The 57,671-nt window shown below is 65.9% G+C and carries 43 protein-coding genes and 5 pseudogenes (1 of these 48 running past the window's edge); 27 read left to right on the top strand and 21 right to left on the bottom strand.

Annotation, left to right across the window (positions count from 1 at the left end; genetic code table 11):
* The 5 genes in view from JW364_RS18775 to JW364_RS18755 are tightly spaced (at most 55 nt apart) and all read right to left on the bottom strand, a layout consistent with a single transcriptional unit that may run on beyond the window.
* Positions 1-959, bottom strand: the 5' portion of a protein-coding gene (locus JW364_RS18775; RefSeq protein ID WP_058252812.1) for an ABC transporter ATP-binding protein. Its footprint begins 148 nt before the window's first position; the window shows 959 of its 1,107 coding nt (coding positions 1-959); the start codon lies at positions 957-959; its stop codon lies off the left edge, out of view.
* Between the two features lie 55 nt (positions 960-1,014).
* Positions 1,015-1,902 carry a carbohydrate ABC transporter permease gene (locus JW364_RS18770; protein WP_240199301.1) on the bottom strand — a complete coding sequence of 296 codons (888 nt, stop codon included), beginning with the start codon at positions 1,900-1,902 and terminating at the stop codon, positions 1,015-1,017.
* Positions 1,902-2,855 carry a carbohydrate ABC transporter permease gene (locus tag JW364_RS18765; RefSeq protein ID WP_137810251.1) on the bottom strand — a complete coding sequence of 318 codons (954 nt, stop codon included), beginning with the start codon at positions 2,853-2,855 and terminating at the stop codon, positions 1,902-1,904. Before JW364_RS18765 ends, JW364_RS18770 begins: the two co-directional genes overlap by 1 nt.
* A gap of 2 nt (positions 2,856-2,857) precedes the next feature.
* Entirely contained in the window at positions 2,858-4,216 is a 1,359-nt protein-coding gene (locus JW364_RS18760; protein ID WP_137810250.1) for a sugar ABC transporter substrate-binding protein, read from the bottom strand.
* Positions 4,213-5,253: a sugar-binding transcriptional regulator gene (locus tag JW364_RS18755; protein ID WP_137810249.1), complete on the bottom strand. Its 1,041-nt coding sequence runs from the start codon at positions 5,251-5,253 to the stop codon at positions 4,213-4,215. Before JW364_RS18755 ends, JW364_RS18760 begins: the two co-directional genes overlap by 4 nt.
* A 150-nt stretch (positions 5,254-5,403) precedes the next feature.
* On the opposite strand from JW364_RS18755, the gene JW364_RS18750 reads away from it, so the two are divergent.
* From JW364_RS18750 to JW364_RS18735, 4 genes are all read left to right on the top strand, one after another.
* Entirely contained in the window at positions 5,404-6,462 is a 1,059-nt protein-coding gene (locus tag JW364_RS18750) for an NAD(P)-dependent alcohol dehydrogenase (protein ID WP_137810260.1), read from the top strand.
* Entirely contained in the window at positions 6,459-7,934 is a 1,476-nt protein-coding gene (locus tag JW364_RS18745; RefSeq protein ID WP_137810248.1) for a mannitol dehydrogenase family protein, read from the top strand. The genes JW364_RS18750 and JW364_RS18745 overlap by 4 nt, the downstream gene beginning before the upstream one ends.
* Entirely contained in the window at positions 7,931-9,331 is a 1,401-nt protein-coding gene (xylB, locus tag JW364_RS18740) for a xylulokinase (protein WP_205333984.1), read from the top strand. Before JW364_RS18745 ends, xylB begins: the two co-directional genes overlap by 4 nt.
* Before the next feature lie 93 nt (positions 9,332-9,424).
* On the top strand, positions 9,425-10,219 hold the full coding sequence (locus JW364_RS18735; RefSeq protein ID WP_065629464.1) for a trans-aconitate 2-methyltransferase: 795 nt from the start codon (positions 9,425-9,427) through the stop codon (positions 10,217-10,219).
* Positions 10,220-10,658: 439 nt separating this feature from the next.
* On the opposite strand, the gene JW364_RS18730 is transcribed toward JW364_RS18735, so the two are convergent.
* Positions 10,659-11,492 (bottom strand): aldo/keto reductase, encoded by an 834-nt coding sequence (locus tag JW364_RS18730; protein WP_205333985.1) that lies wholly within the window; start codon positions 11,490-11,492, stop codon positions 10,659-10,661.
* Between the two features lie 115 nt (positions 11,493-11,607).
* Positions 11,608-14,619 carry a serine/threonine-protein kinase gene (locus tag JW364_RS18725; RefSeq protein ID WP_205333986.1) on the bottom strand — a complete coding sequence of 1,004 codons (3,012 nt, stop codon included), beginning with the start codon at positions 14,617-14,619 and terminating at the stop codon, positions 11,608-11,610.
* Positions 14,620-14,836: 217 nt separating this feature from the next.
* On the opposite strand from JW364_RS18725, the gene JW364_RS18720 reads away from it, so the two are divergent.
* The 10 genes and pseudogenes from JW364_RS18720 to JW364_RS18675 all read left to right on the top strand — a co-directional run bounded on the left by JW364_RS18720 (position 14,837) and on the right by JW364_RS18675 (position 27,823).
* Positions 14,837-15,040, top strand: coding sequence for a cold-shock protein (locus JW364_RS18720; protein ID WP_058252822.1), 204 nt, complete (start codon positions 14,837-14,839; stop codon positions 15,038-15,040).
* Positions 15,041-15,242: 202 nt separating this feature from the next.
* A complete protein-coding gene (locus tag JW364_RS18715; RefSeq protein WP_205334003.1) occupies positions 15,243-17,588 on the top strand; it encodes a glycerol-3-phosphate 1-O-acyltransferase in 2,346 nt (781 codons plus the stop codon).
* On the top strand, positions 17,585-19,078 hold the full coding sequence (locus JW364_RS18710) for an HAD-IB family hydrolase (protein ID WP_058252824.1): 1,494 nt from the start codon (positions 17,585-17,587) through the stop codon (positions 19,076-19,078). The genes JW364_RS18715 and JW364_RS18710 overlap by 4 nt, the downstream gene beginning before the upstream one ends.
* Positions 19,075-20,529: a wax ester/triacylglycerol synthase domain-containing protein gene (locus JW364_RS18705; RefSeq protein ID WP_205333987.1), complete on the top strand. Its 1,455-nt coding sequence runs from the start codon at positions 19,075-19,077 to the stop codon at positions 20,527-20,529. Before JW364_RS18710 ends, JW364_RS18705 begins: the two co-directional genes overlap by 4 nt.
* Before the next feature lie 69 nt (positions 20,530-20,598).
* Positions 20,599-20,832: a type II toxin-antitoxin system Phd/YefM family antitoxin gene (locus tag JW364_RS18700; RefSeq protein WP_065629468.1), complete on the top strand. Its 234-nt coding sequence runs from the start codon at positions 20,599-20,601 to the stop codon at positions 20,830-20,832.
* Positions 20,829-21,227, top strand: coding sequence for a type II toxin-antitoxin system VapC family toxin (locus JW364_RS18695; protein ID WP_065629469.1), 399 nt, complete (start codon positions 20,829-20,831; stop codon positions 21,225-21,227). The genes JW364_RS18700 and JW364_RS18695 overlap by 4 nt, the downstream gene beginning before the upstream one ends.
* 37 nt (positions 21,228-21,264) lie before the next feature.
* A pseudogene (locus JW364_RS18690) lies at positions 21,265-22,718 on the top strand (DUF3375 domain-containing protein).
* Positions 22,715-23,293 carry a DUF4194 domain-containing protein gene (locus JW364_RS18685; protein ID WP_065629471.1) on the top strand — a complete coding sequence of 193 codons (579 nt, stop codon included), beginning with the start codon at positions 22,715-22,717 and terminating at the stop codon, positions 23,291-23,293. Before JW364_RS18690 ends, JW364_RS18685 begins: the two are co-directional and overlap by 4 nt.
* Positions 23,286-26,681, top strand: a pseudogene (locus tag JW364_RS18680) (ATP-binding protein). Before JW364_RS18685 ends, JW364_RS18680 begins: the two are co-directional and overlap by 8 nt.
* Positions 26,678-27,823 (top strand): Wadjet anti-phage system protein JetD domain-containing protein, encoded by a 1,146-nt coding sequence (locus JW364_RS18675; protein WP_205333988.1) that lies wholly within the window; start codon positions 26,678-26,680, stop codon positions 27,821-27,823. The pseudogene JW364_RS18680 and the gene JW364_RS18675 overlap by 4 nt, the downstream one beginning before the upstream one ends.
* Before the next feature lie 15 nt (positions 27,824-27,838).
* On the opposite strand, the gene JW364_RS18670 is transcribed toward JW364_RS18675, so the two are convergent.
* The gene (locus tag JW364_RS18670) at positions 27,839-28,588 is read right to left on the bottom strand and encodes a FadR/GntR family transcriptional regulator (RefSeq protein WP_068972150.1); all 750 of its coding nucleotides are present in this window, start codon (positions 28,586-28,588) and stop codon (positions 27,839-27,841) included.
* A 236-nt stretch (positions 28,589-28,824) separates the two neighbouring features.
* Here JW364_RS18670 and JW364_RS18665 point away from each other — a divergent pair, with 236 nt between their 5' ends.
* Positions 28,825-29,598 (top strand): enoyl-CoA hydratase-related protein, encoded by a 774-nt coding sequence (locus tag JW364_RS18665; RefSeq protein WP_205333989.1) that lies wholly within the window; start codon positions 28,825-28,827, stop codon positions 29,596-29,598.
* Positions 29,599-29,643: 45 nt separating this feature from the next.
* Here JW364_RS18665 and JW364_RS18660 read toward each other — a convergent pair whose 3' ends face one another.
* A complete protein-coding gene (locus tag JW364_RS18660) occupies positions 29,644-33,021 on the bottom strand; it encodes a pyruvate carboxylase (protein WP_205333990.1) in 3,378 nt (1,125 codons plus the stop codon).
* Between the two features lie 248 nt (positions 33,022-33,269).
* On the opposite strand from JW364_RS18660, the gene JW364_RS18655 reads away from it, so the two are divergent.
* From JW364_RS18655 to JW364_RS18645, 3 genes and pseudogenes are all read left to right on the top strand, one after another.
* Positions 33,270-35,024, top strand: coding sequence for a PEP-utilizing enzyme (locus tag JW364_RS18655; protein ID WP_205333991.1), 1,755 nt, complete (start codon positions 33,270-33,272; stop codon positions 35,022-35,024).
* Positions 35,024-36,022, top strand: a complete 999-nt coding sequence (locus JW364_RS18650) for a TIGR03619 family F420-dependent LLM class oxidoreductase (protein ID WP_223259033.1) — start codon at positions 35,024-35,026, stop codon at positions 36,020-36,022. Before JW364_RS18655 ends, JW364_RS18650 begins: the two co-directional genes overlap by 1 nt.
* Positions 36,019-36,282 (top strand): annotated as a pseudogene (locus JW364_RS18645) (alcohol dehydrogenase catalytic domain-containing protein); the annotation flags it as partial. The gene JW364_RS18650 and the pseudogene JW364_RS18645, both read left to right, overlap by 4 nt.
* Here the strand turns inward: JW364_RS18645 and JW364_RS18640 are convergent.
* Positions 36,275-36,469, bottom strand: coding sequence for a hypothetical protein (locus JW364_RS18640; RefSeq protein WP_065629475.1), 195 nt, complete (start codon positions 36,467-36,469; stop codon positions 36,275-36,277). The pseudogene JW364_RS18645 and the gene JW364_RS18640 overlap by 8 nt on opposite strands.
* Positions 36,466-38,208 (bottom strand): PEP-utilizing enzyme, encoded by a 1,743-nt coding sequence (locus tag JW364_RS18635; protein WP_065629476.1) that lies wholly within the window; start codon positions 38,206-38,208, stop codon positions 36,466-36,468. Before JW364_RS18635 ends, JW364_RS18640 begins: the two co-directional genes overlap by 4 nt.
* A gap of 159 nt (positions 38,209-38,367) precedes the next feature.
* On the opposite strand from JW364_RS18635, the gene JW364_RS18630 reads away from it, so the two are divergent.
* A complete protein-coding gene (locus JW364_RS18630) occupies positions 38,368-39,144 on the top strand; it encodes an SDR family NAD(P)-dependent oxidoreductase (protein WP_065629477.1) in 777 nt (258 codons plus the stop codon).
* A gap of 345 nt (positions 39,145-39,489) precedes the next feature.
* On the opposite strand, the gene JW364_RS18625 is transcribed toward JW364_RS18630, so the two are convergent.
* The 5 genes from JW364_RS18625 to JW364_RS18605 all read right to left on the bottom strand — a co-directional run bounded on the left by JW364_RS18625 (position 39,490) and on the right by JW364_RS18605 (position 44,017).
* Positions 39,490-40,260 carry a ThuA domain-containing protein gene (locus tag JW364_RS18625; protein ID WP_205333992.1) on the bottom strand — a complete coding sequence of 257 codons (771 nt, stop codon included), beginning with the start codon at positions 40,258-40,260 and terminating at the stop codon, positions 39,490-39,492.
* 16 nt (positions 40,261-40,276) lie between these two features.
* On the bottom strand, positions 40,277-41,671 hold the full coding sequence (gene lpdA / locus JW364_RS18620; protein WP_205333993.1) for a dihydrolipoyl dehydrogenase: 1,395 nt from the start codon (positions 41,669-41,671) through the stop codon (positions 40,277-40,279).
* Between the two features lies 1 nt (position 41,672).
* The gene (locus tag JW364_RS18615; protein WP_058252853.1) at positions 41,673-42,434 is read right to left on the bottom strand and encodes an SDR family NAD(P)-dependent oxidoreductase; all 762 of its coding nucleotides are present in this window, start codon (positions 42,432-42,434) and stop codon (positions 41,673-41,675) included.
* Positions 42,435-42,497: 63 nt separating this feature from the next.
* Positions 42,498-43,205, bottom strand: coding sequence for a histidine phosphatase family protein (locus tag JW364_RS18610; protein ID WP_205333994.1), 708 nt, complete (start codon positions 43,203-43,205; stop codon positions 42,498-42,500).
* A 104-nt stretch (positions 43,206-43,309) separates the two neighbouring features.
* A complete protein-coding gene (locus JW364_RS18605; RefSeq protein ID WP_307814809.1) occupies positions 43,310-44,017 on the bottom strand; it encodes a TetR/AcrR family transcriptional regulator in 708 nt (235 codons plus the stop codon).
* Between the two features lie 90 nt (positions 44,018-44,107).
* Here JW364_RS18605 and JW364_RS18600 point away from each other — a divergent pair, with 90 nt between their 5' ends.
* From JW364_RS18600 to JW364_RS18575, 6 genes and pseudogenes are all read left to right on the top strand, one after another.
* Positions 44,108-44,977, top strand: coding sequence for a TetR/AcrR family transcriptional regulator (locus JW364_RS18600; RefSeq protein WP_083229472.1), 870 nt, complete (start codon positions 44,108-44,110; stop codon positions 44,975-44,977).
* 67 nt (positions 44,978-45,044) lie between these two features.
* Positions 45,045-45,791 carry a ThuA domain-containing protein gene (locus tag JW364_RS18595; protein WP_058252857.1) on the top strand — a complete coding sequence of 249 codons (747 nt, stop codon included), beginning with the start codon at positions 45,045-45,047 and terminating at the stop codon, positions 45,789-45,791.
* 110 nt (positions 45,792-45,901) lie between these two features.
* Positions 45,902-46,207, top strand: a complete 306-nt coding sequence (locus JW364_RS18590; RefSeq protein ID WP_058252858.1) for a hypothetical protein — start codon at positions 45,902-45,904, stop codon at positions 46,205-46,207.
* Positions 46,204-47,598: an SRPBCC family protein gene (locus JW364_RS18585; RefSeq protein WP_078112533.1), complete on the top strand. Its 1,395-nt coding sequence runs from the start codon at positions 46,204-46,206 to the stop codon at positions 47,596-47,598. The genes JW364_RS18590 and JW364_RS18585 overlap by 4 nt, the downstream gene beginning before the upstream one ends.
* A 224-nt stretch (positions 47,599-47,822) precedes the next feature.
* Positions 47,823-48,029: a hypothetical protein gene (locus tag JW364_RS18580; RefSeq protein ID WP_205333995.1), complete on the top strand. Its 207-nt coding sequence runs from the start codon at positions 47,823-47,825 to the stop codon at positions 48,027-48,029.
* Positions 48,030-48,154: 125 nt separating this feature from the next.
* Positions 48,155-49,017, top strand: a pseudogene (locus JW364_RS18575) (LLM class F420-dependent oxidoreductase).
* A gap of 11 nt (positions 49,018-49,028) precedes the next feature.
* On the opposite strand, the gene JW364_RS18570 reads toward JW364_RS18575, so the two are convergent.
* The 5 genes from JW364_RS18570 to JW364_RS18550 form a co-directional block, all read right to left on the bottom strand.
* Complete coding sequence (locus tag JW364_RS18570; protein WP_205333996.1) at positions 49,029-50,309, bottom strand: nitrate/nitrite transporter; 1,281 nt, start codon at positions 50,307-50,309, stop codon at positions 49,029-49,031.
* An 814-nt stretch (positions 50,310-51,123) separates the two neighbouring features.
* Entirely contained in the window at positions 51,124-51,480 is a 357-nt protein-coding gene (locus JW364_RS18565) for a hypothetical protein (RefSeq protein WP_205333997.1), read from the bottom strand.
* Positions 51,481-51,606: 126 nt separating this feature from the next.
* Positions 51,607-51,822 (bottom strand): hypothetical protein, encoded by a 216-nt coding sequence (locus tag JW364_RS18560; protein ID WP_205333998.1) that lies wholly within the window; start codon positions 51,820-51,822, stop codon positions 51,607-51,609.
* Positions 51,823-51,894: 72 nt separating this feature from the next.
* A complete protein-coding gene (locus tag JW364_RS18555; protein WP_205333999.1) occupies positions 51,895-52,185 on the bottom strand; it encodes a hypothetical protein in 291 nt (96 codons plus the stop codon).
* On the bottom strand, positions 52,185-52,406 hold the full coding sequence (locus tag JW364_RS18550) for a hypothetical protein (RefSeq protein WP_205334000.1): 222 nt from the start codon (positions 52,404-52,406) through the stop codon (positions 52,185-52,187). Before JW364_RS18550 ends, JW364_RS18555 begins: the two co-directional genes overlap by 1 nt.
* A gap of 190 nt (positions 52,407-52,596) precedes the next feature.
* On the opposite strand from JW364_RS18550, the pseudogene JW364_RS24680 reads away from it, so the two are divergent.
* Together JW364_RS24680 and JW364_RS18540 are read left to right on the top strand one after the other, a co-directional pair.
* A pseudogene (locus JW364_RS24680) lies at positions 52,597-53,022 on the top strand (transposase); the annotation flags it as partial.
* A gap of 38 nt (positions 53,023-53,060) precedes the next feature.
* Positions 53,061-57,569, top strand: coding sequence for a sacsin N-terminal ATP-binding-like domain-containing protein (locus tag JW364_RS18540; protein ID WP_205334001.1), 4,509 nt, complete (start codon positions 53,061-53,063; stop codon positions 57,567-57,569).
* The last annotated feature ends 102 nt before the right edge of the window (positions 57,570-57,671 follow it).

The raw sequence follows: 57,671 nt of genomic DNA, 5'->3' as shown, positions 1-57,671 counted from the left end.
GAGTCGTCGGCGAGGTTGGCGTAGATGTAGGTCTCGCTGCCGAGTTCCTCCAGGAGGGCGACGTCAGCGTTGAGTCCGGTGCCACCGTCGGACAACGCGAGGTGCTCCGGACGGATGCCCACGACCACGGACTCCAGACCGGAACGACGCAGCGCGGCCTGCGCTTCGGCGTCGATGTCCACGGCGGCACCTGACACGGTGATCACACCGTCGACGACCGGCGCCACGAAGAGGTTCATCCCCGGCGAGCCGATGAACCCGGCGACGAATGCGTTGACCGGACGGTCGTACAGTTCCGTCGGCGTGGAGAACTGCTGCAGCACACCGTTCTTGAGGACAGCGACACGATCCCCCATCGTCATCGCCTCGACCTGGTCGTGGGTGACATAGACGGTCGTGGTGCCCAGACGCCGCTGCAGGGCCGCGATCTGGGTACGGGTCTGAACGCGGAGTTTGGCGTCGAGATTCGACAGCGGCTCGTCCATGCAGAAGACCTGCGGTTCGCGAACGATGGCCCGCCCCATGGCGACACGCTGCCGCTGGCCACCCGACAGCTTCGCCGGCTTGCGGTCGAGGAAGTCGGTCAGGTCGAGCAACCGCGCGGCCTCGGCGACCTTGCGCTTGCGCTCGTCGGCGGGCACGCCGCGCATCTTCAACGCGAAACCCATGTTCTCCCCGACGGTCTTGTTGGGGTACAGCGCGTAGTTCTGGAAGACCATCGCGATGTCGCGGTCCTTGGGCGCGACGCCGACCATGTTGTCGCCACCGATCCGGATCTGACCCGAGTCGATCTCTTCGAGCCCGGCGAGCATGCGCAGGGCGGTGGACTTGCCCGAGCCCGACGGTCCGACGAGGACCACGAACTCACCGTCGTCGATGTCCAGGTTCAGTGAGTCGACGGCGAGTTTGTCCGCGCCGGGGTAGACGCAGCAGGCCTTGTCGTAGGTGATGGAAGCCATGATGTTCTCCGGTTTCTACAAAAGTGTTGTGCGAGTGCGTGTCAGACGGAATGGATCACTTGATCGCGCCGAACGAGAGTCCACGGACGAGCTTGTTCTGGGCGATCCAGCCGCAGATGACGACCGGCAGCGCGGCGAGCACGGATGCGGCGGACAGCTGCGCCCAGTACAGGCCCTGGCCGGACATGAAACCGGTCAGGAACACCGGCATCGTCTGCGCGTTGACCGCGGTCATGTTGACGGCGAAGAAGAATTCGTTCCACGAGAAGATCACGCAGATCAGTGCTGTCGCTGCGATTCCCGGCGAGATGAGCGGGAGGATCACTTCACGCACCGAGGTCCACAGGCTAGCGCCGTCGATGCTGGCGGCCTCGAGGAGTTCACCGGCGACCTCGAGGAAGAACGACCGCATCATCCACACCGCGATCGGTAGGTTCATCGCGGTGTAGAGGATGACCAGCGTCCAGATGTTGTCGAGCATCCCGATCTCACCGACGATCACGTACAGCGGGATGATTGCGGCGACGATCGGCAGCATCTTGGTGCTGATGAAGAAGAACAGCGCATCCTTGGTCTTGCGTACGGGGCGCAGCGACAGCGCGAACGCAGCCGGCACGCCGAGCAACAGCACCAGGATCGTCGACACGATCGTCGCGAACAAGGAATTCAACAGGGGTGTGGCGATTCCCGCGTCGAAGACGTCGCGGAACTGCTGCAGCGTCGGCTCGAAGATGAAGGTCGGCGGGTTCGTCGCGGCGTCGCTCTCCTGCTTGAACGCCGTCAGCACCATCCAGAGCACCGGGAAGAAGAACCCGATGGCCAGGATCCAGGTGACGGCGGTGAGGGCTGCCTGGCGTGGTTGTCGCCGACGGCGGATCTCGGTGCCGGACTTGTCTTCTGTATTGCCGGCCGACGCATGGTCGGAGCGAATGTCGGTGGTCATCAGGCCGGCTCCTCTGTTCCGGAGAATGATTTGAAGATCAGTCGCAGGGCGAGCGTGGCGACGACGATCGTGCCGATCACCGTCACGACACCCATCGCGGCGGCCTGGCCGATGTCGAAGCCGAGGAACGCGCGCTGGTAGATGTAGTACGACAGATTCGAACTGGAGACGCCCGGACCACCGGAGGTCATCATGTACACCGCGTCGAAGGTGTTCACCAGGTAGATGGCCCCGAGCACCGCACCGAGTTCGATGAACCGGCGCAGATGCGGGAGGGTGAGTTCCCGGAAGAGCCGGAAGCTCGTGGCGCCGTCGACGCGTGCCGCTTCCTGGATGTCACGGGGCATCGATTGCAGGCCCGCGAGGATCAGCAGCATCATGAACGGCGTCCACTGCCAGACCAATTCGGCCATCACGCTCATCAGCGGGAACTCCGACAGCCAGTCGGTCTCGACACCGAACGGACTCAGCGCCCAGTTGACGAGTCCGTTGGTCGGCGAGAGCAAGCTCGTCTTCCACAGCAGCGCGGCCGCCACCGGGGTCACCAGGAACGGCGTGATGAGCAGTGTCCGAACCACGCCTCGGCCCAGGAACTTCCGGTCGAGCAGAAGGGCGAACATCAGACCGAGGAGCACCGAGATGAGCACCGTGCCCACGATCAGCAGGATTGTGTTGACCGTCACCCGCCAGAACTGACTGTCGCCGAAGACCGCGACATAGTTGTCGAGGCCGACGAACGCACGGGAATCCGGACGCACCAGGTTCCATGACTGGGTGGAGTAGTACAGCGTGAACACGAACGGGATCTGCGTGACCACGATCAAGAAGATCAGGGCCGGCAGGAGCGGGCCGCGACGCCGCCAGCCCTCGGCGCGCGTGACGTGATCACGCGAGGACGTCAGCGGTGCCTTCGGGGTCGTGTCGGGTGGTGGAGTGGAGACTGCGGTGGCCATGATCACTGCTCCCTCTGGTAGGACTTGCCGACGACCTGGGCGTACTCTTGTGCCTGGGCGAGCGCGTCGTCGACACTGATCTGACCGGCGATGGCTGCCGAGATCTGTTGACTCACCCGGGTTCCGAGGTCCTGGAACTCCGGGATCGCGAGGAACTGGACGCCGGTGTAGGGCACCGGCTCGAGGGTCGGCTTCAACTGGTTCGCTGCGCGCATCGCGCTCAGTGTCTGCTCGGCGAACGGAGCGGCGAGTTCCTTGTACGCCGGCAGTTCATACGTGGACAGTCGGCTGCCCGGTGGAACGTGACTGGGCCCCAGCGTCTCCGAGACGTACTCGATGTAGCTCTTGCTGGTCATCCACCGGATGAACTTCCACGCCTCGTCCTGGTGCTCGCTGCTGGTGGGGATGCCCAGCGACCAGGTGTAGAGCCAGCCGTTGTCTCCCTTGGCCATACTGGGCGCCGGCAGGTAGCCGACGTCCCCGGCGATCGACGAGGTGTCCGGGCTCTCGAGCACCGACACCGCCGAGGTCGCGTCGTACCACATCGCGACCTGGCCCTGCGACAACAGGTTTCCGCACTCCTGGAAGCCCGACGACGCGGCGCCGGCCTCGCCGTGGTTCCGGACGGTGTCGACGTAGAACTTCACCGCCGCGGCGACCTCCGGACTGTTGAGCTGCGCGTTCCAGTCCTCGTCGTACCAGCGGCCGCCGAAGGCGTTGATCACCGTGTTGAGCGGGGCGAGCACCTCACCCCAGCCGGGCTTGCCGCGCAGGCAGATGCCCGCGGTGCGCTCGTTGTCGAGCTTGGCTGCCGCCTCCGCGACCTGGGGCCACGTCGGCTGGGCCGGCAACGACACCCCCGCCTCGGCGAAGAGCTTCTTGTTGTACATCAGGAACGACGACTCGCCGTAGAAGGGCGCCGAGTACATCGAACCGTCGTGAGAGAGAGCCGTTTTCAGCGTCGGGATGAAGTCGTCGACGTCGTACTCGGGATCGGCATCCATGTACGGGGTCAGATTCACGAGCCAGCCGTACTCGCCCCACATCGGGGTCTCGTAGTTGCTGATCATCACGACGTCGAACTCACCGCCGCCGGTGGCCACCGATGCGGTGATCTTGGCCCGCGCCTCGTTCTCGGAGAGGGTCACGAATCGCACCGTGACGCCGGGATTCTGTTCCTCGAACTGCCTGGACAGCTTCACCGCGTCCTGCATCTGCGAGTTGGAGACCATCGCGACGGTGATCTCGCGACCACCGCCGCCGGTGAGTGAACCGGCGCCGGAGCAGCCGGTCAGCACCAGCGTCACGGTCGCGATGATCGCACCCAGCGCCCATCGCACTCGGTGTCGGGAGAACATCATTGTCCGCCTTTCTCTTGCACCACAAGCCATTCGGCGGTGGCGAGGTCGGTGACGAGAATGGTGGCGTAGCCACCGCGCAGTGCACCGAGGATGGATTCGCGACGGTGTGTGCCACCGGACACGAGGATCGATGTCGGGCAGGCCCGTACCGCGTCGAGGGACACCGAGACGGTCCGATCGACGAGACTGGAGGGCACCGCGACGCCGTGCGCGTCATAGAAGCGTCCGCCGATCTCTCCGACCGCGCCGAGTTCCAGGAGCTCGTCGAGGACGACGGCATCGATGAACGATCCCTCGAACAATGTGGTCGACGTCGACACCGACCCGACGCCGAAGAGCATCACCTGCGCACCACGTGCCGCCGCGAGCGCTTGCGACAGAATCGAATCACGGTTCACGGCGGTGACCGTCTCCGGGTCGACATACAGCGGTGCGACCAGCCGCAGCGGACGGGCATGAAGACGTTCGGAGAACCGGGACAGTGCATGGTCGACGCCGGTGTGGTACTCCACCGAGGTCATCGAGCCGTCCATCTGCACGACCCGCTGACATGACGCCGATGCGGCCATGGCGTCGGCGACAGCCACCTGCTCCGGCCCCCAGGTGAATCCGAAGGTGTCGGTCGCCTGGATGCGGCGGGTGAGCACCGAGGCCCCGGCGCGGCCGAGCGCGGCGTTGCCGGTGGTGGTGCCGTCGGCCACCTCGTCGATGATGAGCACCTCGTCGAGACCGAGGGTCTCCTCCACCGCGCGTTCGAGATCGGTGTGGATCGAGGCCGAGAGGTGCGCCGGCGCAGCCACGGACACGCGGACGAGGCCCTGCGCCCGGGCCCGCGCCACCAGCCGACCGGCGGTCGGCCGCGAGACGCCCAGGCGTGATGCGATCTCGGCCTGGGTGAGCCCCTCGAGGTGGTACATGGTCGCGGCGCGGACGAGAAGACGCAGGTCCTGGCCGGAGTCGGGGGTTCCGCGCGAGGCCGCGCGGACTGTCGAGACGGACGGCTCGCCGTCGTCGCTCGTCGACTTCCGAGGTGCCATGGTCGCGTGCCCCGTCCCTGTCGTCGCCGTCGCTCGTTGAGCCAACGACGGTGAGCATCTGCTCACTGGCGGTCAATGTGCTCAATAAGCTAGCATCCGGGTGTGACCCACGCAACAGCCGATCGCCCCATAGCGGACGTTCCCGACGCGATGCGCGCCGCCGTCCTGCATCCCGATCTCTCGGTGACCACCGAAAGTCGCAGGTCGCCGGACCCGGAGCCCGGTGACGTCACGGTGGCCGTGCGCGCGGTTGGGGTCTGCGGGTCCGACACCCACTACTTTCGTCACGGACGGATCGGCGAGTTCGTGGTCCGCGAACCGCTCGTCCTCGGTCACGAGGCGGCCGGGGTCGTCGTCGCCGTCGGGGAAGGGGTTGACCCGGGCCGGGTCGGCGAGCGGGTGTCCATCGAACCGCAGCGTCCCGACCCGACCACAGCGGAGAGCAGACGCGGTGACTACCACCTGTGCCCACACATGCGGTTCTACGCGACGCCTCCGGTGGACGGCGCCTTCGCCGAATTCGTGACCATCGGAGCCGATTTCGCGCATCCCGTACCACCCGAGGTCTCCGACGAGGCCGCCGCCTTGTTCGAGCCGCTCTCCGTGGGCATCGCCGCGATGCGCAAAGCCGAGGCGTCGGTGGGCGGCTCGGTCCTGATCGCCGGCGCGGGTCCGATCGGCCTGATGGTGGCGCAGGTCGCCCGGGCGTCCGGTCTCGCGCGCATCGTCGTCAGTGAGCCCGATGCGCAGCGACGTTCTCGCGCACTCGAATTCGGTGCCACCACGGTGATCGAGCCCGGAACCGGGAGCGAACCCGTCGACGCCTTCGTCGATGCGAGCGGTGTCGCGGGTGCGGTTCGGGATGGACTGGCCCGGGTGCGTCCCGGCGGGCGCGTCGTCCTCGTCGGGATGGGCGCCGACTCGATGGAACTGCCGGTGTCGCTCATCCAGAACCGCGAACTGGTGCTGACCGGGGTGTTCCGCTATGCCAACACCTGGCCGACGGCCCTCGCACTGGTCCGGACCGGCGCCGTCGACCTCGACGCCATGGTCACCGCCCGGTTCGGACTCGACCAGCTCGCCGACGCGCTCGACTCCGATCGCACACCCGGCACCATCAAAGCCGTGGTATACCCGTCTCTTTCGAGATACCAGCCCGGGCCCGGCGCCGACACCGCCCCGAACGAGACGGAAGGAACTCTTCGATGAACACACCCCTGAACAACGAGACGGTGTCGGACCTCGCCGGCGTGGAGGTCCCCACTTACGACCGTTCGGGCGTCACCCCCGGGATCGTGCACTTCGGTGTGGGTGCGTTCCACCGTGCACACCAGGCGATGTACCTCGACCGTCTCCTCGCGACCGACGCGTCGGCGCGCGAGTGGGGCATCTGCGGGGTCGGCGTCCGCACGGCCGACGCCGCGATGCGCGACGCCCTGGGGCCGCAGGACGGACTGTTCACGCTCACCCTCAAACACCCCGACGGTGCCGTCGAGACCTCGGTGATCGGATCGATCGTCGAATACCTCTACGCTCCTGATGATCCCGAGAAGGTCATCGAGCGGCTCAGCGACCCGGCGACACGCATCGTCTCGCTGACGGTGACCGAGGGCGGCTACAACTTCTCACCGTCGACCGGTGAGTTCGACGCCACGAGCCCGGACATCGTCGCCGACCTCGAGGCCAGTGCGCCGCCACGCACCGTCTTCGGGCTGGTGACCGAGGCACTCGCGCGGCGCCGGGACCGCGGTGTCCCGTCGTTCACGGTCATGTCGTGCGACAACATCCAGGGCAACGGGCACATGGCACGATCGACCTTCCTCGCCTATGCGCAGCTGCGCGATCCGGAACTGGCCGCGTGGATCGAATCCAACACCCGGTTCCCGAACTCGATGGTGGACCGCATCACCCCGGCCACACCGCCCGAGTTGGCCGCCGAGGTCGCCGATCGCACCGGTGTCGACGACAACTGGCCGGTGGTCGCCGAGCCCTTCACGCAGTGGGTGCTCGAGGACGAGTTCTCGATGGGACGCCCCGCACTGGAGCAGGTGGGAGTCCAGGTCGTCGACGACGTCACCCCGTACGAGCTGATGAAGTTGCGACTGCTCAACGCCGGTCACCAGGCGCTGTGCTACTTCGGATATCTGCTCGGGTACCGCTACGTCCACGACGCGTCGTCCGACCCGGACATCCGGAACCTGCTGCACCGCTACATGACCGAAGAAGGCGCAACCACCCTCCGTCCGCTTCCCGGCGTCGACGTCGAGGAGTACATCGACACCCTCCTCGAACGTTTCGCCAACCCGGCGATCGGTGACACCATCGCGCGACTGTGCCAGGACTCCTCCGACCGCATCCCGAAGTGGCTGGTCCCGGTGATCCGCGAGCGCCTCGAACAGGGCCGGCGAAGCGACCTCGCCGCTGCGGTCGTGGCGAGCTGGACCCGCTACGCCGAGGGCACCGACGAGGCGGGGGAACCGATCGACGTCGTCGACCCCCTTGCGGCCGAACTCGTTCCGCGAGCGCAACGGTCCCGCACCGACCCGCTGGCCTTCGTCGCCGACCCCGAGCTGTTCGGTACCCTCGCCCAGGATCCGCTGTTCACCACTCCGTATCTGTCGGCGCTGGAGTCGTTGCGCAGCAAGGGAACCCGCGCGACACTGATCGACCTGCTCGCATGACGACGCTGGTCGCCGGGATCGATTCGTCGACCCAGTCATGCAAGGTGGTCGTCTGTGACGCCGACACCGGGCAGGTGGTGCGCACCGGGCACGCTGCGCACCCCGCCGGTACCGAGGTACATCCGGATCACTGGTGGGACGCACTGTGCACTACGGTCGCCGCCGCGGGCGGCTTCGACGACGTCTCCGCGGTGTCCGTGGCGGGCCAGCAGCACGGCATGGTCTGTCTGGACGGGAACGGCCGGGTGGTCCGGGAAGCATTGCTGTGGAACGACACCCGATCCGCACCGAGCGCTGCTGCTCTCGTCGACGAGTTCGGCGGATCCGAGAAGTGGGCACGCTCTGTCGGGGTGGTGCCGGTGGCTTCCATCACCGCGACCAAACTCCGCTGGCTGGCCGACCACGAACCGGCGCACGCCGACGCCACGGCTGCGATCTGCCTTCCGCACGATTGGCTGACCTGGCGACTGCGCGACAGTCACGACCTCGCCGAGCTGACGACCGACCGCAGCGACGCCTCCGGCACCGGCTATTTCAGCGCGGCGACCGGCGAGTACCGAACCGATCTGCTCGAAGCCGCGTTCCGCGGCCGTCGACCACTTCTGCCCCGGGTCCTCGGCCCCGCGGAACGGGCCGGCGGCACGCCGACCGGCGTCGTCGTGGGCGCCGGCGCGGGCGACAACGCCGCAGCCGCACTGGGACTGCACGCCGGCCCCGGGGATGCCGTTGTCTCCCTGGGCACGTCGGGCGTGGTCAGCGCCGTCGGCGACGTGGCGCCGAATGATCCGTCGGGTCTGGTGGCCGGGTTCGCGGACGCGACCGGGCGTCACCTGCCTCTGGTCTGCACCCTGAACGGCGCCCCGGTGCTGGCGTCGACCGCGTCGATGCTCGGCGTGGACCTGGCCGAGTTCGCCCGGTTGGCCATGTCGGCTGAGCCCGGCGCGGGTGGCGTCACGATGGTGCCCTACTTCGCCGGCGAGCGCTCGCCGAACCTCCCCGACGCGACCGGCACGCTGACGGGGCTGACCGCGGCCAACTTCACCCCGGCCGCGATCGCCCGCGCGGCCGTCGAGGGCCTGGTCTCGTCGCTGGTGTTCTGCCGCGAACGGATCGAGCAGCAGGGCATCGACGTCGAGCGTGTGCTGCTCACCGGGGGTGGCGCGAAGTCGGCTGCGGTGCGCCACATCGCACCGGCTCTGTTCGGCGGCGAGGTCGTCGTCCCCGCCGACGGCGAACACGTGGCGCTCGGTGCGGCGCGACAGGCCGCGTGGGCCCTGACCGGTGAACTGCCCGCGTGGGAGACATCGACCCAGACGCTCACCGGGACGCCCACGCCCGAGGTGTACGCGCACTACCGGGAGGCCTCGCTCATGGTGGAACGCGCGGCGGGGCGGTAGGACTGCGGCGGCCCGGATACGCCGAACGTCGGGCGGCCGTGCGCACTTGCCGGGACAATGGCCCGGGGTCGGTACACAACCGAGGAGTGAGCGATGGTCGATTGGGACGGTGACCGGTACGCGGACGTGAGCGCCTTGCAGCGCATGGTCGCCGAGGAGTCGATCTGCGACCTCGAACTCACCGGGACCGAACGCCTGCTGGACATCGGGTGCGGCGACGGCTTCATCACGATGCTGCTCGCCGACCGGCTGCCGTCGGGCTCGGTCGTCGGCGTCGACGCCTCGCGTCGGATGATCGAACGCGCGCTGCTCCGGGTCCCGGCGGACCTGCTGCGCATCCAGTTCCACGTCGACGACGTGCTTGCCCTGCCCTTCGACGACGACTTCGACATCGTGGTGTCGTTCAACGCGCTGCACTGGGTGCACGACCAGGGGGCGGCGCTGCAAGGAATCGCTCGCAGTCTCGTCGACGGCGGTCGGGCGGTGCTGCAGATGGTGTGCGCCACCGAAAGACCGAGTATCGAAGACGTGGCGATGGAGGTCGCGGCGCAACCGGAGCGGAAGCGCTACTTCGACGGCTTCGACGCGCCCTACGTCCACGTGGAACCGTCGCGGTTCGGGGAACTCGCCACCGACGCCGGGTTCATCGTGGACGACCTGACGGTGAAGGATCTGAACTGGCAGTTCGATTCGGTCGACGACTTCCGAGCCTGGTTCGCCGTCGGGGCGTCGGATTGGACGAGCCGCCTACCGGACAGTGCAGTCGACGACTTCGTCGACACGGTCATCGACCGCTACACCGACGTGGTCGGCGAACCCGCACTGTTCCGGTTCAGTCAGTTGCGCGCCTCGTTGTCGAAACCTGCTCGCCCCGAGAACCTCTCCTGACCTCCGGTCACCCCCGTCCCATAACTCGAGAGAACGACATAACCATTGCTCCCTGAGGTGCGAGGAGCGATAGCGCCGCCACCCCCTGCTCCCTGAGGTGCGAGGAGCGATAGCGCCGCCACCCCCTGCTCCCTGAGGTGCGAGGAGCGATAGCGCCGCCACCCCCTGCTCCCTGAGGTGCGAGGAGCGATAGCGACGAGCCACGAAGGGCCTGGTGAGGCACCTTGTGAGGCCCTTCGAGGCTCGCTTCGCTCGCACCTCAGGGAACAGAAGGGTCACCGCTCGCACCTCAGGGAACAGAAGGGTCACCGCTCGCACCTCAGGGAACAGAAGGGTCACCGCTCGCACCTCAGGGAACAGAAGAGGTCACCGCTCGCACCTCAGGGAGCAGAAGGGTCACCGCTCGCACCTCAGGGGAGCACAGTCGAGAGGGGGTTAATCACTCCGGCACGTAGTTGAAGGTGTCCGGATCGGGCCCGATGCGCTCGTCGCTGTTGAGGCGGTCGATCTGGGCGACCTCGTCGTCGGACAGTTCGAAGTCGAACAGTGCGAAGTTCTCCTCGACGCGCGAGCGGGTCACCGACTTCGGGAAGACGATGTCGCCGCGCTGGATGTGCCACCGCAGGGAGACCTGCGCGGGCGAGCGGTCTTTGGACTTGGAGATCTCGGTGATGACCGGGTCGTCGGTCACCTTGCCCTGGGCGATCGGGGACCATGCCTCGGTCGCGATGCCGTGCTCGGAGTTGAACGCGCGCAACGGGTTCTGCGACAGATACGGGTGCACCTCGATCTGGTTCACCGCGGGTACGACGTCGGTCTCGTCGAAGAGACGCTGTAGATGCGCCTGCTGGAAGTTCGACACGCCGATCGCTCGCGCCTTGCCGTCGGCGTAGGCCTTCTCGAGCGCCTTCCAGGTCTGGACGTAATCGCCCACCTCCGGCAGTGGCCAGTGGATCAGGAAGAGGTCGATCTGCTCGACGCCGAGGTCGGCAAGGGTCCCGTCGAGCGCCTTCAGGGCGTCGTCGTAGTCGTGGAAGCCGTTGTTCAGCTTGCTGGTGATGAAGATGTCGTCGCGCGGAATGCCCGAATCGCGGACCGCTTCGCCGACGCCCTTCTCGTTGCCGTACATCTCCGCGGTGTCGATGTGGCGGTATCCGACCTCGAATGCGGTCAGAGTTGCTTCACGCGTGTCCTCCGGCGGAACCTGGAAGACTCCGAAACCCAACTGCGGGATGGTGATTCCGTTGTTCAGTGTGATGTTCGGGACTGCCATGAGCACTTGTCCTCTCTCTAGGGGTCGTCTACCTCTGCCCCGCACCCGCGCGGCGGGCGGTCTGGGGCCACGTTGTGGTTCAAGGCCACCGGCCCATCCGGGTATTCCCGGCCGGTCACGAACGGGTGCCGCCGGCGCCGAGCAACCGCTCGAGGAAATCCGGCGACAACGCTGACGGCGCGGGACGGTCACCGGCACGAACACCGCGGGCGACGTCGTCGACGAGCCGGGTGAAGTCGTCGCCGCCATCCAGCGGGAACCGAACCATGCCCGACGCTGCGCACTGCGCCAGGACAGCCAGGGTCTGTGCACGTGCCTCGTCCGGCCGCCCGGCCGCGTCGAGACACATCGCCAGGAGTCGTCGCGCCCGCAGAATCGCTCGGTGGCGGCCGCTGCCGACCAACCTGTTCATCCACTCCTGCGCCCATCGACAGGCGACGTCAGGGGCTTCGGCGGACTCGCCGGCGTCGAGCATCAACCGGATCGCGGTCTCGGCATGGAGTTGCGCGACGATCGCCGCGATGCCGCGTGTCGGCACCTCGGCGTCGGCGTCGACACGCGCAGACACCCCTCGACGAGCCGGCAGGTGCCTCACCACCTGCTCGTTCTCGGCGACGGCACGCAGCCGCGGGGTGTCGAGCCGCTCGGCGATGTCCACGGCTTCGTCGAGGTAGGACCCCGCGACCGCCCGGTCACCGTGGCACAACGCCACGCGCGCCCCGACGAGATGCCGAGCCTCGATCATGTCGACGACGCCTTCGGCGGCCCCGATGAAGAAGCTCTCGTCGAGCAGCCGTTCGGCTTCGTACAGATCACCGCGCTCGTACCGGACCGCCGCGAGAAGGGCGCTGGCGAGCTGCGCGCCCTGCGACTGGGTCGACGAACCCTGTTCGCGCGACAACCGCAGTCCCGTACGGAAGCATGCTTCGGCACGATCGAGGTCGAGCTGTTCGACGTAGGCGAGCCCGTCGAGTCCGTAGCCGTACATGACCGCGTACGGACCGGTGTTGCGTCGGTGTGCCGGGATCGCGCGTTGTTGCCAGCGGTGAGCCTCGTCGAAGTCGAATCGCAAGGTGGCGCCGAGGGTCCCGACATTGTGGATGGCCGACACGAGGAACGGCGGCAACCCGTCGAGGTCGTCGGCCAGGCGCGCCACCAGTTCGTCGAGCCCGTCGAGCCGGTCGGAGATGGCGCGCACGCACGCCTCGGCGATGTCGGCCTCACGGCGAATTCCCAGGGCAGCATCTGACCTCGCCAGTCGCTCGAGTGCGACCCGCGCCCGTTCGAGGGAGGCTTCGGCGAGCGCGGCGCGGTGCAGGAGGAGGTTCGCCCACGCGAGTTGCATCTGCAGGATCGGGTTGGCCGCCACCGTCACAGGCGGCAACTTCTCCATCAATGTGATCAGGGTGGTCATTCGCGAGTGTTCGATGAGTGACCGGCCGTCGGTCTCGACGAGTTCGATGGCACGGTCCGCATCACCGGCGGCGAGCGCATGGTCGACAGCCTCGGTCAGCATTCCGTGCCCCGCGAACCACTCCGACGCCCTGCGGTGCAGTTGCGGAATGAGTTGCGGTTCATCGCGTTCCAGCCTGCGCCGGAGAAACTTGGCGAACAGGGAGTGGAATCGGAACCACTGTCCGGCCTGATCGACCCGGGTGAGGAACAGGTCACGGAGCTCGATCTCCTCGAGCATGGCCTGTCCTCGCTCCTCGCCGCTCAGCGTGGTCGCGAGATCGGCGCAGATCCGTTCCGGCAGCGAGACGGTGAGCAGGAAGTGCAGGACCTCCGGTTCCAGCACGCCCAGGACGTTCTCGGCGAGGAAGTCACCGATGGCATGGTGCCGGCCGGAGATGTCACCGATCAGCTCGCCGGGACGCCCGGATCCGCCGACGGCGTCCGGGGCCGCCCGGCGCAGTGCCTCGACGAGGTCGGCGAGAAACCGTGCGACGTCGTTGTCGGTGTCGTCGACCGTCAGCCACGCCACCGGCACGCCGTCGACGGCGAGCTCCTCGGCCCACTGGGCCGCGACCGTGGTCTTCCCGTAGCCGGTGGGTGCGTGGATGAGCGTGAGACGGCGCAGCTTCCCGTCGCGCAGTGTCTTCAGGAGTCGGGTCCTGGTGACCTGCGCCCGAGGCCGGACGGGTGGGCGGAACTTCGTCGACGGCATGGGCAGCGTCATCGTCGTCCGCCGCCGCCGCGGCGTCGAGGTGGCAGGCTCCGAGGACCCGTCCGGCAGCGCCATCCCGTCGAGTCGCACCCCGAGCCGCCGCTGCGCGTTCCGCAGTTCCTCGCCCAGCTCTGCCGCCGACCCGGGGCGGTCCGCGGGTTCGCGTGCCATCGCATGTTCGATGCAGCCGGACACCTCCGCGGGGAATCCGGCAGACGTGAGATCGGGGACTCCTTCGCTCGCGACGCGGAGGAAGTGCGCGACCACTTGCTCCCCGCTGCGCCTCTCGAACGCCGCGTGGCCGGTCAGCGCACAGAACAGGGTCGCGCCCAGCCCATAGACGTCGGAGGTCACTGATGGCGTCGCACCGGCGAGGAGTTCGGGCGCGGTGAAGGCGGGCGAACCGGTGACCAGATCGGCGTCGGTCTCGAAGCCGCCGGAGATACGGGCGATGCCGAAGTCGGTCAACTGGGGTTCGCCGTATTCGGTGAGCAGGATGTTCCCCGGCTTGATGTCGCGGTGCAGGGTGCCCGCCCGGTGGGCCGTCTCGAGCGCACCGGCCACCTTGATGCCGAGCCGGAGCACGTCGCGCCAGTCGAGCGGACCGTCCCTGCGGATGCGCAGATCCAACGATGCGTGGGGGTGGTATTGCATCACGATGAACGGAAAGCCCTCGGGCGTGGATCCGACCTCGAGGATGTTGACGATGTTCGGGTGCCCGGAGAGTCGTCCCATCGCACGCTGCTCACGCACGAACCGCTCGAGGTTCTGCGCGTCGAGGTGGTCGGTCAGCACCTTGACCGCGACATCGCGGTCCAATGCGGGCTGGCGGCAGCGATATACGGCACCGTAGCCACCACGACCGATCTCGACCGGATCGGCGAAACCTGCTTCCACCAGTTCACCGGCGACGTCGCGGACGGCATCGCGTTGTGTGGTCAGCGGATCGTTCTCGGCCATGACGTGCCTCGATCGCAGGTCGATCGCGTGGTGCCCTGTCCTGTCTACTCACGCAGACCCCGAACACCCGGGTTTCGTTCTCGAACGGGGTACCCGCGCAGCGGACCGCCCACAACGATTGCGCCCTGCGTTTCCCAACGGTCCTCATCTGTGACAGAGTTGACGGGCGGCCATCGGTCTTGGTGGTTGCGCACACTGAAGAAAGAAGTACAGCAGTATGGCACAGGGAACCGTCAAGTGGTTCAACGGCGAAAAGGGCTTCGGCTTCATCGCTCCCGACGACCAGGGCGCAGATGTCTTCGTCCACTACTCCTCGATCCAAGGTAGCGGCTTCCGCAACCTCGAAGAGAACCAGCGCGTCGAATTCGACGTCGAGCAGGGCGCCAAGGGCCCCCAGGCTACCAACGTCAGCGCGCTCTGAGCTCCTGACTTGCGCGAAACGCCCCGGACGGCCACTCGGTCGGATGGGGCGTTTCGTCGTCTCCGGACCGAACATCATCTGGCCGGACCGGTTACACACGAAAGTCCTCGCGGCGCGTCGGTCGTCCTGACGAAAACCACCCCCCCTCGGCGTAGTCCACGTCACAATTAGGCGGGGCCGGACCCCAGGAGACGTGAGGGTGATGCAGGTGACCGATCCGGTGGTGGTGCTGACCAAAGCCCGTACGTCGTGCGAGATGCGGGCGGTACGCGAGTGGACGGCGGCGAACTATCCGGACGCGACGATCTCCCGATCGGCGGAGATCGACTTCGACGGCATGGCGCCGGAGACGTTGCTCGTGCCTGTCCGGGCGGTCTGGCTCCCGGCGGTCCGGCAGGGTGAGCGGCGGGTCACGCTGGGCGACGTCCTGGTGCTGTCCAATCCCCGGCGGCCGCTCGGAGCGGTCCAGCCGCTGATCCGGAAGAGACGTCCGGACAGTCTCCGCGTCGTTGCCGGTGCACCCGCCACGATCGAGGAACTACGCACCCGGTATGCCCATCACCAGGCGCAGGGTGCGCCGTTCGCCCAGTTCGTCCTGTTCCAGGCGTCGGTGTCGGCCGAGCGAGCCGAACGCCAGATCGTCGGTGATCGCTACAAGGTCCCCCGGCTGGTCGCCGAGCAGATCAGCAGTTCGTCGCGATTCCAGACGTCCGCGGCCAAACTCGCAGCCGAACTGGGTCGGCCCACCGATGCGGTGGTCGCCGAGGCCACCGACAAACTCTCGACCTTCGTCGCCACCCAGAGCCGGCTCATGGACGACGTGTTCTCGGCGACCTTCAACCGACTGCACGAGCGGGCCTGGAACGTCACCGTCGACGTCGAGAACCTCAACACCTTGCGCACCCTCAACAGGTCCACCGGCCTGATCTTCCTGCCCTCCCACCGGTCCTATGTCGATCCGCTGGTCCTGGCGAAAGTGCTGCGCAACAACGACTTCCCACCCAACCTCGTGCTCGGCGGGAACAATCTCTCGTTCTGGCCGGTGGGCCCGGTGGCCCGCCGCGCCGGCATGATCTTCATCCGACGCAAGTTCGGCGCGGACCCGGTCTACAAGTTCGCGATGCGCTCCTACCTCGCCTACATCGTCGAGAAGCGCTTCAACCTGGAGTGGTACATCGAGGGCGGTCGCAGCCGGACCGGCAAGCTCCGGAAGCCCAAACTGGGACTGCTCACCTACGTCGTCGACGCGGTGGGGCAGCTCGACGAGGCCGACGTGACGATCGTGCCGACCTCGATCGTGTACGACCAGCTCCAGGAGATCGGCGCGATGGCGGCCGAGGACGCCGGTGGCACGAAGAAGCCCGAGGGCGTCGGGTGGTTGTTGCGCTACGCGAAGGCGCAGCGCGCCTACCTGGGCGAGGCCCGGGTGCGATTCGGGACCCCCATCTCGCTGCGGACCGCTCTCGCCGACGCCGGCGAGGGCCGCGCGCGACTGGAGAAGGTCGCGTTCCGGGTGATGGACGAGATCAATTCCGCCACCCCGATCTCGGCGACCTCGCTGGCCGGTTTCGCCCTCCTCGGCGCGCACGACAGGGCGTATACGCTCGCGGAGATCGAGGCCATCCTGGCTCCCCTGCTCGACTACATCCGCCGGCGCGAGCTACCCGGCCCGGACCCAGCCCTGTGCCGCGGGGTCGGGCTGACCCAGACTCTCCGGGTCCTCGCCGGCAACGGCGTGGTGAGCTGCTTCGACGGCGGTTCCGAACCGGTGTGGTCCATCGTGCCGGACAACCACGCGGTCGCGGCCTACTACCGCAACGGGGCGCTCCATCACTTCGTCGACCGCGCGATCGTCGAGGTCGCCATGCTCGCCGTGGCCGACGGTGACGTCCGGGCCGACGACATCCCGCCGGACGAACACCCCGTCGGATACGACGAGACGGCCGACGGTCCGCTCGCCGACGAGGGGCTGCTCGCGGCGTCGCAACGGGAGGCCCTGCGAATCCGCGATCTGCTCAAGTTCGAGTTCTTCTTCCCGGCCAAGACCGAGTTCCTGCACCGACTCGGTCTCGAACTCGATCTGCTGGCCCCGGGCTGGCGTGCCGTGACGCCGACGCAGGAGTGGACCTACGAGATACTGCACGGCCATACCGGCGGACTCCTCGCCCGACGCACCCTGCAGCCGTTCTTCGACGCCCAACTGGTCTTCGCGACCAAACTCGTGGAACTCGGCACCGCATCGCGCGACAAGGAGGACCTGATCGTCGAATGCCTCGGTCTGGGACGCCAGCTGTCCCTGCAAGGTGTTGTGCGCAGCAAGGACTCGGTTTCCAAAGACCTCTACGACGGCTGTTATCAGCTCGCCGACAACCGCCACCTGATCCACGGCGAGGAGGTCGCGGACCTCGCGACCGCCCGCCGGGACTGGCTCGACGAGGTCGAATCGATGCGCGAGCGGCTGGCCCGGATCGCGTCGATCGAGGATCTCCAGCCTGCCGTGGGCGGAGCCGACACCATGGACACTATCTGGTCGGAGGGGACACGATGAGTGCCTTCACCGACCGGATGCGGGCCATCCGGTCGGCACCCACCGGTAAGAAGGTCGCCGCGCTGTTCGACTACGACGGCACCCTGATCGAGGGCTTCTCCGCCGCCGCCATCATGCGAGCACGCCTGCGCAGCATGGAATTCGGTTTCGGCGAACTCGCCGACTTCCTGCTCATCGGATTGCGCGGCGTCGTGTCCGAACAGGATTACGCGGAAGTGCTCGACGCCACGCGTCCCACGTTCGCCGGCAAGACCTACGCCGAGCTGATCGAGTTCGGCGAACACCTCTTCAAATACGAGACGGCGGCCAAGCTGCGGCCGCAGATGTGGCAGATCCTGCGCGCGCATCGGGAGATGGGACACACCATCGTCATCGCGTCGTCGGCGACCCGATTCCAGATCGAACCCATCGCGCGGGAGATCGAGGCCGACTTCGCACTCGCCACCGATGTCGAGGTCGTCGACGGGGTGGTCACCGGCAACATCCGGGGACGCCCGCTCTGGGGTCCGGGAAAAGCCGCTGCGGTACGCACCCTCGCCCGTGAGCACGGCATCGACCTCGACGCCTCCTTCGCCTACAGCGACGGCAACGAGGACATCCCGTACCTGGAGTCGGTGGGCAACCCGGCGGCGGTCTCCCCGCGCCGAATACTGCGGGCGGAGGCCGAATCCCGCGGCTGGCCGATCATCGACCTGAAGAACCCCACGTACAACCGGCTCGGGATGCTGGCCCGAACCGGCGCCTTCTACGGTTCGTTTCTCGCCTCCGCCGCGGTGGGCGTCACCACCGGGCTCGTTCGACGCGATCCCGCCGCACTCGTCGAGGCCCTGCCGACCGGTACCGACGTCGGGCTGTCACTCGCCGGGATCCACGTGCAGGTCCTCGACGGAGGCGAGTACCTCACGTCGGCGCGGCCGTGCGTGTTCCTGTTCAACCACCAGTCGAAACTCGACCTGCCGGTGATGATCAACCTCGTGCGGTCCGAGGCCACGGGGGTGGCCAAGAAGGAGGTGCAACGGGTTCCGGTGGTCGGGCCGATCCTGCAGCAGGCCGGGTTGGTGTTCATCGATCGCGCCGACCCGGGCCGCGCGATCGAACAGCTGGCGCCGGCCGTCACAGCTCTGCGGGACGAGGGAATGTCGCTCGTGGTCGCGCCCGAGGGCACCCGGTCGCCCACACCACGTGTGGGCAGGTTCAAGAAGGGTCCGTTCCACATCGCGATGCAGGCGGGTGTCCCCGTCGTACCGGTGGTCCTGCGTAACACCGGCGAGTTGATGTGGCGCGGTGCGCAACTCATCCGACCGGGGACCGTCGAGGTGATGGTGCTTCCGCCGGTGGACACCAGCGACTGGTCGCCCGACGAGATCGGCGACCGCGCCGAGGAGGTCCGGCAGATGTACATCAGCGCCCTGGCCGACTGGCCGCTTGACTTCTTCGCCGACGACGACGCCCGGCCACCGGTCGAGGTACCGGAAGAGAGGCAAGTGTGAGCGAGGAACCGGACCTGACCGACGGGGTGGACCGACCGCTCGACTGGGCCAACGAGCCCCACATGAGCTCGGTGGACACCATCATGTGGCGAGGCGACACCGATCGCCGGATGCGCGGGACCATCTGCATGCTCGAGGTGTACGACTGCGCCCCGGACTGGGACCGGCTCGTGGCTGCCCACGAATGGGGAAGCCGAATGGCCCCGCGATTCCGGCAGCGCGTCGTCGACTCCCCGTTCGGCATGGGAACGCCCAGCTGGGCAGTCGACCCGGACTTCGACCTGCACTACCATCTGCGCCGAATCCGTCTGGGCGGCAACGGCAGCATGCGTGAGCTGCTCGTCACGTGCGAGCAGCTCGCGATGACCGCGCTCGATGCCGCACGGCCGCCGTGGGAGGGCACGCTGATCGAAGGGCTGCCGGACGGCAAGGCAGCATACTTCCTCAAAGCCCACCATGCGCTCACCGACGGCCTGGGCGCGATCATCGGACTCGCCCAGCTGCATTCGCCCACACGCGAACACAATCCGGGCAAACCCCAGCCGCCGAGTCCCGACCCGGTGAACATCACGCCCGTCGACCTGCTCCGCCGGCAGGTGGGCGAGGAGATCCGGCGGATCCCGCATCGTGTCGACACGACCTTCCGCGGCGTCCGCGCGCTGGCACATCCCCGCCAGGCAGTGAGTTCCGTTCTCCGCTATGGTCGCTCGGTTCCACGCGTGGCGGGCCTGGTCAGTCCCCCGGGTTCCCCGTTGCTCGCGCACCGGAGCCTGTCGTGGCGTTTCAGCGCGTTCGAGGTCCCGTTCACCGACCTCAAGGCGACCGCGACGGCGACGCGGGCGTCGATCAACGACGTCTACCTCGCCGGGCTCATCGGCGGCTTCCGCCTCTATCACGAGAAGATGGGCACCCCGATCGAGACGATGCCGGTCGCGATCCCGATCTCGGTGCGGCGTCCGGAGGATCCGGCGGGTGGCAACCGGATCGCGGTGGGACGGCTCGCCGGACCGGTCGGGATCGCCGACCCCTTCGAGCGGGTCCTCACCATCCGCGAACAGGTCCGCGTCGCCCGGCACGAACCGGCCGTCGACATCTTCAACACCCTGGGCTCGGTGATGGCCTGGTTGCCCGGATCGGTGCTCATGCAGTTCAGCGGCACGACCAGCCAGAACGATCTGCAGGCCAGCAACGTGCCGGGCATTCCGTGGGACACCTACGTGGCCGGCGCCAAGGTCGAGCGGATGTTCCCGTTCGGCCCGCTGCCCGGCTGCGCGATGATGGCGACGATGATCACCCACAACGGAACGGCCTGTCTCGGAATCAATTCCGACGGCGCCGCGGTCACCGACCTCGAGTTGTTCGCCGACTGCCTCGTCGCCGGTTTCGGTGAGGTGCTGGCTCTCGCCGCCGACGACGACGTCGTGCCGGGGGTTCTGCGACGGGTGGTGTGAGGGAACTCGTGGCCCACGTTCTGTGCATTCGAACCAGTCCGAATGGTCAGAACCGAGTAGAATCGGCTCATGAGAACCCTGAGCAGCACAGAAGCCAAGGCGCGCCTCAACGCCGTGCTGGCTGAGATCGAGAGAACCGGGGAAGAGATCACTATCACCACGCATGGCCGACCCGTCGCAGTACTCAGGCCCGTGGCACCACCTCCGCGTCGATTCGGGCAGTTCCCGGCCATGGTTGTTCCCGACGACTTCGACGCACCGCTGTCCGCCGACGACCTCGAGCGCTGGGAGTCGGGTTCGTGACCGATGTCCTGCTGGACACCAACGCGGTCCTGTGGCTGGTCAGCGAACCGGACCGGCTGTCACCCACCACCTTGGACATCCTCGCGAATCCCGGCAACGCTCTCTACGTGTCGGCTGCGTCGGCCTGGGAAATCGCCATCAAGACGCGGCTGGGCAGACTCGACGGAGCGCCACTCCTCGCCGCGTGGGAAGAAACCCTCTCGTCCATGTCAGCGACCGACCTCGCCATCGATTCCAGCGACGCGGTGACAGCAGGACAGCTCGCCTGGGAACATCGCGATCCCTTCGATCGCATGATCGTCGCTCAGGCCACCCGCCGAGGTCTGACCATCGCGACGAGCGATCAGGTCATCCAGACCGGCACGCTGACACCTGTCATCGACACTCGCCGGTGAGTCCTCGGTGTCAGTCCCCTCCCCTAGAGTGGAACTCATGGACTTTGATGCGTTCACCACTCTGTGGGAACGCCATCCCGCGTGGCGGCTCCTGCGCGCCCACCACTCCCCGCTCATCCTGACGTTTCTCGGGACATTCTTCGTCGAGGGCAACCGTGGTGCGAGTTCAGCTGGAGAACTGGCCACCGCTCTGGATGATCTGCTCTACGACCTGAACACCTCGCTACCCACCAACGACGGTTCGGTTCGATTTCCCAAAGAACCCCGCGCCTACCTCGAGGATTGGGCCGGCACCGAGGCTGGGTTCCTACGACGCTTCTACCCCTCCGGCGACGACGAGATCTATTACGAGGTGACGCCGGCTTTCGAGAAGGCGTACGCCTGGATCGTCTCTCTACAGGGCAGAGCGTTCGTCGGTACCGAGTCGCGACTGCACACCGTCGTCGAGCTTCTTCGGCAGATCGTGGACGGCACCGAGGTAGACCCCGAGGTTCGACTGGCAGAGCTGCGGCGGCGTCGCGCCGAGATCGATGCAGAAATCGCCGCGGCCGAGTGCGGCGAACTGACGTATCTGGATCAGACCGGGGTTCGAGACCGCTATCAGCAGGTGGCGTCGACCGCACGTGAACTGCTCGCCGACTTCCGAGAGGTAGAAGACAACTTCCGCCTTCTTGATCGCTCGGCCCGCGAGAAGATCGCGTCCTGGACCGGGCCCAAGGGCGAACTCCTCGCCGACCTGGTGGGCAGCCGATCCGAGATCGCCTCGTCCGATCAAGGTCGTAGCTTCGGGTCGTTCTACGAATTCTTGCTGTCCGATTCGCGCCAGACGGAACTGGCAGACTTGCTTGCGAAGGTGTCGTCGCTGGAGATGATCGACGTCGACGAGCGCATCCGCAGCATCCATCACGACTGGTCCGAGGCTGCCGACCGAACCCAGCGCATGGTCCGACAGATCTCTGAACAGCTACGCCGATTCCTCGACGATCAGGTCTGGCTGGAGAATCGCCGCGTACTCGACCTGGTCCGGTCCGTAGAGGCTAGCGCCCTCGAGATTCGTGGCAGGACACCAGATTTCGGGCTCACTGTGGATCAGACCGGTATCGAGATCGCGCTGCCGTTCGACAGGCCACTCTATCAACAACCCGCCTCTGCGACCGTCGAGAGTCGGGTCGAGGACGCGACCGAGAACCTGGACGCAGACCTGTTGTTCGCCCAGACGTTCGTCGACCAAGCCCGCCTGGCAGCCAACATCCGCAGCATCCTCCCGGAGAGATCGTCGGCACTGCTATCCGATGTGGTCACCATGTATCCGATAGAACTCCGATAGAACAGGGTGCGGCCGAGATCGTCGGTTACCTCGCCCTCGACGATGACGATGTCAGCGTCGACATCGACGACACCGACGAGACCCTGCTCGAGTACGCCGACCCGAGTGACCCGAGCACGGTCAAACGTGCCCGGCTGCCGAGTGTCACTGTGAGGCGACGATGACCGACGACCACGCAATTTCGAGTGCCATAATCCGATTGATGCGGGGCGTGGTGTACCGCGAATCGGACGAGGACATCTGGGCCACACTCGAACGCTCGGGAGCCGGCGTACGCGATCACTTCACCACGATCGGCGTCGATGTCATCGTCGACGAGTCCGAGGGCTACGCCTATCTGCGCTCGCACCCGGAAGAGGAAGGCGAAGAGCCACTTCCGCGGTTGGTCCGCAGGCGGGCGCTGACCTACAACGTGAGCCTGCTGCTCGTGCTGCTACGCAAACGCCTGCTGGAGTTCGAGATCACCGGCGGTGAAGGACGACTCGTCCTGTCAACGGATCAGATCGTGGAGATGCTACAACTCTTCCAAGCCGAATCGACGAATGAGGCGCGCCTGGTCGAACAGGCCGATAACACCATCAAGAAGGCCGTCGAACTGGGCTTCCTGCGCCAGTTACGTGGGCAGACCGACCAGTGGGAGGTGCGTCGCATCATCAAGGCGTACGTGGATGCGCAAACACTGTCGGATTTCGCGGGCAAACTGCGCCAATACGCAGGAACCGCGGGCCCCGATGACTGACGGTCTGTTCTCAGCGGTCGAACTCGGGGGTGCCGGAGGCGCCGGGTTCCGATTGCAGCCGTCGAGGTGTTGAACTGGGGCACCTTCGACCGACAGGTGTGGCGGCTCACCCCCGACACAGACACCGCACTACTCACCGGCGACATCGGGTCGGGCAAGTCGACGCTGGTGGATGCGGTGACCACACTGCTGATGCCCGCACACAGGATCGCTTACAACAGGGCCGCGGGAGCTGAGGCCAAGGAACGCACGCTTCGCTCCTAGGTCGAAGGCCACTACAAGTCCGAACGACAGGAAGCAACCGGCCGCTCTCGCGCCAAAGGCCTTCGGCAGGAGCGCAATACATACTCGGTCATCCTGGGCGTCTTCAGCAATCGGGGATATGACGAGACGGTCACCCTGGCGCAGGTTTTCCAGCAGCGCGACACCGCCGGACAGCCCTACCGGTTCTACGTCACCGCAACCAAACAACTCGCCATCACGACGGACTTCGCCGATTTCGGTTCCGATTTGCGCGACCTTCGTAAACGCCTACGGTCCGGCGGGGCCGAGGTGGTCGACGAGTTCCCGAAGTACTCCACTTCGCTGCGCCGATTGCTAGGCATCCGATCAGAGCAGGCGTTGGAGCTACTACATCAGACCGTGTCGATGAAGTCCGTGGGCAATCTGAACGATTTCGTGCGCAACCACATGCTCGAGCCGAGCGACGCCGGCGAACGTGTCCGCGACATCATCGACCATTTCGACAATCTCACGAAGTCGTACGACGCGGTCAAACGCGCCCGCGAACTGCTCGAGGCGCTGGATCCCATCGTGGTCGCCACAGAGGAGTACGATGCCGCACTTGCCGAGCGCGAGGCTCTCGACGTACAGCGTGCGGCCATACGCCTGTTCATAGCCGAGAATCGCTCGCGCCTGCTGGCAGACGACATCGCCACCTATACGAGCCAGGGCGAGCAGCTCCTCCGCAACCAGGATGCGGCCAGAGGACGGCTACGCGAGTTGGCCCGCGAACGCGAGTCTCTGATCGAGGAGCGGGCAAGAGCCGGCGGCGATCGAGTCGGCGAACTCGAGCGACTCGCCGCCGTTGCCCGTGACGACGTGGAGAAGCGCCGTCACGGACGATCCCTCTTCGACGCCACCGTCACGGCTGCAGGCTTCGCCCCCGTCACAACGGTTGAGCAGTTCACTGATCTTCACGGCTTCATCACCCGCGAGACCACTACTCGTCGAGGCGAAGAGATCGCTCGATGCTGCGAGCGCCGACGCCATCGGCCGAGAGAAAGAAGCGGCCCGACGTCAGGAGACCATCCGGACCGAGCTCGACGATCTGCAGAAACGCACCAGCAACCTGCCACCCGACCAGGTCCAGATACGCGAACAGCTGGCCACCGACACCGGCCTGACACCTGCCGACCTGCCCTACGCGGGTGAACTGATCGACGTCGTCGAAGAACACAGCGAGTGGCGTGGCGCTGCCGAACGTGTCTTGCGTGGCTTCGCACTGTCGCTACTGGTACCGCAGCAGCACTACGATGCCGTGACGAACTGGGTCAACTCCCGCCGACTCACGTTCCACAATCACGGCGGCCGGACTGTCGGTGCCCGGCTCGTGTACGAACGAGTGCCGATCCGTCGAGTTCCCCTGCAGAGAAATGGCTCTGATCTACCGATTCTCGCTGACTGCCTCGAGATCAAGAGCGGGCCGTTCGAGGGCTATCTGCGCGACGAACTCCTCCGGCGCGCCGAACATCAGCGGGCCGCCACCATCGAGGAGTTCCGCGCTGCCAAGCGCGCCGTCACCCGCGAAGGTCAGGTGCGGTCCGGTGGCCGTCACGAGAAGGACGACCGACACCGGGTCGACGACCCACGCCGATGGGTGCTCGGATGGGCCAATGAGCGCAAGATCGCGGTCCTACGAGAGGATCTCGACGAGTCCGACCGCGAGCGCGTGGCTGCTTCGGCGGAGGTGGTGGCGCTGTCGGAGGAACGCGACGCCACCCAGAATCGCAGCGAGTCCCTGGCGCGGCTGGAAGGATTCCATTCCTGGGCCGAGCTCGACATCGAGGAAGCACAACGACGCGTCGCCACCCACGAGGCCGAGCGCGCCCGGCTCGAATCGGGGTCCTCACGCCTTCGCGAGATCACCACGGCGCTGGAGCAGAACGCCGCGCTCGCGGATTCCACGGCTGCCGCGATCGACGACCTCACCGGCAAGCTCGCAACCACCGCCGCCGCGAGTCATCGGGCCGAGCAGGACAAGAAGAGCGACGACGAGTTCGTCGCGGACCACCCGGAGGCTGAACTCGACGCCGCACGAGCATGCTACGACGCTCTGGAACGTCGGCTGGACGGCGGTGTTCCGGCAAGGGCAGCAGACTGCACCACAGCTCAAACGACACTGACCGCGACGCTTCATCAACGGATCGAGCGCCTCACCCGCGAGCTCGGCGGCTTCGGACAGCGCCTAACGCAGCACATGACCGAGGTTCTCCGCCGGTGGCCGGACCTGCGATCGGACATGGATGCCGACGTCGATGCCAGGGCGGATTTCGTCGCCCTCCGCGAACGGGTCGCGACCGACGATCTGCCGCGCTTCGAGCTCGAGTTCAAAGAACAGCTGAACAAGAACGCCATTCAAGAACTCGCCGGCTTCAACAACTGGCTCAACCGGCAGGCCGCATCCATCGACGAACGCGTGCGACGGATCAACGAAGCGCTGGGCGCCGTGCCCTACAACCCCGGTCGGTATATCCGGTTGGAGCGCGAGTCAACCACGAATCAGGATGTGGCACAGTTCCGCTCCGACCTGCGGAATCTGACGAGCGACAGTCTCGCAGTAGACGGCGATCAGTATTCGGAGCAGCGTTTCCTCGACGTCAAACGCATCATCGAGCGTTTCCGCGGACGGGACAATCACGCCGACCTCGACAAGAATTGGACGCGGCGTGTCACCGATGTGCGCAACTGGTTCGTGTTCTCCGCATCCGAACGCGATGTCGAGACGGACGTGGAGTGGGAACACTACAGCGATTCCGACGGCAAGTCAGGTGGGCAAAAAGAAAAGCTCGCCTATACGATCCTGGCCGCGTCCCTTGCCTACCAGTTCGGACTCGAGTGGGGTGTGAAGAAGTCGCGCGACTTCCGGTTCGCCGTCATCGATGAGGCATTCGGGCGCGGCTCTGACCTGTCGACCCGTTATGCGCTGGACCTGTTCGCCAAATTGGGTCTGCAGCTCCTGATCGTCACCCCTTTGCAGAAGGTGCACGTCATCGAGCCCTACGTGAAGGCGATCGGATTCGTCGACAATCCGACGGGCACTTTTTCACGCCTGCAGACGATGACGATTGAGGAATACCGGTCACGCCGTGACGGGCGTCTGCGGTGACCGATCGTTGGACCACCCCGGCCGACATCGCCGTCAAAGCCAGACGCCGCTGGGACGACGGGACGCTGCTCCGGACGTTTGCGAACCGAGAACCATTCGAGCCCATCGAGATTCCGCTGCGCGGGCCCACCGCGTCGCAGATAGGAGCAGATCTCGGCGCCGCTCGCGACTGGGTCACGGCGTTGGACGGCGGACGTCGTGGCGACACCAGGTACTCCCTGGTCTGGCAAACAATCGGCGGCCGGCACGTCGGGCGTAACACGCTTCCACGACGGGCGATCATCTCCACCTATGAGCAGGCGTGGGCACTTCTGAACGTGAAGGCAGCGGTACAGCAGTTCGAGAGGTTGCTCGAGCTCGCCGCCGACGATCCCGCGGTCCACGCGTGGCTGTTCCAGAACCCGTTTCGCGCAATAGATCTGGCATCGGAGTTTCCTCGACTGATCGACGCGCACCGATGGCTCGACACGCATCGGGACTCCCGACGCTTCCTGCGTGAGATCAGCGCACCTGGGGTCGACACCAAGTTCACCGAAAGGCACCGGGGAGTCTTGGCGTCGATACTCGGAGTGTCGTCGACGGCGTCCGGTTTCGTGACCGGGCTGGGTTTGCAGACGAAACCAGAGTTCGTGAGACTGCGACCGTCACCGTCGCTGGGACTTCTCGAGCACGTTTCGGAGGTGAGCCTCCGAGCTGACGAGCTCACCCGGATCGACTTGCGTCCCTCGCGCGTCCTGGTCATCGAGAACGAGATCACCTATCTCAGCGTCGATGTTCCAGCCCACGGAGCCGTGTTCTGGGGCAAGGGATTCGAGATCGACAGAATCGGGCGCCTTCCCTGGCTGACCGACGTGCCTGTTCGGTACTGGGGTGACCTCGACACACACGGCTTCGCGATTCTCGACCGGCTACGTGCCTGGCTTCCGCAGACCGAATCGATCTTGATGGATCGCGAAACATTGTTCGCGCATCGCGATCGATGGGTTACCGAGCCGAGCCCCACCACAGCCGCACTCCGCCACCTCTCACCCGCAGAACACGACCTGTACGCCGACCTCGCGGACGACTCGCTCGGTGAGCGGGTTCGGCTCGAGCAAGAACGCATCGACTGGGCGTGGGCTCTGGAGCATCTCGAACGGTAGTCGTGCGGCCTACGCTCAGATCTGCCAGCGCACAGGTCGCGAGATGATGTCGCGGAGCCGGCGGCGGTAGTACCGGGCGGACTCCTGGTTGAAGACGTCCATCGCGGCCGCGGTGGCCTCGACATCGCGAGCGCGCATGGCGTCGAGGATGTCCTGCTGGAGTTCGAAGGCCGCGAGCCGCGTCGCGATGGGATGCTCGACGGGTTCGGCGTCGCGAACGAGCAGCCACAGCGTCTCCATGACCACCCGCAGTGCGGGATTGCCCGCCGCCTCGTACACCCCGCGCTGGAATGCGGCGTTGTTCTCCTGGAAGTTGGCGTGGTCCTCGGGATGGTCGCGCATCCGGTCCAGTGCCCGCTGCATCGACTCGATCTGCTCGTCGGTGACGTTCTGCGCCGCGGCCCGCGCGACCATCGGTTCGAGCATCAACCGGACGTCGATGACATCACTGATGTTCGCGCCGTTGATCTGGAGGAACAGCTTCATGATGTTGCCGAGCGAATCGAGTTCGGGCCGTTTGGCTATGGGCCCGCCGCCGATTCCCGCCTTGATCGTCACGAGGTCTCGGCTCTCGAGGAGCCGCAGTGCCTCACGCACCGTCGTGCGTGCCACGCCGAACTCGCTGACCATCTCCTTCTCGGTCGGCAGGCGCTGACCCTCGACGATGCCACCGCTGAGGATCTGATCGGCCACCATGTTGGCCACCCGCGCGGACATCTTCTGCCCGCGCGGCTGCCGGGTGGCGGGCTCGTCGGCGACGGTCATGCGGCTCCCGTGTCTCGGCTGATCGGTCGGTGCCGACACCTTACCCGCCCGCACCTGCTCTCTAGTTCGGATCGGGGCGGCAACGGTCGCCCTCGAACGATCGGTGCGGTGGCGAGACGACCCGTCGTCGTAACTGTGTACATATTTTGCTCGCTCGATTACCGTGAGTCCCGTTCCGTTCGTTCGCGCCGGGGCCCCGACCGCCCGTCGGCGCAGTCCACGACAGATAGGCACCCATGCAGACCACCTCCCCGGCCTCCGGGAACCTCTCCGTCACCGTGCACCAGCCCGGTATCGCACTCGTCGAGCTCTCGCGGGGCAAGGTCAACGCCATCGACGGGCAGATGTACGAGGACATCGCGGCGACGTTCGACGCGCTGTCCGACGACCAGGACGTGCGCGTGATCGTGCTGACCGGTCAGGGCCGCATCTTCAGCGCGGGCAACGACATCAACGAGTTCCGGACGATGTCCACTGTCAGCGGCGACATCGCGATGCGGCGGGCCCGGCGGGCGCTGTTCAGCGTGCGCGAGTGTCACCTCCCCGTGGTGTCCGCGGTGAACGGCCCGGCCCTGGGAAGCGGGTTCGGACTCGTCGCGCTCTCCGACCTCGTGGTCGCGTCCGAACGCGCCACCTTCGGACTGCCCGAGATGAACGTCGGGGTCCTCGGCGGTGGTCGCTTCACCGCCCGCATGTTGCCCCAGCAGGCGATGCGCCGCATGTTCCTCACCGCCGAACCGGTCGACGCGTCGACCCTGGAGCGGTGGGGAGCACCGCTCGAGGTCGTCGCCCACGACGATCTCCTGGAGATCGCGACCGCCCGCGCGCGCTCCATCGCGGAGAAGAGCAGGCACGCCATCGTGCTCGCCAAACAATCCCTGAACGGCTGCGAAGATCTCGACATCCGTCGCGGTTACGAGCTCGAGCAGTCCTTCACCGTGCGACTGTCCGAACACCCCGACTCCAAGACCGCGGTGGAGACCCAGGTCGCCGACCTCGCACGCAAGTGACGACGTCGGGTCCGCGCCATCGGGACGCGGACCCGACGCACCGCGTCAGTCCGTCGCGATGGTCAGCAGGAGATCCCCGCCGTCGACCTCGGTCGATCCCGACACCGCGACACGCTGCACGATCCCGGTGACCGGCGCGGAGATCGAGGCCTCCATCTTCATCGCCTCGATCGTGCCGATCGGTTCACCCCGGCGGAGTTCGTCGCCCTCCTTCACCGACAGCGTCACCACACCGGCGAAGGGTGCGGCGAGTTGCCCCGGGAGGGCGGGGTCGGCCTTCTCCGCGGTGCGTGTCGTCGACTCGACCGAGCGGTCGCGCACCCGAACCGGCCGCAGTTGCCCGTTGAGGATGCAGAGCACGTTGCGCATCCCGGACTCGTCCGGGTCGGAGATCGCCTCGAGCCCGATGAGCAGTTCGACGCCCTTCTCCAGCTCCACGCGATGTTCCTCGTCCTGGCGCAGGCCGTAGAAGAACTGGTTGGTGGACAGCCGAGACGTGTCGCCATAGGTCTCGCGGTGCTCGCGGAACTCACGATTCGGTCCGGGGAACAGCAACCGGTTGAGCGCATCACGACGCTCCGCCGACGTACCGGCGAGCGCCGCGAGGTCGCTCTCGGTCAGGGCGGTCACCGGGCGAGGGTCGGTGCGGCCCTCGAGGGCGCGCGTGCGGAGCGGCTCCGGCCACCCGCCCGCGGGCTCGCCCAGATCGCCCCGCAGGAAATCCACCACCGAGTCCGGGATGTCGTAGGCCGTCGGATCGTCCGCGAACTCGGCGGCGCTCGCGCCGGCGCCGACGAGTGCCAGCGCGAGATCGCCGACGACCTTCGACGACGGTGTCACCTTGATCAGTCGCCCGAGCACGGTGTCGGCGCCCGCGTAGGCCGCCTCGATGTCCTCGAACCGGTCCGCCAGCCCCAATGCCAGGGCCTGCTGCCGCAGGTTGGACAGCTGGCCGCCGGGGATCTCGTGGGCATAGACCCGGCCGGTGGGTGCCGGCAAGCCCGTGTCGAACGGCGAGTACGCCGCCCGGACCGCCTCCCAATATGGCTCGAGAGCGCAGCAGGCCGCGAGGTCGATCCCGGTGTCGCGGTCGGTGTTCGCCGTCGCGACGACGATCGCCGACAACGGTGGCTGACTCGTCGTGCCGGCCAGCGGTGCGCTCGCCCCATCCACCGCGTCCACCCCGGCCTCCCAGGCGGCGAGGTAGGTGGCCAGCTGCCCGCCGGCGGTGTCGTGGCTGTGCAGATGGACGGGCAGGTCGAACCGCGACCGCAAGGCGCGCACCAGGGTCGACGCCGCGGCCGGGCGCAACAGGCCCGCCATGTCCTTGATCGCCAGGACGTGTGCGCCCGCGTCGACGATCCGTTCGGCCAGCTTCAGGTAGTAGTCCAGGGTGTACAGGGTCTCGCCGGGATCAGAGAGGTCGCCGGTGTAGGACATGGCCACCTCCGCCACCGCGGTCCCCGTCTCCCGCACCGCGTCGATGGCCGGCCGCATCGCGTCGATGTTGTTCAACGCGTCGAAGATCCGGAACACGTCGACGCCCGTGGCCGCCGCCTCGCGGACGAATGCGTCGTTCACCTCCACCGGGTACGGCGTGTACCCGACGGTGTTCTTGCCGCGCAACAGCATCTGCAGGCAGACGTTGGGCATCGCCGTGCGCAGGGCCGCCAGGCGATCCCAGGGATCCTCCTTGAGGAATCGCAGTGCGACGTCGTAGGTCGCCCCACCCCACGCCTCGACCGACCACAGCTGTGGGGTCATCCGCGCGACGTGCGGTGCGACGGTCACCAGGTCGCGGCTGCGCACGCGGGTGGCGAGCAGCGACTGATGCGCGTCGCGGAAGGTGGTGTCGGTCAGCGCGAGTGCCGTCGACGCACGGAGCTCGGCGGCGAAACCGTCCGGCCCCAGCTCCCGGAGTCGATCGCGCGACCCCGGCGGCGGTGGGGACGTGAGGTCGATCGCCGGCAGTTTGTCGACCGGGTACACCGCGGACGGTCGCTCGCCGTGCGGTCGGTTCACGGTGACGTCGGCGAGATACCGCAGAATCCGGGTACCGCGGTCGGCGGAGGCGTGCTGCTCGAGCAGGTCCGGTCGGGATTCGATGAACGAGGTGGTGACCCGCCACGCGCCGAAGTCGTCGTCGGCGAGAACCGCCTGCAGGAACGGGATGTTGGTGGCGACGCCCCGGACCCGGAACTCGGCGATCGCCCGGCGTGCGCGCGCCCGCGCGGTCTCCAGGTCCCGGCCGCGACAGGTCAGCTTCACGAGCATCGAGTCGAAGTGGGAGCCGATCTCGGACCCCAGTCCGACGCTCCCGTCCAGACGGACACCCGAGCCACCGGGCGTGCGGTAGGCGGTGATCCGCCCGGTGTCGGGCCGGAAGCCGTCGGTCACGTCCTCGGTCGTGATGCGGCATTGCACTGCCGCGCCGCGGATCTCGATCGAATCCTGGGTCAGTCCCAGCTCCCGCAGCGTCGCACCGGATGCGATCTGCATCTGGGTGGCGACGAGATCGACGTCGGTGATCTCCTCGGTGATCGTGTGTTCCACCTGGATGCGCGGGTTCATCTCGATGAACACGTGCCGACCGTCGGAACCGAGCAGGAACTCGACGGTCCCGGCGCAGGTGTACCCGATGTGCCTGGCGAAAGCCACTGCATCCGAACAGATCCGATCACGGACAGCCGGGTCGAGCGCGGGTGCGGGGGCCACCTCGACGACCTTCTGGTGGCGGCGCTGGAGCGAACAGTCGCGTTCGTAGAGATGGATGACCTCGCCGGTGGCGTCCCCGAGGATCTGCACCTCGATGTGCCGGGCGTCGACCAGGAAGACCGTGCCGTCACCGAAGGCCGTCGTGGCCTCGCGCGAGGCCGCCTCGATCGCCCCGCGAAGCCGCGACGGCTCATCGACGCGACGCATGCCGCGCCCGCCACCACCGGCGACCGCCTTGACGAACAAGGGGAAACCGACCGCATCAGCCGCGGCCACGAGCTCGTCGACATCACTCGACGGGGTCGACGAGGTCAGCACCGGGAGACCGGCCTCGGCGGCGGCCGCCACGGCCCGGGACTTGTCGCCGGCGAGTTCGAGCACCTCGGCGGACGGGCCGATGAAGGTGATCTGTCGGGTCGCACACGCGCGGGCCAACTCGGCGTTCTCGGAGAGGAAGCCGTACCCGGGGTACACCGCATCGGCTCCGGACGTCGCCGCGACGCGGACCATCTCGTCGACCGAGAGGTATGCGCGGACCGGATGCCCGCGTTCGCCGATCTCGTAGGCTTCGAACGCCTTGGCCCGATGAACGGAGTTGCGGTCCTCGTGGGGGTACACGGCCACCGTGCTCGCGCCGAGCTCGACCGCGGCACGAAAAGCCCGTACCGCGATCTCGCCTCTGTTCGCGACCAGCACCTTCTCGAACATGGGTTTCCTTTCGTCACCGGATGCGCCGGAAGTAGCCACGCGAGAAGCGGGCGGCGCGGGAAGGATGTGACCCACATCTCTGGGTCTGGCGTCAGTTTACTCTACTCCGAGTAAAGTTACTTAGCGCCGCAACCGGCAAAGGCTTTACCTCCAAACTGCTGAGAAATATCTCTGTACATGTTTCCATCTGTCCCAGTTTCTATAGTGTGACTTGACATACAGCCTGTCACCTCGGTGAGGAGGAACACATGAGTGACGAGCAGTCCGCGGGGGCGGTCGACATCGATCGCTGGACCACCGACTGGGAGTTCAGCAGCCGATACCCGGTGTACACACGCGCCAACGCCGGCGAAGTGCTGCCCGACCCGTCGAGTCCGCTGAACGTCACGATGGTCTGGAACAAAGGCCTCAACATCGGCTGGCGCCAGGGCTACGTCGACAACCTCGGCACTCACCTTGCCGAGGAGATCGACGAGGTGATGCCCGAGATCATCGGCAACTTCGGCGGCTACCACTACACGAACTTCTCGATGACCGAGCTCAACGGCGCCCGGCTCCCGGGGCTGACCGTGCCGGTGTGGAAGAGCCTGTGGGTGGGCGACCACCCCGACATCCCCGAGTACGTACCCAAGCCGGGCGACGAGAACGCCGAACTGACGGCCGGTCTCGCCGAGAAGACCGCCTGGGCTCTCACGACCGATGAGTTCCCCGAAGCCGAGGAGGCCAAGCGCCGCGCCGACCGGGCACGCGACCAGCGTCCCGATCTCGCCGCGATGAGCGATGCCGAACTCGTCGAGCACGCTCGCTCGCTGCTCCCCGACCTCATCTACTGCTACGCCTATCACCCGGTCACCACGACGCTGTCGACGATGGATCCGGCCGTGGCCGGTCAACTCCTCGAAACCATCGGCGAGGCAGACAAACTCGGCGATCTGCTCAGCGGACTGGGCGGCGTGGACTCGGCCGCCCCGTCGTATGCGATGTGGAAGCTCGGGCGCCTCGTCGCCGGTTCGTCCGAACTGACCGGGATCTTCGACGACGGACTCGCCTCCGCCCTCGACGCGATCACCGCGAGTGACTCCGCCGACGCCGCGAGGTTCCGAGAGGAGTTCGACGACTTCCTCTACCGCTACGGCTCGCGCGCACCGAACGAATGGGACATCCGATCGGACAGCTGGGAGACCAAACCCGTGCTGGCACTGATGGCCATCAACGGGATGCGCAACAGCCCGCCGGAGGCCGATCCCGAAGCGATCCTGCGCCGCAATCAGGACAAGCGTCTCGCCCTCACCGAGGACCTCGCCGCGAAGATGCCCGACGTGGAGTCGGCCACCGCGTTCCGCAACGCGGCGAAGTCGATCACCAAGTTCATGCCGTGGCGGGAGCGCACGAAGACCGCGTGCGTGAAGATCATGGGCGAGATGCGGGCCGCCCTCTACGAACTCGGACACCGGATGGTCGGACGCGGGATCATGGACGACCATCACGACATCACGATGCTCGTCGACGACGAGCTCGATCGCTTTGTCGCCGAACCCGAGTCGTTCGCGGACACCATCAAGGAGCGACGCGAGCAGTATCTCGCCCTGTTCGATCTGCAACCGCCGTTCTTCCTGTTCGAACCGCTCCCCCTCTCGCAGTGGCCCCGGCGCACCGGGCAGCGGGTGGACCCCGCGGTGCCCGGTGACGTCCTCTCCGGAGTCGGCGGCGCCCCGGGCGTCGCCCGGGGACGTGCGCGAATCCTGCACGACCCGTACGAGGCCGAGCAGCTGGAGGAAGGCGACATCCTCGTCGCACCGCAGACCGATCCCGCCTGGACGCCGTTGTTCGTCTTCGCGGGCGGTGTCGTCGTGAATGTCGGCGCGACGATCACCCACTCGTCCATCGTGTGTCGTGAGCTCGGAATCCCATGCGCCGTATCGGTTCAGGACGCGACGGCCCGCATCCCGGACGGCGCGATGATCGAGGTCGACGGCAACACCGGGTCGGTGACGATCCTCTGATGGCGATGACTGACGGCGCCCGCGGCACGACGATCGGGCTCGCCCTCCCCCAGCTCGGCGAGCACGTCGATGCCGCGGCCGTCCGCGACTTCGCGGTGGCCGCCGAGGAACTCGGATTCACCGGACTGTGGGCGCAGGAACACCTCTTCTACTCCGAGCAGAACGCGTCGGTCTACGGTGGCCGGCACACCACGGCGGTGCACCCCGCCTACCGTTCGGTGCTCGGGGCCACCGAGCTCATGGCATTCGTCGCGTCGTGCACCCGGCGGGCGCTGATCGGGAGCAGCATCCTGGTTGCCGGGTACCACCGTCCGGTCGAGCTCGCACAGCGTCTGGCCACTCTCGACGTGCTCTCCGGCGGACGTCTCGTCGCCGGGCTGGGCGTCGGCTGGTCCGACGAAGAACATCGACTCATGGACGTCGACCCCCGGACGCGCGGGCGCCGGATGGACGAACTCGTCCGCGCCGTCCAGGCGTGCTGGGGACCGGATCCCGTCGAGTTCGACGGGGAGTTCTTCACCATCCCGACCTCCACCGTGCGGCCGAAGCCGGTCCAGACACCACATCCGCCGCTGCTGTCCGGGCTGCGGTCGGAACGCGGTCTCGCCCGCACCGCGGCACTGTTCGACATCTGGAATCCCAGCAGCGGCACAGCCGAGGCCCTGCAAGCCCAGCTCGACGGGATGGCCGCGCAGCGTCCCGCCGGACGGGCCCCGGTCCGGCTGTTCCTGCGGTCCTACCTCCAGCGCCCCACCGACCCGGTGGGATCCGGCGGACAGGGCATCGACGGTGTGGCCGCCGATATCGCCACCGCGAAGGCGGTCGGTGCGGAACACTTCATCATCGAATGCAATTTCTCCGACGACATCCGGTCGCCGGAGGACTGGGCCACCATGCCCGAGCGGCTGGCGCCGCTGATCCAACTCGTGCGCGACGACAGCTCCGCGGTGCCCGACTCGTCGGGCGCCGCCCGGCCCCAGAAGGAGAACGCATCATGAAAGCTGCTGTCTGGGAGGGCAGTACACCGACACTCACCGTCGAGGAGATCCCGCGCCCGACGCCCCGTCGTGGCGAGATCCTGCTCAAGGTCACCGCGTGCGGGGTCTGTCACACCGACCTGCACGTACTGAAGTCCGAGGTGAACTTCCCCGCTCCCGCGGTCCTCGGCCACGAGGTCTCCGGCGTGGTCGAGGAACTCGGCGACGGCGTCGACACCCTCGCGGTGGGCGATCGGGTCGTGTGCAGCTTCATCACTCCGAGGTACCGAGGCGCCCCCGCATGGACGGATCGACGCTCATGTAGCGGTTCTCGACGAGGATCTGATCGCCCCGCAGGGGACCGACCTCGGTCTCGCGGACCTCGAAGTTCTCCGGTCTCGGCACACCGTCGTCGGGTCGCTTTCGGAGAAATACCGTTCGTGTGGTGGTTGCCACGCCGCTGGTCATGAGTTATCCGCCGCGGCCGGCAGTTCGAGGATGGTGACGGTGCCCTTCGACCCGTCGACCTCGACCAGCGTGCCGTCGGGAATACGGCGGGTCGCGGCGGGAACGCCGGCAGCACAGGGAATACCGAGCTCGCGGCTGACGATCATCGCATGTGACCCCATGGCGCCGACGTCGGTGATGGCGGCGGAGGACACCATGAACAGCGGCGTCCAGGACGGATCGGTCTGGGGCGCCACCAGCACTTCGTCCACCTCGAAACTGTCCAGATCTTCCATCGAGGTGATGGTGCGGGTGCGTCCCCGAACCACACCGGGCGATGCCCCGGACCCCTGCAGGACCTCGCCGGAGGTCACCCCGTCCACCTCGACCTGGTCCTTGCGACGCAGACTCGACAGTGGCGGCAGCGGCTCTCGGGTGTCGAGGAAGGTCGGCAGGTCCAGCCCGAACAGGCCCTTCCACGCGCGATGCCGTTCGGCGAGGGTGTCGGTGAGGGCGGACGGTTCACTGGCCAGGAGACCCAGCTCTTCGTCGACCGCCATGAAGACGTGGTCGGCGGAAGCCAGGTGTCCCTGTTCGTGGAGCCGTCGACCGAGCTCGGCCAAGGGCACCCGCGCCTCGTGCAAGACCTTGATGCAGTTGGTCTTCGCCCGTTCACGCCAGGCCGCGAACCGACGTGCCGAGGCGAGCGCGGCGTCGAGCGTCGCCCGGGCCTCCGCGTCGTCGCCGACGATCGCGCGTGCCCGCTCGAGCGCGGCATCGGTGTCTCCCGCATGCTCGGCGAGGCGGGCGGTCGGTGAGGCGGAGTCGTCCTGCAGGCGCAGACGGTCGATGAGCCCGAGCACCAGTTCCGGCTTGGTCTCCCACGATGTCGAACCGAGGTCCCATTCGTTCGGCCCCCGGTAGCCGAACTCGGCGAGGAAGTCGGCGAACGAGGCGTCGAACTTCGGGTCCACCCCGGCCACCCGAGCCGCGAGGCCCTCGATTCCCTGATCGAACGCCGCGGTCAGGCGCTCGTCGGCGCGAACCATCCGCCCCAACTCCCAGAGCGCGAACGACGGCAGTGCCGAATCGACGTCACCCGCCGAACCCACGAGGGTGACGACGAGGTCTTGATTGTCGGGCCCGAGAAGCTGACCGAGCACCGACGGGCCGACGGCCGCACCGTTGGTCGCCGCCACTTCACCACGCCATGCGGCGCGCTCGAGCGGCATGACCGACCGGGCGCGTGCGACGAGTGCAACCGGGGTCAGACTCGACAGATCGGGGCGTTCCGTGCGCAACTTGTCGGCCAGTTCACGGTCCTCGTCGAGTTCGGGGAAGGTCTCGGTCGACATGATCCAGGCATTCCGAGCGGCCAACCGGGCGCTGGCATCGGCATTCTCGTCATCGGGATGCCCGACGTACTCCGGGATGTTCGGATCGCCACCGTAGAACAGCTGGTCGACGAGCTCAACCGACAGGCCACCACGTATACCCACGAGCCGCGACATCGACAGATTGATGTACAGGTGTCCGTAGAAGATCCCCGACGATGCCGCCACGTCCGGCTTCTCCACCAGCGAGTAGCTGCCGTGGAAGGCGTAGCCGGCGTTCCACCCGGGCAGGATGTTCTGAATCCACCCGAGGTCGGCGCCCAGTGGTGTGATCGGATCGGACAGCACATCGCTGGCGTTGAGCCGCGTGTAGATGGGTAGGCGGGCACTCGGTTCGGTGTCGACCAACCAGCGCTGTTCGGACATGTCGTTCTCGTCTCTCCTGGGACCGCTCGGGATAGGCGGCCATAGTTTCTTCACAGGGTATACACGTGGGCTGTGATGTGTGACGCTCTACCTGCAAGACTGTAGGCGTTGGCAAGTAACTCGTCTCGGTCTCTCGTTCAGGAATCAAGGAGACGTTCGATGAAGTTGCAGGACAGAGTAGTTGCCGTCACCGGCGGGACCCAGGGAATCGGCCGCGGGATCGCCGAGGCCGCCCTCGCGGAGGGCGCGAAGGTCGCCCTCAACGGCCGATCCAAGGAGAAGGGCGATAAAGCTCTGGCCGATCTCGGCGTCGGCGACCAGGCCGCGTTCTTCCAGGGCGACGTGACCGTGCAGGCCGATGTCGAGGACTTCATCGAGCAGACGGTGGCGACTTTCGGCCGCATCGACGTCCTGGTGAACAACGCCGGCGGTGCGAACGATCTGCAGCCCACCGCGCAGCTGTCCGACGAGGAGTGGAACCTCGTGATGAACTGGAACCTGAACTCGAACTTCTGGGCGACTCGGCGCGCCCTCCAGCACATGATCCCCAACTCCTACGGACGGATCATCAACATCTCCTCGGTCGAGGGCAAGCAGGGCAAGCCGGTGTTCACCGCTTACGTCGCCGCCAAACACGCGATCAACGGGATGACGAAATCCATTGCGCGCGAGGTGGGTACACAGGGAATCACGGTCAACGCGATCTGCCCGGGGCTCGTGATCACCGACATCATCAAGAACAACGGCCCGCAGACCGCCGCGGCGATGGGCATGAGTTTCGAGGAGATGGTCGACCTGTTCTCACAGGAATCGTCCATCAAGCGCCCCAACACCGTCGAAGAGGTCGCCGCAATGGCGATGCTGCTCGCCTCCGATGCGGGCGCCGGCATCACCGGTGCCATCCTCAGCGTCGACGGTGGTACCGCGTCGTACTGATCGAGATCGTTGCTCCCTTATCCGAAAGAGCCATACACCCCTTGGTCCCTGAGGTGCGAGGAGCGCTAGCGACGAGCCACGAAGGGCCTGGTGAGGCCCTTGCGAGGCCCTTCGTGGCTCGCTTCGCTCGCACCTCAGGGAGCATAGAGTTTTGGCGCTCACGAGCGTCTTTCGTGGTCCACGACGGCCGCCAGGCCGCAGATGCTGAGGAGTGAGCTTGCGACCGTCACGAGGGGTCTCACCACCTCGGTCGCCGGACCCTTCGTGACGCGCCCTCCGCAAGCTCCGGGCGCTCCTCAGGGAGCAGAGGGGTGCCGCGCCTCAGGAGGTGTAAGTGTTTGGCCCTCAGAACGTCCCGCGTACCACCCACGCCACGCAGCGGCCGAGGATGGTCCGGTACTCCGGCACCTCCCAGCTCCCCCGGTCGACCCGTCCGAGATCGTCGATACCCAGGTCTTGGACATCGAACCGGCCGCGGCAGTGCCCGAGCGTGAAGTAGCAGACGGTTCCGGCGTCATGTCTCTTGAGATAGAGCACCGGCAGCGGATCGTCGGAGGTGGTGTGTCCCTCCGCGAAACCCGTTGACTCGCCGACAAACCGGGTGTGCGCGAGAACCTCGATCGGCTCGAACAGTTCGCTCACGTAGAGCTCGTCGACGGCATCGAAGGCCTCGACACCGACGACGAGCGGATGGTCGGGGTCGCTGATCTCGACCCGGTACGGCGCGATCGGTGGATGCCCGAGGAATTGACTGCCGACGAGCTGGGGCAACACACCCATGGTGCGTGGCGTGACGTACTTGCTCGGCGACCCGGGCGGCGTCGGCTCGATAGCGGAGTTGGTGGCGTGCAACGCCAGCCATCGACCGCCGCGCGCGAGGAACTCGGTGAGCGACCGCTGCGCGGCCTCGTCCGGAATCCGGTTGCACGTGTAGGTGATCAGCAGATCCGCGTCGTCGATGGCCGGGATCGCACCGGCGTAGTCGTCGAAGACTCGCGTTCGCACCATTTCGTGATCGGCCAGCAGCGTGAGGATCTGCAGTCTCGCGTAGTCGAAGTCGTGCCATTGCCCACCGCAGATGACGACCGCGTCGAGGCGGCCGGCGGGTCCGGACATGTCGCTCCTCGAGATCTCAGGCGTGTGCGTGCAGGGGTTTGCCCGCCAGCGCGAGGTGGGCTTCGCCGAGCGCCTCGGCCTGGGTCGGATGCGCGTGCACCAGGTTCGCGACGTCGTCGGCGGTCGCCTCCCAGTTGTAGATCAGCTGTGCCTCACCGATGAGCTCACCGACCCGATCACCGACGAGATGGATTCCCACGACGGGTCCGTCGGACCCGGCGCGGACGAGCTTCACCCCACCCGACGTCTGGAGGATGCGGCTCTTGCCGTTGCCACCCAGGTCGTAGACGGCGGTGGTGACGTCCCCGTACCGGTCGACGGCTTCGGCCTCGTTCAACCCGATCGACGCAACCTCGGGGTGGGAGTAGGTGACACGTGGAATCCCGCTGTCGGCGACCGGCACACAATCGAGGCCGGCCAGTTGCTCCGCCACGAAGATCCCGTTCGCGAACCCGCGATGGGCGAGCTGCGGTCCCGGCACGATGTCGCCGACCGCGTAAACGCCCGGCACAGTGGTCTGCAGCGCATCGTCGACCTCGACGAACCCGCGGTCGAGCCGGATGCCCGCCTCCTCGAGCCCGAGACCGGACGTCCGCGGACCACGCCCTACCGCCACCAGCAGGATGTCGGCGTTCAGCGACTCGGAGTCGCCGAGATCGACGGTGACCCCGGCATCGGTCACGCGCGCGGCGGACAGCATGGCCGCGGTCCGAACCGTGATGCCGCGCTTGCGGAACGCTCGGGTCAACTGCTTCGACGACCACTCGTCCTCAGTCGGGACCAGTCGTGGTGCCGCCTCCACGATGGTGACCTCGACGCCGAGCGACGCCCACAGACTGGCGAACTCGCAACCGATCACGCCGCCGCCCAGGACGATCGCCGACCTCGGGATCGAATCCAGCTCCAGCGCACGGTCGCTGGTCATGATCGGACCGCCGATGTCGATGCCCGGCAGGATCCGCGACTGCGATCCGGTGGCAAGGACAAGGGCCTCACCCCGGTGTCGCGAGGTCCCCCCGTCCGCGAGATCGACTGCGACCGTTCGGTCCCCGACGACGCGGCCGTGACCCCGCACCACGCGGATCGCCCGCGAGGCGATCAGTCCCTCGAGGCCGCGGTACAGACCGTCGACGACCTTCTGCTTGTACGCATGCACCGCGGTGATGTCGACACCGTCGAGCGAGGCCTTGATTCCGAAATCGGCTGCAGAGCGCACGGAGTCGACGATCTCCGCGGCATGCAGCAGCGCCTTGGTGGGGATACAACCGTTGTGCAGGCAGGTACCGCCGAGCTTGCCGGACTCCACCAGGACGACCGACATGCCTAGCTGCGCGGCGCGCAGGGCACACGAGTACCCGCCCGAACCGCCGCCGAGGACGACGACGTCGGTCTCGGTGGAGTCCGCGCTCATCTCAGAAGTCGAATCGGTTGGTGAAGCCGCCGTCGACGACCAGGTTGGTGCCCGTGATGTGACCGGCGGCGGGCGACGCCAGGAACGTCACCGCGTTGGCGACATCCTGGGCGGCGGCCAGCTTGCCCAGCGCGGCGGACGACAGCGCCGCGTCATAGAGTTGCGGGCGCTGCTCCTTGATGGTGTCCCAGGGTCCGCCTTCGAAGTAGACCGGACCGGGCGACACCGCGTTGACGCGAATCCCCTTGGCTCCCAGGACACGTGCCTGCGCCGAGGAGTGCTGCAACACGGCGGCTTTGAGCGCGCCATAGCTGTTGGCGGTGGTGATCGGGCCGGCCTCGATGGCCGATGTCGTACTGATCGTGACGACCGACGCGGCCGAGCTCTTCTCCAGGTGCGGTGTGGCTGCCTCGATGAAGCCGACCAGGCTCATCAGATCGACGTTGAAGCTGTTCTCCCAGGCCTCGCGCCCCTTGCCGGTCATGGCCGATGCGTTCACGATGACGATGTCGATCCCGCCGAGCGACTCGGCCGCGTCGTCGACGAAGGACGTCACAGCCGCGGAGTCGCCGACATCGACGGACTTCCAGAACACCGTGCCAGACTCGGACAGCTCGTCGGCGACGGTCTTGAGTTGGGCTTCGCCGCGGGCGCAGATGCCCACCGATGCACCCTCGGCGAGGAGGGTCTTGGCGATGGCGAGGCCGATCCCCTTGCTCGCGCCGCTGATGAGGGCGCGCTTTCCGGTGAGGTCGAGATCCATGTCTGGTCCTTCTTCTTTCGGTCGTGCTGGCGGTTCGGGGCTGGTTGTTCTGGCGGGGTCGGACTAGAGGTTCATCGCGCCGACGGAGGTCTGGAAGTCGAGCACGTGTGTGAAGTCGTTGACGGACTGCACCGCACGGCGGGTGTCCGCGCCGCGCAACACGTTGACCGACGTGTGGTGAACGCGGACCGGCATGTCGAAACCGCTTCCGAGCGCGTCGGCGAGCACGGCATTGATCACCCCGCTGTGGCAGGTGACCACCACGCGCTCGCCGAGGTGCGCGTCGACGATCCGGCCGATCTCGCCGAGCACTCGCGCACGGAAGGCCACCGGGTCCTCCGCGTACGGGAACGGTTCGTAGCTGCGGGTCCTGATGTGTTCGCGGAAGATCCGGGATATCTCGTCGTGCGGAAGGGTCTCGAACGGCGATTCGTCGGCAGGGAAGGACTGCCACGGCTCGTACTCGGTCAGGGTGTCGCGGACGATCGGTTCCAGACCGTGATGGGCGGCGATGGCCCGGCCGGTGTCGAGGGCCCGGCGCAGCGGCGAACTGTAGACGGCATCAACGGTGTGGGTGGCGAGCCGGTCGGCCACGGCGCGCACCTGTCGCTGCCCGAGGCCGGACAGAGGCGGATCGACGGTCTCAGCTGCGCTGAGCTCCTTGCTCAGCGCCTGCTCGCCGTGGCGGATGAGCACGAGTTCGCACAGTCCGGCCAGCGGCGCGAACGGGTTGTCGAGATCGATCGAGCGCGCACGAGTCTGGTTGGGCACGGCTCCAGTGAACCATAAACTAGGTTCTCTATAAAGATACTATCGCGAACCGCCTGCTCAGGTGAACGATCAGACGTCGAAGCTATAGGTTCGAGGGTGTCACATCACACGCTGGCGATGTCGGCGGCGAGCTCACGCACTTCGTCGGAGAAGCGCCGGCGCCCCAGGTTCGCGAGGACGACGTCCTCGGTGAGCCACGACGACGCGGACACCTCGAGGAGGCTGGACAGTGCCGTTGCCGCAGCGGCCTGCTTGGCCTTGGACGTGATGCGGTCCCGCACCCGCAACTCGGCGGAGAAGATCGCGAGCATCTCCAGACGCACCTCCCGGCGCAGCGCCTCGATCGACAGACTCCATCCGGGCGACCGCACGAAGTAGACCAGCGACGCCGCCCGGTGGGCGTCGGTCCACTCGAGAACCGAGACGATCACGTCGCCGAGCGAGGCGTCGGGATCGGCGTCGATCTCCGTGCGCAGTTGGGTGAGCATCTGCTCGGCGAAGATCCGCAGTCCACCGAGGAGTACCTCCTCCTTGGAGGGATAGTGGTAATACACTGCCGCCGAGGTCATCTGCGCCTCGGCGGCGATGTCGGCGACGGTGACGTCCTCGATCGACCGCATGGAGTACAGGTGCATCGCCGCCTCGACGACGACGTCGCGTCGAGACGGCCGGTGCGCGGCCCGCTTCGCGCCGCTGCCGCCACTCGGAGCGCTCGCCGACGCGCGCCCGGCGTTGCGTCGGCCGGAAGTGCTTCGTCCTGAGGGATTCTTGCCCGCCATGCGATAGATCATGACAGCATCGGGGGCTGCCACGGGCTGTGCCATCCTGATGGCACGCCGTGAACGGAACCGGGAGGTCTGCGCCACGGCGGATCGGGACGGGGAGCACGGCGAGGAGGACGTATGGCGAGATCGAGGCGAGACAACGCCCGGCCGGCCGACGGCATGTCGGAGTCGGACGCCGACTGGCTCGGCTGGGATTCGACCCCGGCTGCCGACGACATCGCACTGGCGGCCGCGGATCCGGGGGCGGGCACCGGCCCACAGGAGGACGTCGATCCCGACGCCGCACCCGACATCTCGCCGGTGGAACACGAGGCCGGCGCCGAGGGCGCACCGCCGGACTCACCGGTCCAGAACGGGTCGGGCGCCGGCAACGGCACGACCGCGCACCGTCCGTCGCGGCGGCATCTCATCGTGAAGGCCGCGGTTCGGGTGTTCTCGCGAAAGGGGTTCGCGGAGGCCTCCATCCAGGAGATCGCCACCGAGGCGGGAATGGTCCCGACCGCGGTCTACTATCACTTCGCCAGCAAAGAGGAGCTCTTCGAGAGCGCACTCGGCTATGCGATGGACGCGAGTTCGGCCGCGGCGCAGTCGGCTCGACCGGACGATGTGTCCGCGAGCGCGGACTCGTTCAAGGACGTCGTCGCCGCGGTCTGGGACTGGACCGCCGAGCACCCCAATTCCGCCCGCATGCTGTTCCTGCAGATGGCCGGCGGCGCGACCCCCGGGACCCGGCTGCTGACGAAGGAGTACGAGGAACGGCACATCCGACGTGCGTTCGACTACTTCCCGGCCGGTGAGGACCCGCCCAACCGGCGTGCGGCCACCGCACAGCACGCGGCGCGCACCCTCCGGGTCCGGACGATGATCGCGATGACCATCGCCATCCAACCCCTGCGTATCGAGGGTGGGCCGCTGTCGGACATCCCGGTCCCCAGTCTGCGCACCGCGACGACCGACGTCTGCACCAAGATGATCGAAGGCCGCTGACCCGAGCCGAGCCCGTCAAGTAACTTTAATTCCGAAACAGTTACTCCGATGCAGGTTGGACTCGAACATGCGCATCCTCGCGATCACCGGCGGCCACTCCTTCGACCGAGCCGCGTTCGCCGATCTCCTCGACGCCCTTCCCGGTGAGGTCACCTGGCGCGAACATCCCGACGCCGCGATCGGGCCCGACGACCTCGCCGACCACGACGTGTCCCTTCACTACGACATGCCGGGCACCCTGCCCGAACCGTACGACCCGCCGGAGTCGTTGCGGGACTGTCTGCGCGCGGCCCGCGAGACGGGGCACGGATACGTCGTCCTGCATCATGCGATCGCGAGCTGGGCCAACTGGGACGAGTGGTCGGAGTTCGTCGGCGGCCGCTACCTGTACCAGCCCGGAACCGTGCGCGGGGCACCGCGCCCCGACTCCGGCTATCGGCATGCGGTGGAGCAGCGGATCACCATCGAGGACAGCACCCACCCGGTGACCGCGGACCTGCCGGCACATCTCGACCTCGTCGACGAGACCTATCTCTGCGAGGTGTTCGAGGACTCCGTGACGCCGTTGCTGCGGACGAACGCACCGATGACCGACGACGTGCACTTCTCCACCGCACTGGCCATGTCCGGGCGGCGGGATGAACGGGAGGGGTGGCAGCACGCCGAGGGATCGTCGCTGGTCGGCTGGTGTCGCACCAACGGTGCATCCCGCCTGGTCTACCTCCAGCCCGGCGACACCGCGGCCACACTCGCCCACCCGGACTATCGGTCCCTGATCGCCAACTCACTGCGGTGGGCAGCCCGTTCCATCTGAACTTTTTTTACAGCGAATACAGTTCGATGTGTTGCCGCTCACTCTCGGTGCTACAGTTAGTGAATACGCTGCCAAGTAAGAGGCGCGCCAGCCCCACCGAGGAGAACCCGATGCGTCAGATCCAGCATCCGATGAGTCGAGCCATCTACGAATTCGACGAGGACTTCAACGTCCTCGTGACCACCAAGGACGGCAAGACCGGCACCTTCGACCCCGAAGGCCGGTATCTGCACGGCGAAGTGAAATCCGTCGACCCGGAGATGGCCCGCTGGGTCGGTCTCGGTCCGCGCGAGCCCGTCCCCATCACCCAGAACCGTCGCTTCATGGGCGCTGCCAAGCTCCTGGAGAAGATGCAGGCGGACCGACTCGCCGACGAAGCCCGCAGCAATCGCCTGGCCGAAGGAGGCAAATTGTGACCGAGATCGACACACGCACCCCCGGATCGTCGGCATCCGACGACGAGCAGGCCGACTACGTCGCCAGCTACCAGCGACTGCTCGACACCGACACCCACCCGGTCCCGCAGGTCCTGCGGGAGGAGACCCACGACCTCTACGAGGATCAGAACTTCATCCCGGTCTCGCGGTACATCAGCCGCAAGTATCACGAGCTCGAGCGAGATCGTATGTGGTACAAGGTCTGGCAGATGGCGTGTCGTGAAGAGGAGATCCCCGAGCCCGGCGACACGCACATCTACGAGATCTGCGACAAGTCGATCCTCGTCGTGCGCGGCAAGGACATGTCCATCCGCGCGTTCTACAACTCGTGCCTGCACCGCGGCCGGATGCTCCGCGAGGAGAGCGGTCCCGCGGGCAACGACCTGCGTTGTCCGTTCCACGGCTTCTGCTGGAACCTGGACGGATCGCTGAAATCCATGACGTGCGAATGGGATTTCCCCCACGTCGACAAGGATGCAATGAACCTTCCGCAGGTCAAGGTCGACACCTGGGGCGGCTTCGTCTTCATCAACATGGACCCGCAGTCGGAGTCGCTTGCCAGCTTCCTCGGCGACCTGGGCAAGCACTTCGAGGCCTGGCCGCTGGAGGATCGCTACATCCAGGCGCACGTCGCGAAGGTCATCGACGCGAACTGGAAGATCGCCCAGGAGGCGTTCTCGGAGGCCTTCCACGTCATCACCACCCACCCGCAACGTGTTGTGGGAACGGGGGATTCGAACAGCCAGTACGACTCGTGGGGCAACTTCAACCGCGGGATCACCGCCAACGGCGTGCCCAGCCCGCACATCAAGTTCACCCCGAGCGAGCAGGAGATGTTCGACTCGATGGTGGATGCGCGCATCGACGAGGACCCGATGGTCACCCTGCCCGACGGTGTCACCGCGCGCGAGATGTCCGGCCTGCTCGCCCGCGAGGGGCTCCGCGAGGTCATCGGTGATGTGAAGGCGGACAACATGTCCGACGCCGAGTCACTCGACAGCATCTACTACACGGTGTTCCCGAACTTCCATCCGTGGGGCGCTTACCAGCGCATCGTCTACCGGTTCCGGCCGAACGGCGACGACCACAACACGTCGATCATGGACGTCTACTTGCTGGCGCCGTTCACCGGGCCGCGTCCGCCGGCCGCGAAGGTGCAGTGGCTGACGCCCGAACAGACCTGGATCGACGCCACGGTCCTCGGCAGCTCGGCCCGCGTGTTCGACCAGGACGCGTACAACATGCCGAAGGTGCACCGCGGCCTGAAGACCACCACCCAGAAGTACCTGCCGATGGCGGCGTACCAGGAACTCAAGATCCGCCACATGCACCACCTGCTCGCGAAGTGGGTGGGCGAGGAAGTCGACTGATCCCCCCGTCGTCGATGATCTCGACTCGGCGCTGCGACTTCGGATGAAGCCGCAGCGCCGACTTCGTTCTGTACTCGCCGACTGTGCACTCGCCGCTAATTGAGCTGCCTCCGCTGGTTGAGCTGCCCCCGCTGGTTGAGCCGCCCCTCGCTGGTTGAGCTCCCCCCGCTGGTTGAGCTCCCCCCGCTGGTTGAGCTTGTCGAAACCACTCCCTGCTGATCGGCATGATGGTGGGTGTGTTGATGCTGACGCTGATGCTCGTCGCCGGGGCCGCTGCTGCCGGGTGCGCGATGACGGCGGCGTACGTCTACCTGCGGCCCGGTGACGACCATGTGCGCGCCGAACGGCTCGCCCGGCGGTGGCTGATCGCGACGGCGGTCCTCGGCGTCACCGCGCTGTGTCTTCGACTCGGATGGCTGCTGCTGAGTTGAGATCCAGTACGTAGGCCACAGCGCAAAATGCGGGATTCGTGTCGGAAACCGTTACGTATCCCTCACTCTGTTCTGCTGAGGCATACGATGCCGAGCAGTACCCGACCCACGGATTCGGAGTCATGATCCGACTCGGACTACACGCGCTGGGCATCGGGACCGGGGCACGCCGCGACATCATCGACGCCGTGGCCCGCGAAGCCGAGGCACGTGGTTTCCGCACACTGTGGTGCGGCGAGCATGTTGTGATGGTCGACGACCCGGCGTCGCCGTACCCGTACACCCCCGACAAGAAGATCGCGGTTCCCGCCGAAGCGGACTGGCTCGACCCGACGATCGCCCTCTCCTTCGCCGCCGCGGCCACCACCACGATCCGGCCCGCCACCGGGGTGCTGCTGCTCCCCGAACACAACCCGATCATCATGGCCAAAACAGGCCGCGTCGCTCGACCTTCTCAGCGGGGGACGACTGACCCTTGGCGTGGGGATCGGTTGGTCCCGTGAGGAATTCGACGCACTGGGGGTGCCGTTCGCCCGACGAGGCGCCCGGACCGACGCCTACGTGGACGCGATGCGCGTGCTCTGGCGCGACGAGATCGTCACACATCGCTCGGAATTCGCTGCCTTCGAGAGCATCCGGGTCAATCCGAAACCCGGCGGCGGGCCGGATTCCGCTTGTCGTGGGCGGCAACAGTGATCAGGCGTTGCGCCGGGTCGTCGGCTGGGGTGATGGCTGGTACGGATTCAACCTCGACGACGTCGACGCGGTGGCTGATCGTATCCGCACGATCGACCGGCTCTGCCAGGAGAGCGGACGCGACCGTTCCGATCTCGATATCGCGGTCGCGCTGCGGAATCCGGTTCCCGCTGACCGCGCCGGTCTCGACGCTCTCGGCGTCGACGAACTGGTGCTGGTGGAGTCACCGCCCGCGGATTCCGATGCGGTGCCGGGATGGTTGGACGAGCTGGCGGACCGCTGGGCGGTCTGAGGCGGACGGAACTAGCGCGACCACCGTTCCGGCTCCTCACGCAACAGACGCGCACGCCCCTTGCGGCGATAGCGGTAGATCTGGACCGCGCCCAGCCCCCAGAGCATGAACTGCGCCGACATCGCCCAGGTGAACGCCTCCGGCGGATATCCCTGGATCCCGTCCGGGGTTCGCCAGTCGAGGATGAGACCGATGAGCCCCGCGAGGATCAAGCTGGCAATGAAACCCGCCTGGTTGATGATCCCGGTGGCCGTGCCCGCCCGCGATGCCGGATTGGAGGTGCGGCCGACATCGAAACCGATCATCGACGCCGGACCGCCCATTCCACAGACCACCACGAGCAGCACGAGTAGCGCGAACGGCGCACCGCCGGGCCACGCCAGTACCACCGTCCAGGTGGCCGCGATACCCGCCAGCACCATCAGGACAACCGTCGACCGGTGCCACGGCCACCAGGTGATCAGCCACGCGAAGATCGGGCCGAACGCCATGATGGCGAACACCATGATCGTCAGGAGCAGGCCCGCCGCACCGGCGCTCATCCCCTCGCCCTCGACGAAGAAGGGGTAGCCCCACAACAGGCCCAGGACGGTGGCGCTGAAGTGGGTCGAGAAGTGCATCCAGAAACCCAGTCGGGTGCCGGGGTGATCCCACGACTCGCGAAGGTTTCGCCGGATACCGGTCAACCCGAGCATCGGTCCCGACACCGACCGGACCGCCGCAGAATCGCGGACGACGACCAGTGCGACCACGAGCAGAACGGCGCCGATCCCAGCGGTGGCCAGGTACGCGCGACTCCATCCGAAGGTGGACAGTGCCCAGGTCATCGGTATGGCGGCCGTGACCGCGCCGAGTTGGCCGAGCACGCCGGTGAGCTGCGTGATCAGCGGGATCCGCCGCGCTGGGAACCAACTCGTCACCAGTCGCAGGACACACACGAAGGTCATGGCGTCGCCCACCCCGACGAAGAACCGCGACGACAGCGCCCACGCGTAGTTGTCCGCGAACGCGAAGCTCATCTGGGCAAGCGTGAGGATCAGCGTTCCGCTGAGGAGAATCCGACGCGGCCCGAATCGGTCGACGAGAAGACCGACCGGGACTTGCATCAGTGCGTACACCAGCAGTTGGAGCACGACGAAGGTCGACAATTGCGACGCGCTGATCTCGAAGCGCTCGGCAGCCAGCAGGCCGGCAACGGCCAATGAGGAGCGCTGCAGCACCGCAACGAAGTAGACCGCGACCCCGACGACCCAGATGATCATCGCCTGCCGCGAGCCGGACGACGAGGTCATCGGCATGCCTCGCGGTCCGGCCTCACCGGCAAAACTCTTTCGATCACCTAACTATTGTCCGGTACGGGGCGTGGGACCCTGTCCGGGCCCCGCCTTGAGCGCGATCACGACTCCACAGTGAGGGATCTGTACCGGAAACCGAGACGAATCCCGCACTCTGCGCGGTCGGTGCCGCTATCGGTGATTGTTGAGACTGGGACCCAGGCGAAACACCAGTGTTGAGACAGCCCATGAGCTCAGTGATGAGACTTGGATGATTAGGTTTGCCTAATCATCAAGCTTCCGTCCTGGATGGGCTGACATGTCCAGATGCAGCGAAGATTGGTTGGACCGGAACTGTGTCAAGGGGTTTGAGCCCAGCCACTGTTAGGCGGCTCCCGGATGCGAGTGAGAGGTAAGACGCTACGCGCCGACGAGCACTCTTGCCGGCCTCTTACATAACCTCAAGTGCTCATCGCCATGCGTAGTGTCCCAACCAAGATTACTGGCTCACCATGTTTCCCCACGGCGATCTAGTTCGTACCTTAGATCGTTGGCCCTGGTTATATGCGCGAGTGCTTCCTCAGCAAACCGAAGTGATAGCTGGACATTTTGCGACGTCGGCCCCTTGAACACGCTACGTCTCTTCATCAATTCATCGCTGCGCTCGCGAAGCCGGGTGCTTTCGGCTTCGAAATAAGCTATCTTTGTTCTAATCTCACGCACCGAAAGATCTGAATCTGATGACATCTCAGTCTACTTTCATATCCAAGGTTAAAACTTCCAATCATTTATTCTCTCTGAATGTTATCAAATCCGAGAATCTTCGCTCCAGCTACCGCAGTTTCTGTTGCGCGCGCTGCACCGCACGGCGAACATCATTACCCGATGGATTACGCAATGTCTCTTTTCCAAGGTGCTTCCCATCAACCGCCGTAGCTGTTATGTCAACTTCATTCGCCCGCTCGCGAAACACGACATGTACGTGTGGTCGTGATGATGTGGGATAACCACGTTCATCGACTTCGATGAACATATCGATCTTGTCATTCTCGACCTTGGAATAGAACTCGGACAACCCGTTCACTTTTCTCATTTCAAGAATTCCAATCGTTTGGCAAGTCGACTCGTGCGTACTTGCAAATCTTAAGACCGAATCGGGCCGATCGGCAAGCATCTCGGATTTGCCCATTTGGTCACGGAAGAAACAGGAGGCCTCGGACGCTTTCGGCTGGATGACGCGAGGCCGAGCTCTTCAATCACCCAAATCTGATGCTGCGCAACCGTGGGAGTCCGCTACCGAACGACGCCCAGGCGATCACTTGAGAGAACCGCTAATTCCCGGCCGATAACTTTTGCGAATATTTTCCGCTACATGCCTTTCGAGTTGGGATTGCGGATAGCTTTCTCCTGAACTATTCAAATTGCGCACAGCTGACTGTATGTCAGCCGTCGCGACAGCTTGGCCAAGGCTGGCTGCCGAAATAAGTGATGCTGCCAATTCGGTAGCAATTTCGGTTAATTTCTTGGACATTCCCTACCTCGGTTCATTGTTCTTCTATGAGTGTCAGTACTGGATAAAGTAGACCTTCCAGCCTTGCACTGATTAGCTCAAGAATTCCGCCAGTCCATCTGCCAAATCGTTCCATGGTGACGCTTCAACGCTGCTGTACGCTCCCGAAGCCCACGCGGCAATTGCCTTCTTGCTGGCGTGGCTGTTCATAGCCGTGACGAACTCACGGAGCCTCGGATCCTTCACCATCAGCAGATCACAGTAAGCAACAATATTGGCTACGTGTGGGCGAATTTCCTCGGGATTCGAATCGGCAGACTGAATCGTACCGACGATCGCATCGATAATATCTTGATCATCACTAGATATATTGTCGACGGCCATCAGTCCACGACCTCGCCGTACTTGTGCTGTAACATCCATTTGAAGTTGTCGACCGCATCTTCCCATGTTTGAATCTGTTCGTCGAAGACTGCAAGAGTGGACGCGCGCACCGTGTGGTGGGCATTCGCCAACTTCCCCACAGCTTCGTTGCGATTCGCACGCGCTTCCGCAAGGTGCGCTCGGGCCGACTCTAGGTTGTTGCGGAACATCTCTGCACTCACGAACGCGCCTCCCATTCATTGCATCGAACCGGTGCTTAACGAGGCTAGCGGATATGCTTCAAACACGCGCTTCCAGGCGGAAATCTCAGCGAAAGCTCACTCCGGCGCAGCACTCTTGACGTATCAATGAAGTGCTCCGCGGCAAACCGCAGCGACCGCCCAGTCGGCACTGTTGTTTGTCCCGAGTCCGGTAGCCGGCGACAAACTGACGCTGAGTCGTCAGCGGGTACAGCAGGACACCTGCGGGCACCGCGGCCGGTCCGGTGATCCGTTGTTCGGTATCCGCAAGAGCCTGCTCAACCGCCACGGTCTGCTCACCGGGAAGCAGAAGACCAAGCTGAAAGCCGGATCGGACGCCCGAAGGAGCATCTGGCGGTGTCGATCACCTACGCGGTCTATCGGGACCTGATCAGCGCCTACGAGCGCGAGAACAAGCGTGACGGCAAGATCGTGATCTGCAAGGTGCTCAAAAAGATTCAGTCGGCCTGCCGGCCGGTCTGGCCGAACTCGCCCAACTCGGACGATCATTGTGGGCGCGACGTGCCGAGATCCTGGCCTACTTCGACAGCCGCGCCTCCAACGGCCCGTCGAAGCCATCAACGGCCGTCTCGAACACTACTGTGAACTGCGGGATCGCGGGGGTAGATTTCGACCGTGACTGGCGAAATCTGGTGGTTCGAGGCGGTCGAGGCTACCGAGGCCGCGCGTGAAGTTGTCCACCACGATCCAGACTCTGATTGGGAGCGCATCCCGATCCCGGCGGATGCCAGCGCCGCTTCGGCCAGTCTTTCTGCGCTGGCAAACGAGTACCAGAAGCTCCCTCCGAGTATTCGAGGTGCGCTGGGCCGCGCCACGGAGAATGCAGCGCAGCTCTCGGACGACCGGTTGCAGGGACTCGCCGAGCTATTGCAGAACGCTGACGACGAGGGTGCCGATACCGCCTGTTTCCTGGTTGCTGGCGACCGCCTGATGTTCGGGCACAACGGGAACGACTTCACCTTGCCCGACGTGTGGGGCCTGACGATTCCGTGGCTCAGCGAGAAGACGAGCCAAGCCGAGAAGTTGGGGCGGTTCGGTATTGGACTAAAAACCCTCCAAAGCCTCTCCGAGACACTAGAAGGCCACAACGGCCATTTCCATCTCAGCCTCGGGCGAAGCGCCCTGCAGACCGCCGACGCCGACCCGAGGTGGCCGAATAAGCCCGACGATGCAACCACCGTCTTCGTCGTGCCTTTCCAGCATGGAGCGACCACAGAGCTGGAGGTATCCGACTGGCTCAATGCATGGGGCGACGCCGGTCTGCTCTTCCTGCGTTCACTCCGCTCGGTGACCCTCCTGGATGTGGAAGGGCATCTGGTGACGCGCCTGCGCGTAACAGCCGACGAATTGGAACCAGTCGAGTTCGCTGGGAGGGAGGCGCTCCGGACGATGGTGACAGCTGAAGATGGCCGAACCTGGCTGCGCTACTCACGGAATACCAAGAGCCCTACCGGCCATCGTGCCGGAAAATCGCACCATAATACGACTCCCGTCGCTATCGCGTTCCCAAGATTCGATGGCGACACGGGGCATGTCCACATAGGGCTTCCGGTGAGATCAATCGGACTGCCGTTCCGCTTCAGTGCACAGTTCGACCCGCTTGCCAACCGACGCGACCTAGCCGACAGTCAATGGAACATCGATCTCCTCGGGCTGGTCGCTGACCTGTGGCTCGACGCCGCGCTGGACGCGTTTCATATCGAACCCGCGGGCGCTTGGGCAGACGTGCCACTCCTTCACGACTACACAGCTGACCGCTTTGCGGCGAGCGCGCTCGATGAATCGCTCCTCGACCGGCTGTTGACAGCCGCGCGATTGGCATTCTCAAAAGGACTCCGTCTCGAAGGGCGCGACGGGGACGAGCACCCGTTGCGTGACCTGGCCTACGAGACACCGGACCTCACCGACATATTGACCGAAGACGACATCCGCGATTTGGCCAACGCAGCCGATGTCGTCGCGGCGCGCAACAGGTCCGACAATGACCGATGGCGTGCCGTCATCGCCGACTTGAAGGATCTCGGGGGCGAGACGCCTGCGTTGGTGGATGTTCACAGCGCCGCCCAGCTTCTGACGGTCGACGGTCGAACAATCGAGTTCGTCGCTGACCTGACTGCCGCCGTAATCGCCGTTGCCACAAACACCGACGAAGAGGACGCCGATCTCTCTTCCGAACTCTATGCCTCGACCTGCGTCGTCCTCGATGACGGACGCCGCACCAGCCCCGAAGCTGCAACCGGGTTAGACGTGCTCCTACCCCGAGAAGCATCCCAGCTCTGGTCCTCGCTTGGAATCGGTGCCCACATACACCCGACCTACTCGGACAGACCCACGTGGTCGGTGATCGCCCAATGGCTCCACGACTCAAACGCGCTGCGCCAGACCGCAACGGACGAGGACGCGCTCCGGGTGCTAGCCGAAGCTGGCCGAATGGACGTCGAACTGCCCGAGCCTCTGACGGATGACCAGGCCAACGCCATCCGCGCAGCCCTTGAGCCAGTGGATGATTCGGTGCGAACCCAACTCGCCGCTGGAATCGGCCACGCCATCAGACTCGAAGCAACGGTGTACGACGCCAACGGTAATCGGACCCAAGTCTACGCCCGGCCAGCAGAGGCGTACTTCATCGAGAAGGAACGGAACAGCTGGTCGAACGCTGCCAAGAGGACGCCCGGACTGGTCTGGCTTCATCGCCGCTACTCGGAGGCATTGCGGGCGCCAACAGGTCGTGCAGGAATCGGTGCTCAACGGTTCTTCCGTCTCTTGGGCGCAGAGAACCTTCCGCGGCTAACGCTTTTTCCCGATGACGCCGCCCACTACAAGCAGTTCGCGTACCACGGGTCTGGCCTATGGTGGTACGCGCCGGGCTCACCCTCACGCCGCGTGCGCCAGATGAACGAGGTCGGGGCGCAGTGCACTCGTGACGACCACGCAGCTCCCGATCTTAAGAAGGTTCTTGCCGACATCACCGCCGAGAAGAACGGCAAGCAGCGACGAAAGCGAGCAAACGCTCTCATCGGCTGTCTCGCCCGAAACTGGGATCGCCTCGAACCGCACGCAAGAGTCATCGCTGCCAATCCATACAACGGCTGGGACAACAAAGGCGAGGTCGACTCGTGGTGGATCAGCACCGCGGCCTCTATCCCGTGGCTTAGCAATGGACGAGGACGACCAACAGCCCCCGGCGAGTTGCGAATCAGAACCCCTACCAACGAGGCGATGCACGGTACCGACCCTGCCCTCTACCTCGCCGAGTCCTACGACGTGGCGGGGCATCGCGAAGTGTTGTCGGCGCTCGGAGTGGAGGGCAACCCGACCGTTGCTGCACTCATAAGGCGAATCGAGCAGATCCGGACCCTGCACCAGTCCGGACGGCCTGCGAGCCCGAATGGGCAAGGCGGGCATCCGATGACGGCACAGGAAGCGGCCGATCTGGCTGCGCCGTTCTACCAAGCACTGGCAGCCGAAGTTCACGGCGGAATCGCCCAGCGTGTGGGCAATATGCAGCTCAGTGTGCTTCGAAACCACTTTGACCGCGGCGACGGTTTGATCGTCACAAACCATGGATGGAGACGCACGGCTCTGGCGCGATCGGGCCCCCCGATCTTTGGAGACTTGTTCGCGTTCGTCCCTGCGGTCAGCGGCGCAGAGCGCCTGTGGACGGCATTGAGAGTGCCCGCCCCAACAGCCGACGACGCAAAGAGCGTCATCAAGAAGCTCGCAACTCGATCCCTTAGCACCGATGAGCAACAGATCATGCTGGAGGCCCTGCGGATCTTGGCGCGAACTCCTCCCGAACGCCTTGGCCAACTCCGCCGCCAGCCGGTGTATATCGGCAGCGGCTGGTCACGCAGACGACCTGTCTATGCGGTCGAGAATCCGCTCCTCGCCGACGGGCTCAAGACGAAGGTCGCCATTTGGCAGCCTGGCGGGCAGCTGACCCAACTCAAGTCACTCATCGACCCACTCGCACTCACTTCCATCGACGAGGCCCACGCACATGTACTCCACGAAAGCTCGGCCATCTACGACGCCGACCTCACCGACCTATTCAGGCGCGCTACGCAGAACCTACAGACCGACCTGACCCAAAGCGCGCCAGCATCTGCTGAAGCAATTCGTCTAACCTGGGAAGAGCTCTGCCGCTTCCAGGTCGCAGTGCTCCCGAATCTGCAGGTCCAGGTCACCCTGCCCGACGGTTCAGGCCATCGAGTGGCGTTGACTGCTTGGCTGGATTCCAACCGGTCGACCTTGTTCGTTCACTCTGCTGAGGAAACCAGCCGGGCGCGCAGCGGCGGATACGCGATTGCGTCCAGCTTCGAGACCAATCCGCGCGAAATCGCGCATGCATGGCTAGCCGCCTGGGCCGACGCAGAAGCAGGCGCGCAGGCAGAGCTAGTAGTCTCCGCGGCCGCACGCGAAGCCGAAGACAAACTCCGTCGGGAGAAGAGCCACGCAGCGTTGAACCTCCTGCCGACATCGAAGCAACCGGTGGCGCGACCTGCCCGAAAACGACAGAAGCGCACGACAGGCCAGGGCACGGCCGACAACGCTCCACCGCGCCCAAAGGCACGCACCCTCGTCGACCCCAATTACTTGGTACTTCGAGATGCCACTGGGGAACTCATCGTCAATGCACCTCGAGACGAGGGAGACACAGACAGGTCAGGCGCGACCGGCAGACACGCAGCCGGCGAGCCCACATTGAAAGACCCGAAGCGCGACCACCCCAAGAAGCCCGGTGGCGGAGGGCGGGGTCCGCTCAACTACACGGCGCAGGAACGTGAGGACGCGGGACTCGAACTTTTACGGTTGGTACTCGCTAGCGACGATTGCGAACTGACGGACGTTCGACACCAACCCAAGGTGGGAGCCGACGCAGTCGATGATCAGGACAGGTACTACGAACTCAAGGTTCACCAGGGCGCGATCCCGGACACCGTCAAGCTCGAGGACAGCCAGATCCAGCGAGCGATGGCAGCCCCCGATGACTTCTTCCTCGTCCTCGTGGGCAACATAGAAGATGGACACGGAAGTCCCGAGGTCAGAATCATCCACGATCCCCTCCACCACCTGACAGTTCAGCCACAAGGCGCGGTAGTAGTGCCCCATAGGGTGGTGTAACTCGGTGGCCGAGATCGCCTGCAGCTACGTGTTGTACACGGATGTAGAGCGGCCACCGTGTGATCCTTCGAGTCAACCGTCTAAAGAATCCTCGAGGAGTCA

The sequence above is a fragment of the Gordonia sp. BP-119 genome (assembly GCF_016924115.1).
GTDB lineage: Bacteria > Actinomycetota > Actinomycetes > Mycobacteriales > Mycobacteriaceae > Gordonia > Gordonia hongkongensis.
This window is presented reverse-complemented; position numbering and strand designations above follow the sequence as displayed.

Bases quoted from the DNA above. Each gene is read 5' to 3' on its own strand.
- JW364_RS18770 (WP_240199301.1), bottom strand. From the start codon at position 1,902: ATGACCACCGACATTCGCTCCGACCATGCGTCGGCCGGCAATACAGAA.
- JW364_RS18765 (WP_137810251.1), bottom strand. From the start codon at position 2,855: ATGGCCACCGCAGTCTCCACTCCACCACCCGACACGACCCCGAAGGCA.
- JW364_RS18760 (WP_137810250.1), bottom strand. From the start codon at position 4,216: ATGATGTTCTCCCGACACCGAGTGCGATGGGCGCTGGGTGCGATCATC.
- JW364_RS18755 (WP_137810249.1), bottom strand. From the start codon at position 5,253: ATGGCACCTCGGAAGTCGACGAGCGACGACGGCGAGCCGTCCGTCTCG.
- JW364_RS18750 (WP_137810260.1), top strand. From the start codon at position 5,404: ATGCGCGCCGCCGTCCTGCATCCCGATCTCTCGGTGACCACCGAAAGT.
- JW364_RS18745 (WP_137810248.1), top strand. From the start codon at position 6,459: ATGAACACACCCCTGAACAACGAGACGGTGTCGGACCTCGCCGGCGTG.
- xylB (WP_205333984.1), top strand. From the start codon at position 7,931: ATGACGACGCTGGTCGCCGGGATCGATTCGTCGACCCAGTCATGCAAG.
- JW364_RS18735 (WP_065629464.1), top strand. From the start codon at position 9,425: ATGGTCGATTGGGACGGTGACCGGTACGCGGACGTGAGCGCCTTGCAG.
- JW364_RS18730 (WP_205333985.1), bottom strand. From the start codon at position 11,492: ATGGCAGTCCCGAACATCACACTGAACAACGGAATCACCATCCCGCAG.
- JW364_RS18725 (WP_205333986.1), bottom strand. From the start codon at position 14,619: ATGGCCGAGAACGATCCGCTGACCACACAACGCGATGCCGTCCGCGAC.
- JW364_RS18720 (WP_058252822.1), top strand. From the start codon at position 14,837: ATGGCACAGGGAACCGTCAAGTGGTTCAACGGCGAAAAGGGCTTCGGC.
- JW364_RS18715 (WP_205334003.1), top strand. From the start codon at position 15,243: ATGCAGGTGACCGATCCGGTGGTGGTGCTGACCAAAGCCCGTACGTCG.
- JW364_RS18710 (WP_058252824.1), top strand. From the start codon at position 17,585: ATGAGTGCCTTCACCGACCGGATGCGGGCCATCCGGTCGGCACCCACC.
- JW364_RS18700 (WP_065629468.1), top strand. From the start codon at position 20,599: ATGAGAACCCTGAGCAGCACAGAAGCCAAGGCGCGCCTCAACGCCGTG.
- JW364_RS18685 (WP_065629471.1), top strand. From the start codon at position 22,715: ATGACCGACGACCACGCAATTTCGAGTGCCATAATCCGATTGATGCGG.
- JW364_RS18670 (WP_068972150.1), bottom strand. From the start codon at position 28,588: ATGACCGTCGCCGACGAGCCCGCCACCCGGCAGCCGCGCGGGCAGAAG.
- JW364_RS18665 (WP_205333989.1), top strand. From the start codon at position 28,825: ATGCAGACCACCTCCCCGGCCTCCGGGAACCTCTCCGTCACCGTGCAC.
- JW364_RS18660 (WP_205333990.1), bottom strand. From the start codon at position 33,021: ATGTTCGAGAAGGTGCTGGTCGCGAACAGAGGCGAGATCGCGGTACGG.
- JW364_RS18655 (WP_205333991.1), top strand. From the start codon at position 33,270: ATGAGTGACGAGCAGTCCGCGGGGGCGGTCGACATCGATCGCTGGACC.
- JW364_RS18650 (WP_223259033.1), top strand. From the start codon at position 35,024: ATGGCGATGACTGACGGCGCCCGCGGCACGACGATCGGGCTCGCCCTC.
- JW364_RS18640 (WP_065629475.1), bottom strand. From the start codon at position 36,469: ATGACCAGCGGCGTGGCAACCACCACACGAACGGTATTTCTCCGAAAG.
- JW364_RS18635 (WP_065629476.1), bottom strand. From the start codon at position 38,208: ATGTCCGAACAGCGCTGGTTGGTCGACACCGAACCGAGTGCCCGCCTA.
- JW364_RS18630 (WP_065629477.1), top strand. From the start codon at position 38,368: ATGAAGTTGCAGGACAGAGTAGTTGCCGTCACCGGCGGGACCCAGGGA.
- JW364_RS18625 (WP_205333992.1), bottom strand. From the start codon at position 40,260: ATGTCCGGACCCGCCGGCCGCCTCGACGCGGTCGTCATCTGCGGTGGG.
- lpdA (WP_205333993.1), bottom strand. From the start codon at position 41,671: ATGAGCGCGGACTCCACCGAGACCGACGTCGTCGTCCTCGGCGGCGGT.
- JW364_RS18615 (WP_058252853.1), bottom strand. From the start codon at position 42,434: ATGGATCTCGACCTCACCGGAAAGCGCGCCCTCATCAGCGGCGCGAGC.
- JW364_RS18600 (WP_083229472.1), top strand. From the start codon at position 44,108: ATGGCGAGATCGAGGCGAGACAACGCCCGGCCGGCCGACGGCATGTCG.
- JW364_RS18595 (WP_058252857.1), top strand. From the start codon at position 45,045: ATGCGCATCCTCGCGATCACCGGCGGCCACTCCTTCGACCGAGCCGCG.
- JW364_RS18590 (WP_058252858.1), top strand. From the start codon at position 45,902: ATGCGTCAGATCCAGCATCCGATGAGTCGAGCCATCTACGAATTCGAC.
- JW364_RS18580 (WP_205333995.1), top strand. From the start codon at position 47,823: ATGATGGTGGGTGTGTTGATGCTGACGCTGATGCTCGTCGCCGGGGCC.
- JW364_RS18570 (WP_205333996.1), bottom strand. From the start codon at position 50,309: ATGACCTCGTCGTCCGGCTCGCGGCAGGCGATGATCATCTGGGTCGTC.
- JW364_RS18565 (WP_205333997.1), bottom strand. From the start codon at position 51,480: ATGGGCAAATCCGAGATGCTTGCCGATCGGCCCGATTCGGTCTTAAGA.
- JW364_RS18560 (WP_205333998.1), bottom strand. From the start codon at position 51,822: ATGTCCAAGAAATTAACCGAAATTGCTACCGAATTGGCAGCATCACTT.
- JW364_RS18555 (WP_205333999.1), bottom strand. From the start codon at position 52,185: ATGGCCGTCGACAATATATCTAGTGATGATCAAGATATTATCGATGCG.